Annotated in this window: 51 protein-coding genes and 1 pseudogene (2 of these 52 cut by a window edge); 41 read left to right on the top strand and 11 right to left on the bottom strand. The window is 71.2% G+C overall.

Features of this window, described 5'->3' with window-relative positions; genetic code table 11:
• Together ABIA33_RS00235 and trxA are read left to right on the top strand one after the other, a co-directional pair.
• Positions 1–2,741: the 3' portion of an AAA family ATPase gene (locus tag ABIA33_RS00235; RefSeq protein ID WP_370075545.1), read on the top strand. 187 nt of this gene lie to the left of the window's left edge; 2,741 of the gene's 2,928 nt are visible here — the last part of the coding sequence; the start codon falls outside the window, past its left edge; it ends in the stop codon at positions 2,739–2,741.
• An 84-nt stretch (positions 2,742–2,825) separates the two neighbouring features.
• The gene (trxA, locus tag ABIA33_RS00240; RefSeq protein WP_370075547.1) at positions 2,826–3,257 is read left to right on the top strand and encodes a thioredoxin; all 432 of its coding nucleotides are present in this window, start codon (positions 2,826–2,828) and stop codon (positions 3,255–3,257) included.
• Here the strand turns inward: trxA and ABIA33_RS00245 are convergent.
• Positions 3,254–3,862, bottom strand: coding sequence for a TetR/AcrR family transcriptional regulator (locus ABIA33_RS00245; RefSeq protein WP_370075549.1), 609 nt, complete (start codon positions 3,860–3,862; stop codon positions 3,254–3,256). The two genes, trxA and ABIA33_RS00245, sit on opposite strands and share 4 nt — an antisense overlap.
• Before the next feature lie 213 nt (positions 3,863–4,075).
• On the opposite strand from ABIA33_RS00245, the gene ABIA33_RS00250 reads away from it, so the two are divergent.
• The 5 genes from ABIA33_RS00250 (at position 4,076) to ABIA33_RS00270 (ending at position 8,982) form a co-directional block, all read left to right on the top strand.
• The gene (locus ABIA33_RS00250; protein ID WP_370075551.1) at positions 4,076–4,537 is read left to right on the top strand and encodes a Zn-ribbon domain-containing OB-fold protein; all 462 of its coding nucleotides are present in this window, start codon (positions 4,076–4,078) and stop codon (positions 4,535–4,537) included.
• Between the two features lie 136 nt (positions 4,538–4,673).
• Positions 4,674–5,072, top strand: coding sequence for a hypothetical protein (locus tag ABIA33_RS00255; protein WP_370075553.1), 399 nt, complete (start codon positions 4,674–4,676; stop codon positions 5,070–5,072).
• Positions 5,073–5,219: 147 nt separating this feature from the next.
• Positions 5,220–7,304 carry an iron uptake transporter permease EfeU gene (efeU, locus tag ABIA33_RS00260; RefSeq protein WP_370075555.1) on the top strand — a complete coding sequence of 695 codons (2,085 nt, stop codon included), beginning with the start codon at positions 5,220–5,222 and terminating at the stop codon, positions 7,302–7,304.
• Positions 7,304–8,596 (top strand): iron uptake transporter deferrochelatase/peroxidase subunit, encoded by a 1,293-nt coding sequence (gene efeB, locus ABIA33_RS00265; protein WP_370075557.1) that lies wholly within the window; start codon positions 7,304–7,306, stop codon positions 8,594–8,596. The genes efeU and efeB overlap by 1 nt, the downstream gene beginning before the upstream one ends.
• A gap of 179 nt (positions 8,597–8,775) precedes the next feature.
• Entirely contained in the window at positions 8,776–8,982 is a 207-nt protein-coding gene (locus ABIA33_RS00270) for a hypothetical protein (protein ID WP_370075559.1), read from the top strand.
• A 131-nt stretch (positions 8,983–9,113) separates the two neighbouring features.
• Here the strand turns inward: ABIA33_RS00270 and ABIA33_RS00275 are convergent, their stop codons facing one another.
• Positions 9,114–9,281 carry a hypothetical protein gene (locus ABIA33_RS00275; protein WP_370075561.1) on the bottom strand — a complete coding sequence of 56 codons (168 nt, stop codon included), beginning with the start codon at positions 9,279–9,281 and terminating at the stop codon, positions 9,114–9,116.
• A gap of 302 nt (positions 9,282–9,583) precedes the next feature.
• Between ABIA33_RS00275 and ABIA33_RS00280 the strand changes: the two genes are divergently transcribed.
• From ABIA33_RS00280 to ABIA33_RS00290, 3 genes are all read left to right on the top strand, one after another.
• Positions 9,584–11,407, top strand: coding sequence for a threonine/serine exporter family protein (locus ABIA33_RS00280; RefSeq protein ID WP_370075563.1), 1,824 nt, complete (start codon positions 9,584–9,586; stop codon positions 11,405–11,407).
• Between the two features lie 48 nt (positions 11,408–11,455).
• A complete protein-coding gene (locus ABIA33_RS00285) occupies positions 11,456–12,523 on the top strand; it encodes a hypothetical protein (protein ID WP_370075565.1) in 1,068 nt (355 codons plus the stop codon).
• A 93-nt stretch (positions 12,524–12,616) separates the two neighbouring features.
• The gene (locus ABIA33_RS00290) at positions 12,617–13,876 is read left to right on the top strand and encodes a C40 family peptidase (protein ID WP_370075567.1); all 1,260 of its coding nucleotides are present in this window, start codon (positions 12,617–12,619) and stop codon (positions 13,874–13,876) included.
• 16 nt (positions 13,877–13,892) lie between these two features.
• Here ABIA33_RS00290 and ABIA33_RS00295 read toward each other — a convergent pair whose 3' ends face one another.
• Complete coding sequence (locus tag ABIA33_RS00295) at positions 13,893–14,357, bottom strand: DUF5990 family protein (protein ID WP_370075578.1); 465 nt, start codon at positions 14,355–14,357, stop codon at positions 13,893–13,895.
• A gap of 75 nt (positions 14,358–14,432) precedes the next feature.
• Entirely contained in the window at positions 14,433–14,927 is a 495-nt protein-coding gene (locus ABIA33_RS00300; RefSeq protein WP_370075580.1) for an inorganic diphosphatase, read from the bottom strand.
• 111 nt (positions 14,928–15,038) lie between these two features.
• On the opposite strand from ABIA33_RS00300, the gene dacB reads away from it, so the two are divergent.
• From dacB to folE, 6 genes are all read left to right on the top strand, one after another.
• The gene (gene dacB / locus ABIA33_RS00305) at positions 15,039–16,673 is read left to right on the top strand and encodes a D-alanyl-D-alanine carboxypeptidase/D-alanyl-D-alanine-endopeptidase (protein WP_370075582.1); all 1,635 of its coding nucleotides are present in this window, start codon (positions 15,039–15,041) and stop codon (positions 16,671–16,673) included.
• Between the two features lie 27 nt (positions 16,674–16,700).
• The gene (locus ABIA33_RS00310; protein WP_370075584.1) at positions 16,701–17,858 is read left to right on the top strand and encodes a zinc-dependent metalloprotease; all 1,158 of its coding nucleotides are present in this window, start codon (positions 16,701–16,703) and stop codon (positions 17,856–17,858) included.
• A gap of 275 nt (positions 17,859–18,133) precedes the next feature.
• Positions 18,134–19,243 carry a tRNA lysidine(34) synthetase TilS gene (gene tilS, locus ABIA33_RS00315; protein ID WP_370075586.1) on the top strand — a complete coding sequence of 370 codons (1,110 nt, stop codon included), beginning with the start codon at positions 18,134–18,136 and terminating at the stop codon, positions 19,241–19,243.
• Between the two features lie 65 nt (positions 19,244–19,308).
• On the top strand, positions 19,309–19,863 hold the full coding sequence (gene hpt, locus ABIA33_RS00320) for a hypoxanthine phosphoribosyltransferase (RefSeq protein WP_370075588.1): 555 nt from the start codon (positions 19,309–19,311) through the stop codon (positions 19,861–19,863).
• Between the two features lie 247 nt (positions 19,864–20,110).
• Positions 20,111–22,120 carry an ATP-dependent zinc metalloprotease FtsH gene (gene ftsH / locus ABIA33_RS00325; RefSeq protein ID WP_370075590.1) on the top strand — a complete coding sequence of 670 codons (2,010 nt, stop codon included), beginning with the start codon at positions 20,111–20,113 and terminating at the stop codon, positions 22,118–22,120.
• Positions 22,121–22,275: 155 nt separating this feature from the next.
• The gene (gene folE / locus ABIA33_RS00330) at positions 22,276–22,884 is read left to right on the top strand and encodes a GTP cyclohydrolase I FolE (protein WP_370075592.1); all 609 of its coding nucleotides are present in this window, start codon (positions 22,276–22,278) and stop codon (positions 22,882–22,884) included.
• A 301-nt stretch (positions 22,885–23,185) separates the two neighbouring features.
• On the opposite strand, the gene ABIA33_RS00335 is transcribed toward folE, so the two are convergent.
• Positions 23,186–24,373 carry an alpha/beta hydrolase gene (locus ABIA33_RS00335; RefSeq protein WP_370075594.1) on the bottom strand — a complete coding sequence of 396 codons (1,188 nt, stop codon included), beginning with the start codon at positions 24,371–24,373 and terminating at the stop codon, positions 23,186–23,188.
• Between the two features lie 220 nt (positions 24,374–24,593).
• Here ABIA33_RS00335 and ABIA33_RS00340 point away from each other — a divergent pair, with 220 nt between their 5' ends.
• From ABIA33_RS00340 to ABIA33_RS00370, 7 genes are all read left to right on the top strand, one after another.
• Positions 24,594–26,417: a phosphatidylglycerol lysyltransferase domain-containing protein gene (locus ABIA33_RS00340; protein WP_370075596.1), complete on the top strand. Its 1,824-nt coding sequence runs from the start codon at positions 24,594–24,596 to the stop codon at positions 26,415–26,417.
• 98 nt (positions 26,418–26,515) lie between these two features.
• Positions 26,516–27,406: a dihydropteroate synthase gene (gene folP, locus ABIA33_RS00345; RefSeq protein ID WP_370075598.1), complete on the top strand. Its 891-nt coding sequence runs from the start codon at positions 26,516–26,518 to the stop codon at positions 27,404–27,406.
• Positions 27,403–27,876, top strand: coding sequence for a nuclear transport factor 2 family protein (locus ABIA33_RS00350; protein ID WP_370075600.1), 474 nt, complete (start codon positions 27,403–27,405; stop codon positions 27,874–27,876). Before folP ends, ABIA33_RS00350 begins: the two co-directional genes overlap by 4 nt.
• A 232-nt stretch (positions 27,877–28,108) precedes the next feature.
• Complete coding sequence (gene folB, locus ABIA33_RS00355; protein WP_370076212.1) at positions 28,109–28,468, top strand: dihydroneopterin aldolase; 360 nt, start codon at positions 28,109–28,111, stop codon at positions 28,466–28,468.
• Positions 28,465–29,052 carry a 2-amino-4-hydroxy-6-hydroxymethyldihydropteridine diphosphokinase gene (folK, locus tag ABIA33_RS00360; protein ID WP_370075602.1) on the top strand — a complete coding sequence of 196 codons (588 nt, stop codon included), beginning with the start codon at positions 28,465–28,467 and terminating at the stop codon, positions 29,050–29,052. Before folB ends, folK begins: the two co-directional genes overlap by 4 nt.
• A gap of 161 nt (positions 29,053–29,213) precedes the next feature.
• On the top strand, positions 29,214–29,711 hold the full coding sequence (locus ABIA33_RS00365; RefSeq protein ID WP_370075604.1) for a DUF3180 domain-containing protein: 498 nt from the start codon (positions 29,214–29,216) through the stop codon (positions 29,709–29,711).
• A 121-nt stretch (positions 29,712–29,832) separates the two neighbouring features.
• A complete protein-coding gene (locus ABIA33_RS00370; RefSeq protein WP_370075606.1) occupies positions 29,833–31,083 on the top strand; it encodes a hypothetical protein in 1,251 nt (416 codons plus the stop codon).
• A 239-nt stretch (positions 31,084–31,322) separates the two neighbouring features.
• Here ABIA33_RS00370 and ABIA33_RS00375 read toward each other — a convergent pair whose 3' ends face one another.
• Both ABIA33_RS00375 and ABIA33_RS00380 read right to left on the bottom strand, forming a co-directional pair.
• Positions 31,323–32,477, bottom strand: a complete 1,155-nt coding sequence (locus tag ABIA33_RS00375; protein ID WP_370075608.1) for an NADH-quinone oxidoreductase subunit D — start codon at positions 32,475–32,477, stop codon at positions 31,323–31,325.
• 61 nt (positions 32,478–32,538) lie between these two features.
• Positions 32,539–33,615, bottom strand: coding sequence for an SAM-dependent methyltransferase (locus tag ABIA33_RS00380; protein WP_370075610.1), 1,077 nt, complete (start codon positions 33,613–33,615; stop codon positions 32,539–32,541).
• 97 nt (positions 33,616–33,712) lie between these two features.
• Between ABIA33_RS00380 and ABIA33_RS00385 the strand changes: the two are divergent.
• Together ABIA33_RS00385 and ABIA33_RS00390 are read left to right on the top strand one after the other, a co-directional pair.
• Positions 33,713–34,909: pseudogene (locus ABIA33_RS00385) on the top strand (sensor histidine kinase); the annotation flags it as partial.
• A 232-nt stretch (positions 34,910–35,141) separates the two neighbouring features.
• Positions 35,142–35,816 (top strand): response regulator, encoded by a 675-nt coding sequence (locus ABIA33_RS00390; protein ID WP_370075612.1) that lies wholly within the window; start codon positions 35,142–35,144, stop codon positions 35,814–35,816.
• A 41-nt stretch (positions 35,817–35,857) separates the two neighbouring features.
• Here ABIA33_RS00390 and ABIA33_RS00395 read toward each other — a convergent pair whose 3' ends face one another.
• Complete coding sequence (locus tag ABIA33_RS00395) at positions 35,858–36,976, bottom strand: low specificity L-threonine aldolase (RefSeq protein WP_370075614.1); 1,119 nt, start codon at positions 36,974–36,976, stop codon at positions 35,858–35,860.
• A 125-nt stretch (positions 36,977–37,101) separates the two neighbouring features.
• Between ABIA33_RS00395 and ABIA33_RS00400 the strand changes: the two genes are divergently transcribed.
• The 14 genes from ABIA33_RS00400 to ABIA33_RS00465 all read left to right on the top strand — a co-directional run bounded on the left by ABIA33_RS00400 (position 37,102) and on the right by ABIA33_RS00465 (position 50,423).
• On the top strand, positions 37,102–37,791 hold the full coding sequence (locus ABIA33_RS00400) for a lysophospholipid acyltransferase family protein (RefSeq protein ID WP_370075616.1): 690 nt from the start codon (positions 37,102–37,104) through the stop codon (positions 37,789–37,791).
• Positions 37,792–37,902: 111 nt separating this feature from the next.
• On the top strand, positions 37,903–38,835 hold the full coding sequence (locus ABIA33_RS00405) for a Rossmann-like and DUF2520 domain-containing protein (RefSeq protein WP_370075618.1): 933 nt from the start codon (positions 37,903–37,905) through the stop codon (positions 38,833–38,835).
• Positions 38,832–39,689, top strand: a complete 858-nt coding sequence (gene panC / locus ABIA33_RS00410; protein ID WP_370075620.1) for a pantoate--beta-alanine ligase — start codon at positions 38,832–38,834, stop codon at positions 39,687–39,689. Before ABIA33_RS00405 ends, panC begins: the two co-directional genes overlap by 4 nt.
• A gap of 94 nt (positions 39,690–39,783) precedes the next feature.
• The gene (gene panD / locus ABIA33_RS00415; protein ID WP_370075632.1) at positions 39,784–40,275 is read left to right on the top strand and encodes an aspartate 1-decarboxylase; all 492 of its coding nucleotides are present in this window, start codon (positions 39,784–39,786) and stop codon (positions 40,273–40,275) included.
• On the top strand, positions 40,272–42,014 hold the full coding sequence (locus ABIA33_RS00420; RefSeq protein ID WP_370075634.1) for an L-aspartate oxidase: 1,743 nt from the start codon (positions 40,272–40,274) through the stop codon (positions 42,012–42,014). Before panD ends, ABIA33_RS00420 begins: the two co-directional genes overlap by 4 nt.
• The gene (gene nadC / locus ABIA33_RS00425) at positions 42,011–42,976 is read left to right on the top strand and encodes a carboxylating nicotinate-nucleotide diphosphorylase (RefSeq protein ID WP_370075636.1); all 966 of its coding nucleotides are present in this window, start codon (positions 42,011–42,013) and stop codon (positions 42,974–42,976) included. Before ABIA33_RS00420 ends, nadC begins: the two co-directional genes overlap by 4 nt.
• A 53-nt stretch (positions 42,977–43,029) precedes the next feature.
• Positions 43,030–43,815, top strand: coding sequence for a type III pantothenate kinase (locus ABIA33_RS00430; RefSeq protein WP_370075638.1), 786 nt, complete (start codon positions 43,030–43,032; stop codon positions 43,813–43,815).
• Between the two features lie 63 nt (positions 43,816–43,878).
• The gene (locus ABIA33_RS00435; RefSeq protein ID WP_370076242.1) at positions 43,879–44,931 is read left to right on the top strand and encodes a hypothetical protein; all 1,053 of its coding nucleotides are present in this window, start codon (positions 43,879–43,881) and stop codon (positions 44,929–44,931) included.
• 177 nt (positions 44,932–45,108) lie between these two features.
• The gene (locus tag ABIA33_RS00440; RefSeq protein WP_370075640.1) at positions 45,109–46,842 is read left to right on the top strand and encodes an LPXTG cell wall anchor domain-containing protein; all 1,734 of its coding nucleotides are present in this window, start codon (positions 45,109–45,111) and stop codon (positions 46,840–46,842) included.
• Positions 46,843–46,971: 129 nt separating this feature from the next.
• Positions 46,972–48,501: a bifunctional lysylphosphatidylglycerol synthetase/lysine--tRNA ligase LysX gene (lysX, locus tag ABIA33_RS00445; RefSeq protein WP_370075642.1), complete on the top strand. Its 1,530-nt coding sequence runs from the start codon at positions 46,972–46,974 to the stop codon at positions 48,499–48,501.
• Positions 48,502–48,601: 100 nt separating this feature from the next.
• A complete protein-coding gene (locus ABIA33_RS00450) occupies positions 48,602–48,784 on the top strand; it encodes a hypothetical protein (RefSeq protein ID WP_370075644.1) in 183 nt (60 codons plus the stop codon).
• 149 nt (positions 48,785–48,933) lie between these two features.
• Positions 48,934–49,398 (top strand): BlaI/MecI/CopY family transcriptional regulator, encoded by a 465-nt coding sequence (locus ABIA33_RS00455; protein WP_370075646.1) that lies wholly within the window; start codon positions 48,934–48,936, stop codon positions 49,396–49,398.
• A 9-nt stretch (positions 49,399–49,407) separates the two neighbouring features.
• The gene (locus ABIA33_RS00460) at positions 49,408–49,911 is read left to right on the top strand and encodes an amino-acid N-acetyltransferase (RefSeq protein ID WP_370075648.1); all 504 of its coding nucleotides are present in this window, start codon (positions 49,408–49,410) and stop codon (positions 49,909–49,911) included.
• A 170-nt stretch (positions 49,912–50,081) separates the two neighbouring features.
• Positions 50,082–50,423 (top strand): Lsr2 family protein, encoded by a 342-nt coding sequence (locus ABIA33_RS00465; RefSeq protein WP_370075650.1) that lies wholly within the window; start codon positions 50,082–50,084, stop codon positions 50,421–50,423.
• Here the strand turns inward: ABIA33_RS00465 and ABIA33_RS00470 are convergent.
• On the bottom strand, positions 50,362–50,889 hold the full coding sequence (locus ABIA33_RS00470; protein WP_370075652.1) for a hypothetical protein: 528 nt from the start codon (positions 50,887–50,889) through the stop codon (positions 50,362–50,364). The genes ABIA33_RS00465 and ABIA33_RS00470 overlap by 62 nt on opposite strands.
• 428 nt (positions 50,890–51,317) lie before the next feature.
• Between ABIA33_RS00470 and ABIA33_RS00475 the strand changes: the two genes are divergently transcribed.
• On the top strand, positions 51,318–53,831 hold the full coding sequence (locus ABIA33_RS00475; RefSeq protein ID WP_370075654.1) for an ATP-dependent Clp protease ATP-binding subunit: 2,514 nt from the start codon (positions 51,318–51,320) through the stop codon (positions 53,829–53,831).
• 155 nt (positions 53,832–53,986) lie between these two features.
• A complete protein-coding gene (locus tag ABIA33_RS00480) occupies positions 53,987–54,397 on the top strand; it encodes a GNAT family N-acetyltransferase (protein WP_370076214.1) in 411 nt (136 codons plus the stop codon).
• Between the two features lie 24 nt (positions 54,398–54,421).
• Here ABIA33_RS00480 and ABIA33_RS00485 read toward each other — a convergent pair whose 3' ends face one another.
• Together ABIA33_RS00485 and ABIA33_RS00490 are read right to left on the bottom strand one after the other, a co-directional pair.
• Positions 54,422–55,531: a ferritin-like domain-containing protein gene (locus ABIA33_RS00485; protein ID WP_370075656.1), complete on the bottom strand. Its 1,110-nt coding sequence runs from the start codon at positions 55,529–55,531 to the stop codon at positions 54,422–54,424.
• Positions 55,532–55,638: 107 nt separating this feature from the next.
• On the bottom strand, positions 55,639–57,086 hold the 3' portion of the coding sequence (locus tag ABIA33_RS00490) for an aldehyde dehydrogenase family protein (RefSeq protein ID WP_370075658.1). 115 nt of this gene lie beyond the right edge of the window; only the last 1,448 of its 1,563 coding nucleotides appear in the window; its start codon lies beyond the right edge, outside the window — the gene reads right to left on this strand; the stop codon is at positions 55,639–55,641.

A 57,086-nucleotide genomic window follows, 5' to 3' on the forward strand; every position in this document is an offset into this window, starting at 1 on the left:
TCGCCGAACTGCGCCGCAGTGCCAGCGAGCTCAGTCCTACCTGCACCGTACTCACCGCACGCGGCGGCGAACAGCAACGGAACGTTCCCTTCCACGTCGTACGGCAGCTGCTGCAGCCCGCGCTGGCCAAGTTGAGCGAGGCGCAGCGGAGGGACCTCTTCGAGTCCTGGTACGACATCGCCGCGCCGGCCCTCGGTCTGGTCGCGCCCTCCGAGGGCAAGCAGTCCGACCCGCAGGGTGTCCGGGAGGCGCTGGACTGGGTGATGGCCCGGCTCGCCGTGCGGCAGGGTCCTCTCGTCCTCATCGTCGACGACCTGCACTGGGCCGACCCCGAGTCGCTCACCTGGATGGTCGCCTTCTCCTCCCGCGTCCCGACGCTGCCCCTGCTCGCGGCCCTGGCCTTCCGGCCGGAGGAGATGCCGGCGGAGGGCGCTCCGCTGCTCGCCGCCGACGCCGCGATCGGCAACCGGCTGCACCTGCGTACGCTGAGCCCCGACGCGGTCGACTCACTGGTCCGCCGCGAGTTCGGCGAGGACGCCGACGACCTGTTCTGCCGCCAGTGCTGGTCCATCACCGGAGGCATCCCGTACGACCTGGTCGCGCTGTTCGGCAAGCTGAACGACCGTCAACTCAAGGCGGTGGACGAGAACATCCCGGTGCTGCTCGAGCTCGTCGCCGCGGGCAAGGGGCCCGCCATCGCCAGGCGACTGGAGAAGTTCGGACCCGACACCTACCGCTTCGCCTACGCCGCGGCGATCCTCGACAACGAGATCGACCCGGCCGTCGCCGCCCGCGTCGCGGGACTCACGCCCGCCGCCGCGCAGACCGCCCTCGACCTGCTCCGTGAGGAGCGCATTCTCACCAACGGCAGCGTCAGCGGCGTACTGGAGTTCGTCCACCCCACCATCGGCACCGCCGTCTACCAGTCGATGCTCTCGCAGGGCATGCGCACCGCCATGCACGGCAAGGCCGCGCAGGAGATCATCGACGCCGGACTCGGCATGGCCGCGGCCTCCCGGCACCTGCTGGAGATCTACCCGGACGACGACCCGGAGGTGGTCCGGCAGCTCCGGCAGGCCGCCCGCGAGCACCTGGCCGTCGGCGCCCCCGACGCGGCCCGTCGCTGCCTGGAACGCGCCCTGCAGGAGCCGCCGCCCGAGGAGGACCGGGCCGAGGTCCTCTTCGAACTCGGCTGCTCCACCCTGCTCACCGCCCCGCAGATCACCGTGAACCACCTGCGCGCCGCCCTCGGCACGGTTCCCGGACTCAACCCGGACCACAGGGAGCAGGCCACCCTGCGACTCGGCCAGGCACTCGCGCACAGCAACCAGGGCGTCGAGGCGGCGGAGGTGACCGGCGCGGAGATCGACCGGACGCCGCCCGGACCGGGCCGCATCCGGTTGCAGGCCGCCCACTTCATGTGGCGGGCGTTCATCCGCGACGAGTCGGACGCCTTCCTGCGATTCCAGCGGCTCGCCGACCTGTCCGAGAGCCTCACCGGAAGCGACTCCGGATCGCGCGCCGTCAGGGTGCTGCGCGCCTGGGACCTCACTCTTCGGGGTGAATCCTCCGCTCAGGCCATGGCCTTCGCCGAGCACGGCATCGTGGGCGGGAAGCTGGCCGAGGGTCTCGGGTGGACCAACACCACCTGGGGCTTCGAGATCCCCTCGCTCCTCGGCCTCAGCTACACCTACAACGACCGCCTGGACCTGGCCCTCGACCTGTTCAACGGCGCGGCCAGGGAGTTCGAGGTCTCCGGCTGGAGCGGCGGCCATCTGGCGTTCGCCAACTTCCTGCAGGGCCTGGTGCTGTTCCGCTGGGGCCGGCTGGAGGAGGCCGAGAATTTCCTGCGGCTCACCCTGCGCAAGTCCGACCGGCTCGGTCGGGGGACGCCGCTGCAGTGGGACATCGTCGGGGTCCTCTGCGAGACCCTGCTGTGCCGGGGCCACATCCAGAAGGCTCTGGAGCTCGCCGAGGAGTACGAGTTCCGGCCGCCGTACCTGCCGGTGATGGTGCTTCCGGACGCCCCGACGCTGTACGGGCGGCTGCTGCTCGTGCAGGGCGACAACAAGGGGGCCGCCCGTCATCTCGCCGAGGCCGGCGAGCAGTTGGCGGCGCGCGGCTGGCACAACACGATCTGGGCGCCCTGGGCCGGCAACCTGGCGCAGGCCATCGCCGGGGAGGAGCCCGAGCGCGCCCGCGCGCTGACGGCCCAAGCCCTGGAGCAGGCCCGACGGGTCGGAACGAACTCGGCCATCGGCGTCGCCCTGCGCTGGTGCGCCACCGTCGCGGAACCCCAGGAGGCCGTGGAGCTGCTGCGCCAGGCGGTCGAGCACCTCGGGCAGTCGCCGACGGCTTACGAGTACGCGCTGGCGCTGATGGACCAGGGTGCGACCCTGCGCCGCGTCGGTCGCCCACGCGAGGCGCTGGAGGCGCTCGGCCAGAGTGTCGAGCTGGCGGCCCAGTGCGGTGCCGACGGCCTACTGGCGCGAGGGCGCACCGAGCTCGTCGCAGCGGGCGCGAGCCCGCACCGCCTGCGGGCGGTGGCGGCCAGGGTCCTCAACCAGAAGGAGCACCGGGCGGCCGAGCTCGCCGCGCAGGGCCTGTCGACGCAGCGGATCGCAGCCGAGATGAAGATCAGCGAGAGTGCGGCCAGCCAGCTGCTCGCCTCGGCGCACCGCAAGGTGGGGACCGGCCCCGAGGGCTTGTCGGCGGCGCTGGGGTTGGACCCGGAGGAATAGGGCGTTACCGCCCCTCGTTTGCCAGGGGGACGGTCGGTGGCGCCGCCACGACCGCGAGGCCGAGACCAGAAAGCAGGGCAGGGCATGAGCACGCTTGAGCTCACCAAGGACAACTTCAACGAGGTCGTGGAGAAGAACGACTTCGTCCTCGTCGACTTCTGGGCGTCCTGGTGCGGCCCCTGCCGGATGTTCGCCCCGGTGTACGAGAAGGCGGCCGAGACCAACCCGGACCTGGTGTTCGCCAAGGTGGACACCGAGGCGCAGCAGGAGCTGGCGGGCGCGTTCGAGATCCGCTCGATCCCCACGTTGATGATCATCCGTGACCGCACGGTGGTCTTCTCGCAGCCCGGAGCGCTCCCCGCCCCGGCGCTGGAGGACCTGATCAAGCAGGCCCGCGCGCTGGACATGGACGAGGTCCGCCGCGAGACCGGCCAGACGTCGAATGGCCAGACGTCGAATGGCCAGACGTCGAATGGCCAGACCTCGACAGGCGACGCCGAGGCCGCCGAGGGCTAACCCCGTCCGGACCAGGAGCGTTGCGGTCGGTACTCCACGATCGTCAGCGCGATGGCCACGTGCCGGTCAACGAGCGCGTCCAGGCTCAGTTCGCCGTCCGGCCGGAACCACTGGGCGACCGCATTGCACATGGCGATGACCGCGCGCCGCGCTTCGTCGGGATAGGGCGTGAGGAACACGCCCGCCGCCACGCCGGCCTCGATGGCGTGGCGGAACAGGTTCGTCGCCTCCGCGTGGCGGCTGCTGTAGCGGGCCAGGCGCTCCGGGTCGAGATTGCGCTCCTCGGACAGCAGGATGTTGCTGCGCGCCAGGTGTTCCGCGCGGAACCGGGTGGTGGCGGCCACCACCGCGGAGAGCCGGTCGGCGGGCTCGTCGCCGACCTTGGCGAGTGCCTCCGCGCAGGCGGCGAAGTAGGTGTCGAGACCCTCGTCGAGGATGGCGTGCAGCAGTTCCTGCTTGCCGGAGTAGTAGTGGTACATCGCCGACAGGCTCATACCGGCGCGCTGCGCGATGTCGCGGATCGAGGCGCTGCCGAAGCCCCGCTCGGAGAACTCCTGGCGGGCGGCCTCCAGCAGCGCGTCCTGTCCGGAGGGTCGCACGGGCATGGGTCGTCCTTGCTCAGGTCGCCGGCGGGGGTCGCCGCCGTTGTGGGTTGCTGCGGGCGGGCTACTTATCGATCGTTCAGATCCTAGCGGGGAATCCGCCGGCGGACCCCCTCGAATGGCGTCTGTCACATCGCTCCCCGGGGCTGGACAGTTGCGGTCGGCGACCGTAACTTAACGATCGTTCGAGCTGCAGACCCGTGCAGGAGTCGCCAGATGACCGCTGTGACTGTTGAGACCGTCATGCCCGTGGACCTCGCCGATCGCGCTGATCCCGCCGATCCAGCCGATCCAGCCGATCCCGCCGATCCCGCCGATCCCGCCGATCCAGCCGAGGTCTACCGCGACGGCCTGGCTCGGGGTGAGCTGCGCTACCAGCGCTGCCGCTGGTGTGCCGACAGCTCTGCCCAGGTCCGCCTGCTCTGCTCGACCTGCGGTGGCACCGACTTCGTGTGGGAGCGCAGCAGTGGGCTGGGGCGCATCTACCGGATGGCCGCGCCGACCGCCGCCGGGCAGGTGGAGCGCGCCGTGGTGATCGAGCTCGACGAGGGCTTCCGGATGAACGCCCAGCTTGCAGCCGTCCCCGCGCACCGTCTGTGGCCGGGAGCGTTGGTCCGCCTGGAGGTCGCCGAGGACGACGGAACGCTGCGGCCGAGGTTCCGTCCGGTCGCGGCCTGAACCCGACTGGATGGGGCCACTGGATGGAACCAAGGGAACCAGTGGGGTCGTTGCGCGTGTCGATACGTTCACAGGCAACGCGGACAGCCGGTACGGTGCGGCTGCCCACCGGAACGATTCGCCCAAGGACGGCTCCATGCCCCGCCTCTCCCGCCGCCGCGTCAGTACGGCGCTCGCAGCCACTGTGGTCCTGTGCGCCGGACTCGCCGTCGGTGCCACGGCGGCCTCGGCCAAGTCCAGCCTGGAGATCGGCGTCGGTAGTCGCACGGTTGCGGCCGGCGACGTCGTTCGGGTCCATGCCACGGGGGACTCCGACGACTTCGGCGGTGTACCGGTGCAGCTGTGCATCGACGAGCGGGTCGGCCATGGGGCGTGGCAGCAGCTGAAATGCACCCCCGGCGGGCAGTTGGAGCTCGGCCTCAAGGTCCGGCACCCGGGCCTGCTGAGTTTTCGGGCCCAGCTCGTCGCGGTCCGCGACGCCCACCACCGCAGCGTCGACCGCAGCTCGGAGAGTGTCACCGTTCGCGTTCGCTGAGCATTCCCGCGCCTGTCCGAAGCCTGGCCTCCCGACCTTCGGGAGGCCAGGCTTCGGCATGAGGTGACCCCGGGGTGGGCGCTTGAATCGTCGGCTACTAAGGTATGCCTAAGCTAACTTGCTGATGCCGACCGGAGGGGTCCACTGATGTGGGACGACGCGTTTCCGAGCTTCCTGATCGGACTCAGAGAGGGACTCGAAGCCGGGCTCGTCGTCTCGATCCTGGTCGCCACCCTGGTTCGCGCGGACCAGAAGTCGCGCCTCCCGCAGGTGTGGACCGGGGTGCTGGCGGCCGTCGCCCTGTCACTCAGTTTCGGCGCCGTTCTCACCTTCACCGCCCACAGCCTCCCCACCACCGCGCAGGAGGCCTTCGGCGGGTCGTTGAGCATCGTGGCAGTCGCGTTCGTGACCGTGATGGTGTTCTGGATGCGGCGCAATGCGCGCAACCTGTCGGGTGAGATCCGCGAGAAGGTCGACGCGGCGCTGGCGGTGGGTGCGGGGATGCTGGTGCTGACCAGCTTCCTGGCGGTGGGCCGGGAGGGGCTGGAGACGGCGCTGTTCATCTGGACCACCGCGCAGACCGCCGGCAGTTCCACCGGTCCGCTGCTTGGTGCCGCGGTGGGTCTGGTGCTCGCGGCGGTGGGGTGCTGGGCGCTGTACCGGCGGGTTCTGCGGATCAACCTGACCCGGTTCTTCAGCTGGACCGGTGCCGGGCTGATCGTCATCGCGGCCGGTGTGCTGGGCTACGGGCTGCGCGATCTGCAGGAGGGCGGGGTGCTGCCCGGCGCGCACAGCTTCGCCGTGGACCTGGGCGGCAGCGTGGACGCCAACTCCTGGTACGCGACGCTGGTCCAGGGCGTGTTCAACCTCACCACCCAGATGACCTGGCTGCAGATCCTGGCCTACGGCGCCTACCTCGCGATCGTGATGACCCTGTTCGTCCGCGGCCTGCGCATGCCCAAGCCCGCCCCCGCCTCCGCCCCCGCCTCCGCAGAGGTAACGGCGGCAACGGCCGCCGCATCAGCCACCGCCGCGCCCGAGACCGATGCCAAGGTTGCTGCCGCGCCCCGTGCCAGGCCGCGGTGGCTGATCCCGACTGCGGTTGTCGCATTGCCCGCTGTGGTGGCCGGCGCGGTCATCGCATCCAGCGGTGGGAAGCAGGCGGTCGCGGCGACGGTGTCGGTCTCGCCGACGGCCTGTGGTCAGGGGTTCACCGCACCCGAGCCGGGCCAGCAGACCTTCCAGATGCGCAACACCGGCAAGGCCACCTCCGAGGTCTACCTGATCGATCCGACCGACAACGCCGTCTACGGCGAGATCGAAGGCCTGGCCCCCGGCACCACCCGCACCCTGACCGCCACTCTGGGCAGCGGCGACTACGCCTGGCGCTGCGTCACCACCGGCGGTACACCGGTCACCTCCCCCAGTGTCCACGTCACCGGCGGCACCACCACCGGCACAGCGGTACTACCGCTCGCCGCCGGCGACCTGGACGCCCCGCTGGCCGCCTACAAGGCCTACGTCAGCACCGGCCTGGCCACCCTCGCCGCCGACACCCGCACCCTGCAGGCCGACCTGCACGCCGGCAACCTGACCGCCGCCCGCACCCAGTGGCTCGCCGCCCACCTGCAGTACGCCTCCCTCGGCGCGGCCTACGGCACCTTCGCCGACTACGACAAGAAGATCAACGGCCGCCCCGACGGCCTGCCCGGCGGGGTCCACGACAAGGACTTCACCGGCTTCCACCGGCTGGAGTACGGCCTGTGGCACGGAGAGCCCGCGCAGAACCTCAGCCCCGTCGCCGACGCACTGGTCGCCGATGTGACCGGACTGCAGAAAGCCTTCCCCACCCAGGACTTCGACCCCGCCGACCTGCCCCTGCGCACCCACGAAATCCTCGAGAACACCCTCCAGTTCGAACTCACCGCCGACACCGACCAAGGCAGCGGCAGCAACCTCGCCACCGCCCAGGCCAACCTCGCCGGCACCCGGGAACTCCTCACCGTGCTCCGCCCCCTGATCGCCAAGCGCAGCCCCACGCTGCCGGCCACCGTCGACACCGACACCGCGCGTCTGGCCGGGCTGCTCGCCGGCGCGCACCAGGGCCCCGCGTGGATCCCGGTCCAGCAGCTCGACCCCACCAACCGCGCCCGCATCAACGGCGCCACCGGTCAACTCCTCGAAGACCTCGCCCCCATCCCCGACCTCCTCGAGATTCGGAAGGCCGCCTGATGACACCCGACCACCAGCCCACAGCCAGTCCCTCCGGCGGAGCGTGCCCGTTCGGGTTCGGCACCTCGCGCCGCGCGGTCCTGAAGACCGCCCTGGGCGCGGGCGCGGCCGGCGCCACCGTGGCCGCTGCGGGCCTGTCCCTCGGTGCGGGCGCGGCCTCGGCTGCTTCAGCGGACACGGGAAGCGGTTCGGTCGCCTTCCACGGCGTCCACCAGGCCGGAATCACCACCCCCGCGCCCGCGTTCGCGACCTTTCTGTCGCTGGACGTCATCGCCCCCGACCGCGCCGCCCTGGAACAGCTGTTCCGCACCCTGACCGACCGGATCCGGTTCCTGACCACCGGTGGCACCCCACCGGACCTGGGCGTCGGCGCACCCCCCGCCGACAACGGCATCCTGGGCCCGGTCGTGCCCGCCGACCACCTGACCATCACCCTCGGCGTGGGCGCCTCCCTCTTCGACACGCGCTACGGCCTGGCCCCACACAAACCTCGCAAACTCACCCCCATGCGGACCTTCCCCAACGACAACCTCCGAGCAGCCGAGTCCCACGGCGACCTCTCCCTGCAGATCTGCGCCGACCGCCAGGACACCGTCCTGCATGCGATCCGCGACCTCACCCGCCACACCCGCGGCCAGATGCAGGTCACCTGGCGCATCGACGGATTCCAGAACACCCCCCGTCCCACCGGCGCCCAGCGCAACCTCCTCGGCTTCAAAGACGGCATCGCCAACCCCGATACCACCTCCACCCGCGAGATGAACAAGCTGGTATGGGTCGAGGCCGGTTCAGGCGAACCGGCCTGGGCCGCCGGCGGCAGCTACCAGGTCATCCGCATCATTCGCATGCTCGTCGAATTCTGGGACCGCGTCTCGCTGACCGAACAGGAGAAGATGTTCGGCCGCCGCAAGGACACCGGCGCCCCGCTGGACGGCGCCCAGGAAACCGACATCCCCGACTACGCCAAAGACCCCAAAGGCAGCGCCATCCCCCTGGACGCCCACATCCGCATCGCCAACCCCCGCACCACCCAGACCGATGACTCCCGCATCCTGCGCCGCGGCTACAACTACGACCGGGGCATCGACCCGGTCGGCAACCTCGACATGGGCCTCGCCTTCTGCTGCTACCAGCAAGACGTCGCCCGCCAGTTCGAAGCCGTCCAGACCCGCCTCATCGACGAACCCCTCGTCGACTACATCTCCCCCACCGGCGGCGGCTACTTCTACGCCCTGCCCGGCGCACGCGACACCAACGACTGGCTCGGGCGCACCCTGCTCACAGCAACCTGACGGCGGCGTGAACCAGGGCTGTCACCTGGGAGGCTGTCGGGTTGTCAGTGTGGCTCTGTACTGTGCCTGTCGAGTACGGAACGGGTCGGCGATCTCTCCGGATGTTCGGGAGGGAATCGGGCAGGGAACCGGAAGGGTTCGGTTGACCGTCCCGTACGGCACGAGAACGGGAGTAAGCCATGTCCGCCACGCTTGAGATCACGACCGCGACCTGCCGCCTCTGTCCATCGGAGGGCGGGGTTGTGGTTGCGATGTACTCCGGAGACGGTCCCGCGCGCAGAGCCGGGCACCGTGCCTGGGAGGAGACCAGGGCCACGGGGGTTCCGCACCACGACCACTACGACCCGGCGCTGGACGCCTTCGTGGTGGTCCGGCACCACCGCTGACGGCGCGCTGCGGACGGTGGGCGCTCGACGGAACGGGGGAGTGCGGGTGGCCCCATCCGCCGCCCGCACTCCCGATGACCCTTCCCGGTCTGCTCGCCAGACCGGGCACGTTCCACCTCAGTGGTAGTTGCTCAGTAGTAGAGGTCCACCGCCGTCCGGCTCCGGTGGGACTGGTCGCCGGCAATCGTGCCCGAGTTGCCCGCCAGCGCGGCGGTCTTGGCCGGGGCGGCCGTGCCGATGCCGAGACACATACAGGCTGCCAGCGTGGTGAATGCCACGAAAGTGCGCATACGGGACACGCGATCTCCCTGGGATGGATATGGATGGTGACGGGGGCCGGCCGACCCTGGCTGTCTGTCCTGACGTCGCTCGCCAGCATTCACCAACAAGTCGACAAAGTTCCATCTCGGCTGGGAAATATCCCTCATATGGGACCACCGTCCGATCTGCGGTCCAGCCGTCCAGCCGTCGACCCGTCAATCCCCGTTGACCGGGGGGCGCGCGGCAGGCGCTCGCGCCGTCGGGGCCCGGGTGTGCGTTGCCCCGGGCGATCGGGCAAGGTGGTGACCGAGCAGACGGTCAGTTCGGCGAGGAGCAGCGGGTGCCCGAGGGCGGAAAGCCAAGTCGACGGGGTCGGCCATCAGTCGAGCGGGGCGCCCGGGACGAAGGGGACGAAGCGGCATCCCCCGCACCCGGGACCCCCGGTCCGGGAACGCCCGCACCCGGAACGCCCGCACTCGGAACGCCCGCCGTCGCGTCACCCGATACCGCGCCGTCCGAAGAAGCTCCGTCGCGCGACGCCGGCGGCGCGGAAGCGCCGCTGCCCGACGCCCCGCTCTCGGTCACGCCCGGACTGCTCGGCCACGCCGAGCCGGTCGGCACCACGCCCTCCTCACTGGAACAGGGCCCCGCCCCTGCCGGCACCACCTCCGTGCCCGACCGCCCCGCCGACGAGTGGGCGGCCCTCGGCTACACCCCGGCGGCGGGGATATCCCTCGCCCAGCTCCGGGTCGGAGCCCCGGGCGCGGCACCCTGGCCGGACCGGATGCGCACCCTGCTGCGCACGCCGATGTCCGAACGCCCCGCGTTCGAGCGCACCTCCGTCCCCGAGCAGGCCGAGGTCGTCCGCAACGTCCCCCGGATCCTCGACCTGACCCTGCGGATCGGCGAGCTGCTCCTCGCCAGCGGTGAGAGCGCCGAGGACGTCGAGGCGGCGATGCTCGGCGTCAGCCATGCCTACGGTCTGGACCGGTGCGAGCCGCAGGTCACCTTCACCCTGATCTCGATCTCCTACCAACCCTCCCTGGTCGATCCGCCGGTCACCTCGTCCCGGGTGGTGCGGCGCCGAGGCTCCGACTACACCCGCCTGGCGGCGGTGTACCGGCTGGTCGCCGACATCACCAGCGAGGAGGCCAGCGTCGAGGAGGCCTACCGCCGGTTCGCCGAGATCCGCCGCAACCGGCACCCCTACCCCGGCTGGCTGCTTTCCCTGGCTACGGGACTGCTCGCCGGTTCGGCGACGCTGCTGGTCGGCGGGACGGCCGACCCGCAGGCATGGCTGGTGTTCGTCACCGCCTTCGTCGCCTCCGTCATCGGCGACCGGCTGGCCTGGGCTGTGTCCACCCGAGGGCTGCCGGAGTTCTACCAGTTCGTCGTCGCGGCCATGCCCGCCGCCGCGCTGGGCGTGGTCCTGACCCTGGGCCAGAGCGGGCTGCGCGGATCCGTCGTGATCACCGGTGGCCTGTTCGCCCTGCTGCCGGGCCGCGCGCTGGTCGCGGCCGTGGCCGACGGCCTCACCGGCTTCTACATCACCGCCGCCGCCCGGCTGCTCGAAGTGCTCTACCTGGTCGTCGGCATCGTGCTGGGCGTGCTGCTGGTGCTCTACGTGGGCGTGAAGTTCGACGCTTCGCTGCACCCCGAGCAGTCCATCGGCGGCAAGCCCTTCCCGGCGCTGCAACTCCCCGCAGCCATGGCGCTGACCCTGTTCTTCGCGGTGCTGCTGCAGACCTCCCGCCGGGTCCTGCCGGTGGTCACCCTCCTCGGCGGCGTCGGCTGGACGGTGTTCGGCGTGCTCACCGTGCGGGCGAACGTCTCGCCGATCATCGCCACCGGGATCGCCGCCGGAATGGTGGGGCTGTTCGGCCAGCTGGCCTCGCGCTACCGTTACGCCTCCTCGCTGCCGTACGTCACCGCCGCGCTCGGCCCGCTGCTGCCGGGATCGGTGATCTACCTGGGGCTGCTGTCCTTCGCCAAGGGCCAGCCCCTGACCGGACTGATCGCTGTCAGCCGGGCCGCTGCCATCGCCCTGGCGCTGGCCGTCGGCGTGAACCTCGGCGGCGAGGTGGCCAGGCTGTTCATGAAGGTCCCGCCGGGCCACGGTCCGGCCGTCGTGCGGCCCGCCGCGAAACGCACCCGCGGGTTCTGAGCGGCGGCCGCCCCCCATTTGCCGGTCGGTCTGAGGAAGGAGCACCCGATGTGGTCCGATTTCTGGGACACCTACGCGCATCACATCCAGGATCCCGGCAAGCAACCCCTGTTCCTGGTCCTGGTCGGATTCATCGGCTCCTTCCTCGCCATCCGCTTCAGCGTGCGCATGATCCGACGCGGAGTCAGGTGGTGGCCGGGCAACGTCACCCCTGGCGGGTTGCACATCCACCACGTGGTCTTCGGCCTGTTCTTCCTGCTCCTCGGTGGGATCGGAGCCTTCGCGACGGCCGGGACCCACCCCTGGCTGGACGGCTTCGGCCTGGTCTTCGGCATCGGCTGCGGGCTCGTCCTCGACGAGTTCGCGTTGCTGCTGCACCTGGAGGACGTGTACTGGAGCGAGCAGGGCCGCAAGTCCGTGGACGCGGTGATCGTCGGCATCCTCTTCACCGGCCTGCTGCTCGTCGGCTACCTCCCGCTCGGGGTGACACCCGGCAGCGACGTCCACTGGCAGCTGATCGCGATCATCTGTGCCAACGCGCTGTTCTCGATCGTGACCCTGTTCAAGGGCAAGTTCTGGAGCGGGATGATCGGCATCATGGTGCCCGGCGTCTCCTGGATCGGCGCACTTCGGCTGGCCCGTCCCAACAGCCCCTGGGCACGCTGGCGCTACAGCCACCGCCCGCGCAAGTACGCCCGTGCCCGCCGCCGCGAGGCTCGCTGGCACCGCCGGGCCGACTCCGCGCGACAGTGGCTCTTCGACCTCATCGCGGGCAAGCCCACTCCGCCGGGAGCGCGGCCCACCCGCGCACATCTGATCGCCGAGCGCATGGCCGAACGGGTCGCGGTCCGGATGTCCGCCAGACCGGAACGCCCCGCGTACCTCCAGCTCGACGAGCAGCGGGTGCGCCGCCTGGCACGGTTGAACCGGCTAGCCGCCCGCCGCGCCACCAGCACCGACCTCGGCCCGCACCACCCCGCGCCGCGCCCGCCCGCGGCTGCCGCCGTGCCGCCGCCGTCCGTGACGAGCCAGCGCTCCCGACGCCGCGCCGCGGTCGACCGCCGCCGCACCGTCGCCGCCGGACGCCGTCGCGCCAGCGCGAGACGGCGTCGCTGACGGGGCGTCACCCGGTCGGCCCGCCGGCACTGCGTACCGGACCGGGTCGTGGGGACACTGTGGTGTCCGGGTCGACGAATCGGGAGGTCACCAGTGGTCCGCTGCAAGCCTCGCCGCCCCGGTCCGGACTCCCCGTCCTCCTCTGCCGCACCCTCCCGGGCGGTCGCCGTCCTGGCCCTGGCGCTGGCCCTCGCCATCGTCGCCACCCTCCCGCTCAGCCGTCCCGCCGCCGCCGACGACCCCTCGCCACCGAGTGCGGCGGCAGTCAGCGCGGCGCAGGCCGCGGCGTCCCGGCGCGCCGCTCAGGTCGCCGCGGTCGAGGCCGAGCTCGCCACCGCGCAGACCGCGGAGCAGGCCCTCGACTTCCAGGCCGAGCAAGCGGTGGAGCGATACAACGGTGCGACGGTCCGTCAGCAGCAGGCAGAGGCCCGCTTCGTCACGGCAGCGGCCGCCGCCGCCCGGGCAGCCGCCGACCGTCAGGCCGCCCGACGGGCGGCCTCGGCACTGGCGGCCGAGCAGTACCGCCTGGGCGTACCGCCCGCCCTGGCGGCTTTCCAGGGGCTGCTGCGGGCCGAGAACCCGCGGTCCGCGGACATCGAACGTCAGGCCCTGCACGCCGTCGACAGCCAGGCCCGCACGGTCGTGGACGAGGCCAACGGCACGGCCGCCCGGGCTGCGGCCGCCTCGTCCGCGGCCGCGCACGCCGCCGCCGACGCCCGGCAGGCCACCGTCGCAGTCGAGCAGGCGACCGTTCAGGTCCAGGCCCAGCTGGCGGCGCAGCACGCCCAGGTCGCTCAGATCGACGCCCAGCGCATCACCCTGCTGGTGCAGCTCGCCCTCGCGGAGCAGGTCTCCGTCGACCTGGCCCGCCAACGCCAACAGGCGCTCGCCGTCGCTGCCGCCAAGGCCGCCGCCGAGGCCGCCCGCCAGGCGGCCCTGGCCGCCGCCGCCCGCCACTCCTCCGTCGACGGTACGAGCGGCTACCGCCCCGGCGACGCCTCCGCCGCCGTCGCGTTCGCCAGGGCCCAGCTCGGCCGCCCCTACGTGTGGGGCGGCGCGGGGCCGGACACCTTCGACTGCTCGGGGCTGACCATGCGCGCCTGGGAGCACGCGGGCGTCGAGCTCCCGCACTTCGCCGCCGACCAGTACGCCGAGTCCACGCCGCTCTCCTACAGCCAGATCCGCCCCGGTGACCTGGTCTTCTGGTCCCACAACGGCAGCCCGCAGGACATCTACCACGTGGCGATCTACCTCGGCGACGACCAGATGATCGAGGCACCCCGTACCGGAGACGTGGTCAAGACCGCCAGCCTCTGGATCATGGGCACCCCCACCTTCTACGCCTGCCCCTGACGTCTCCCTGGCACTTCTAGGCGGTCCAGCTCACCCAGGGCGGGACGACGCGTGCGCACAGCGGGTGGCCCTTCGCGTCGGTGAGGCGGAGCCGGGCGGTCAGCAGGCCGGTGGTGAGGGCGGCGGTGGCCACGTCCGGCGGGATCGCGGCGAGGATCAGCTTCGCCCGGCGGAAGAGGGTGAACGCGCCCCCGGGGTCGACCGTCCCCCAGGAGAGGTAGACGAAGCGCGCGCCGCGTCCGCCCTGGACGTACGGCCCCGTGATGTCCACCGCTCCGTCCGCCACCTGGTCCGTCGCTGGGGTCGCCACGCAGTCGAGCGTCCAGCTCGCGCCCGGGGCGTCGCCGGGGTGGAGCCCGTACAACTCGTCACGGCGGTTCCGGCGCTGGACGGCTACATGGACGTCGCGGTAGCCGGGGAAGTCAGGACTGCCCGCACAGGTACGCCCTGGCAGGTCGTAGCCCTCGATCCGGATCTGCATGGGGCCATTCTGACGCGAAACGCCGCCCCCGGGCCCGGTAGGGGCCGAGGGCGGCGGGGCCGTACTGACGGGACGTCAGTGGGCGTGACCGGAGTCCGCGAGGCGCTTGATCGAGTTGACGATCTCCTCCTCGGCTTCGACGCGGCCGACCCAGTGGGCGCCCTCGACCGACTTGCCGGGCTCCAGGTCCTTGTAGACCTCGAAGAAGTGCTGGATCTCCAGGCGGTCGAACTCCGACACATGGTGGATGTCGCGCAGGTGCTCCCAGCGCGGGTCCGAGGCCGGGACGCAGAGCAGCTTGTCGTCCCCGCCGGCCTCGTCGGTCATGTGGAACATGCCGATGGCCCGGCACTTGATGAGGCAGCCCGGGAAGGTCGGCTCATCGAGGATGACCAGCGCGTCCAGCGGGTCGCCGTCCTCGCCGAGGGTGCCCTCGACGAAGCCGTAGTCGGCCGGGTAGCGGGTCGAGGTGAAGAGCATCCGGTCAAGGAAGATACGACCAGTTTCGTGGTCGACCTCGTACTTGTTCCGCGAACCCTTCGGAATCTCGATCGTGACGTCGAACTCCAAGGCTCCTCCATTCCACGTTTTTAGATCTTGCAGTCAGATCTTCGCAGTCAGACGTTGGTAGCCAATAGTGTCTCCTACGGCATGGGGTGCTTGGGAAAGGGGCAGGTCCGGATGGGTACATGGTGGCACCAGGGGGACACTGCCAAGCGGGCCGCCGCTGTTGTGGCGGCGCACGGTGGGCGGGCCGCCGCGGTGGTGGCGGCGCACGGTGGGCGGGCCGCCGCGGTGGTGGCGGCGCACGGTGCGCGGGCCGCGCGCGCATATGCGCTGGCACCGGTGCGGGGAGTCGCCCTGGTGGCGGGCGGGGTGGGTCTCGCGCTGGCCGCCGGAAGCATCGCCGTCGCCGGGCCGTGGCAGGGCGGCCAGCGGGTCGCGGAGCGGAAGCGCACGCAGGTCACGCACGTCGCACAGGCCGACGGCCGGGTGACGGTCCGCCCCAGGCCGGTCCCGGTGCCGCAGTGGCACCCGGCGCAGGACGTACTACTGCCCGCGACCGGCACCGGTACCGCGAGTGGCACCTCCGTCGGCACCGCGAGCGGCGCCCTGAACCCGGCCGCCCCGCTGCCGACCCGCAGCGGTCTCGCCGCGGCCCTCGATCCCGCCATGAACGCCTCTGTCCTCGGCCAGGTCACCGCGTCCGTCGTGGACGCCGCCACCGGGCAGACGCTCTATACCTCCGATGCGAACACGCCGCAGACCCCCGCCTCCACCAACAAGATCGCCACCTCCGTCGCCGCGCTTTCCCTCCTCGGCCCAGAGCATCGCTTCACCACTCGGGTGGTGACCACGAGTCCGGGAAAAATCGTCCTGGTCGGCGGCGGGGACCCCACCCTCACCGCGGCCGCCACCAGCGGCGACGACCCCCAGTCCAGCCTCGCCACGCTCGCCGACCGCACCGCCGCCGCGCTCAGGGCGAGCGGCACCGGCACCGTGCGCCTTGGGTACGACATATCGCTGTTCACCGGCAGCGCCGTCCACCCCATAGGGATCAACGACAACATCGCCCTGGTGCAGGCACTGACTGTGGACGAGGGCCGGATAGATCCGCACAGCACCGAGAACGCCGCCCGCTACTCCGACCCGGCCGCCACGGCCGCCGACACCTTCGCGTCGCTGCTCCAGGACCGCGGAGTCAACGTGCAGAACACGCCCCAGCAGGAGACCGCCGCCGCCGGAGCGACCCCGGTCGCCGAGGTCAGCTCGCAGCCGCTGGGCGAGATCGTCGAACGGATGCTCACCGAGAGCGACAACGACATCGCCGAGGCGCTCGGCCACCAGGCCGCCCTCGCGGCCCACCAGCCCGCGACCTTCGCCGGCGGAGCGGCGGCCGTGCGGCAGGCTCTCGTCGGGCTCGGGATCCAGCTCGGCAGCGCCCGCCTCTACGACGCCAGCGGCCTCGACGGGAACGACGGGATCCCGGCCGCCGTGCTCACCCAACTGCTGACTCTCGCCGCCTCCCCGGCGCATCCGGAGCTGCGCTCGGTCCTCAGCGGGCTGCCGATCGCGGGTTTCACCGGAACGCTCGACAACCGCTACACGGACGGCAGCAGCACCTCCGGGCTCGGACTGGTCCGCGCGAAGACGGGATCCCTGCAGACCGTCAACACCCTTGCCGGGCTGGTGGTGGACCGTGACGGCAGGCTGCTGGTGTTCGCCTTCATGTCGAACGGCAGCGGAGCAGCCAACTCCGCACGTGCCGCGCTGGACCGCCTCGCCGGGCGCGTAGCCGTATGCGGCTGCCGCTAGCGGACCGGAGCACGTACGGTGGCAGGTATGACGAGCCCGAGCGGCGGTGCGGACATGGCGGATACATCGGACATGGTCGACTGGAATCTCGCGGTCTCCACCGCGACCCGACTGGTACGACCAGGACCGGACGTCACGAGGGAGGAGGCCCGCGAGGCAGTCGCCGAACTGCGCCGGCACGCGACGGCGGCGGAGGAGCACGTACGCGCGTTCACCGGAATGGCGTCCCCGGGCGGAGGAACCCCGGTGCTCGTGGTCGACCGGCCCGGCTGGATCAAGGCCAATGTTGCCGGGTTCCGCACGATCATCGCCCCGCTCACCGAGCGGATGCAGGAGCGCAGGGGGACGATGCCGGGCGGCGCGGCCCTGGGTGCGGTGGGCGGCAAGGTCACCGGCATCGAGGTGGGGATGCTGCTCGCCTTCCTGTCGTCCAAGGTCCTCGGCCAGTACGAGACCTTCGCCCCGGCTGAGGTCCCGTCAGACCTCTCCACTCTCGACGACGAGCACCCGGTGCAGCCGGGCCGGCTGCTCCTGGTCGTCCCCAACATCGTCCAGGTCGAGCGCGAGCTCGGCGTCGACCCGCACGACTTCCGAATGTGGGTCTGCCTGCACGAGGAGACCCACCGCACCCAGTTCACCGCCGTGCCCTGGCTGCGCGACCACATCGAGGGCGAGATCCACGCCTTCCTCGCGCAGACCGACATCGACCCGGCGACCCTGCTGGAGCGGCTGCGCGAAGCGGTCGGCTCGCTGCCCGGCTTCGGCGGCGGTTCGGCCGACGACGGGGAGGGCGGCGCTCCCAGCAGCCTGATCGACGTGGTGCAGACGCCCGCCCAGCGGGAGATCCTGGGGCGGCTCACCGCGGTGATGTCGCTGCTGGAGGGCCACGCCGACGTGGTGATGGACGGCGTCGGACCCGAGGTCGTCCCGACCGTGGCGGAGATCCGGGAGAAGTTCCAGCAGCGCCGCGCCAAGGGCGCCGGACGGATGGACCAGGTGCTGCGCCGGCTGCTCGGGCTGGACGCGAAGATGCGGCAGTACCAGGACGGGGCGGTGTTCGTGCGCGCGGTCGTGGACGCCGTGGGGATGGAGGGGTTCAACCGGGTGTGGACCTCGCCGAACACCCTCCCCACCAAGGAGGAGATCCACAACCCGAGCGCCTGGGTGGCCCGGATCCACAAGTGACGCCGTCCGGCGCCGGGAGGACAGCGGACCTCCGACGCGCCGGGCGTCCCCCGAGTGGAGTACAGCTGAGGGGTGGTCAGCTCGGTCGGTTGCCTGCAGGAAGGTTTCTGCATTCACCCGTCCGAGCGGACCCTTGATGTCACCGGAACCGGGAGGGGCCTCGGCGCGGAAGACTTCTGCGACGATCCCCCTACAACCGTCTGCAACGCACCGGTCACGCTGTGAGACGATTCGGCATCCCCTCAGCTCCGGTCCGCTCCGAGGAGTGATCAATCATGGGTCCGCACCCCGCGGTGGCCGCGATACGCCTGGCAGTACGCCGGGTGCTCAACGACGTCGCCGCCCAGGTACCTGACACCTTCACTGCCCCCGACCTTCCCCCTTCCCCCGTCCTGCCCGACCCCCGCCCCGTGTTCCGTCCGGTCGGCGACGTCGACCCCCGGCACGCCCGGCTCCGTACCCCCCGCCCCCGCCCCGCGCCGGACGCCCCCCTCGTCCTGGTCGCCTGCAGCGGCGGCGCCGACTCCATGGCCCTCGCTGCCGCCACCGCCTTCGAGGCCGCCAAGCTCGGTCTCCGCGCCGGCGCGGTCACCATTGACCACGGCCTGCAGCGGGGTTCCACCGCCCGGGCCGTCGAGGTCGCGGCGCGGCTCCGCGCGCTCGGCCTCGACCCGGTGGACGCCCTCGGCGTGCACGTCGGCCGGGCCGGCGGACCGGAGGCCGCCGCCCGCGACGCCCGCTACGCCGCCCTGGACAGCGCCGCCGAGCGCCACGGCGCGTCCGTCGTCCTCCTCGGCCACACCCGTGACGACCAAGCGGAAACCGTCCTGCTCGGCCTCGCCCGGGGCTCGGGCCCGCGCTCGCTGTCCGGGATGCCGGCCGCCACCGGCCGCTACCGCCGTCCCTTCCTCGAGCTCGATCGGGGCATCACCCGCGCGGCCTGCGCCGTGCTCGACCTGCCGGTCTGGGACGACCCGCACAACACGGACCCCGCCTACACCCGCGCCCGGGTCCGCCACGAGGTCCTGCCGGTCCTGGAGAAGCACCTCGGCGGCGGGGTGGTCGAGGCGCTCGCCCGGACCGCCCGGCTGTTCCGCGACGACGCCGACGCCCTGGACACCTGGGCCGCGCAGGCCGAGGTCGAGGCCCTCAGCGAGGAGGGCCTCGAGGTGGCGAAGCTCGCAGTACTCCCGCCCGCCGTCCGCCGCCGGGTGCTCAGGCGCGGCGCGATCCGGGCCGGAAGCCCCCCCGGCGACCTCTTCGCGCGCCACGTCGAAGCCATGGACCACCTCGTCACCGACTGGCACGGCCAGGGCCCGCTGCACCTGCCCGGTGCCGTCGAACTCCGCCGCCGTTCCGGCCACCTCGCCTTCCGCCGACCGTAGCCATGAACGGGTGTGGCAAGGTTGACGCAGACACCGGATCTCCAGCACTTGAGGAAGTACCGCGGGTGGACGAGAAGGACATGGGCACCGACCTTGCGAAGGTGCTCATCAGCAAGGACGAGATCGACGCCAAGCTGGCCGAACTGGCGGAGCTGGTCGACCGCGACTACGCGGGCAAGGACCTGCTGATCGTGGGAGTGCTCAAGGGCGCGGTGATGGTCATGGCAGACCTGGCCCGGACCCTGCACAGCCCGGTCACCATGGACTGGATGGCCGTCTCCTCGTACGGCATGGGCACCAAGTCCTCCGGCGTGGTCCGTATCCTCAAGGACCTGGACACCGACATCAACGGCCGGGACGTGCTCATCGTCGAGGACATCATCGACTCGGGCCTGACTCTGTCCTGGCTGCTCAGCAATCTGCAGTCGCGTGGCCCCGCCTCGCTGGAGGTCTGCGCGCTGCTGCGCAAGCCCGATGCGGCGAAGGTCTCCATCGACGTGAAGTACGTCGGATTCGACATCCCCAACGAGTTCGTGGTGGGTTACGGACTCGACTACGCGGAGAAGTACCGCAACCTTCCTTTCGTCGGGACTCTCGCCCCGCACGTCTACGGCGGCTGAATACCCCGTGCCTGACCCGGGAACAGGGAGGGGTTTCCCACCGTTGGACCCGGGGAAGGGCCGTTCGACACCGGTGCGCAGTGATTCCCATGGAGAATGACTGCGGTACCGTCCAATAATCCGCCTCAGCAAGTGAGGGCGGATGACCAACCGGTCGAGGTCATACATAGGACGCGTCTCCCAGCTCAGGGCTGGGGACGCCGCACAGTGGCAGGAGGGACGGGGCGGCTGATGTCGCCCCGCATGGATGGACGTGAAGCGATACTTCCGTGCGCCGGTGATGTGGATCGTGCTGGCCGTCCTCGCCGTCGTCGTGCTGATGCAGGTGGTGTCCTCCTCGGCCGGTTACAAGACCGAGGACACCAGCGCCGTCGTCGCCGCGATCAACGACGGCAGGGCCCAGTCGGTCCAGATCACCAATGGCGACAGTCAGATGATCAAGGTCCAGCTGAAGAGCGGCCAGCAGGTCGACGGTTCCAACCAGATCCAGGCGCCGTACGTCTCGGACCAGTACGCCGCGACTCTGTCCGACCAGCTGCAGAAGGACGTCTCGAACAAGACGATCGACAGCTTCACCGTCAAGCAGGACAAGCAGAACGCCTTCGTCGGCCTGCTGCTGTCCTTCCTGCCGTTCGTGCTGATCATCGTGGTGTTCCTGTTCCTGATGAACCAGATGCAGGGCGGCGGATCGCGTGTCATGCAGTTCGGGAAGTCCAAGGCCAAGCTGATCACCAAGGACACCCCCAAGACGACCTTCTCGGACGTCGCCGGTGCTGACGAGGCGGTGGAGGAGCTCCACGAGATCAAGGAGTTCCTGCAGGAGCCGGCCAAGTTCCAGGCCGTCGGCGCCAAGATCCCCAAGGGCGTGCTGCTCTACGGCCCGCCCGGAACCGGCAAGACCCTGCTGGCCCGTGCGGTCGCGGGTGAGGCCGGGGTGCCGTTCTACTCGATCTCGGGCTCCGACTTCGTCGAGATGTTCGTGGGTGTCGGCGCGAGCCGGGTCCGCGACCTGTTCGAGCAGGCCAAGGCGAACGCCCCGGCGATCGTCTTCGTCGACGAGATCGACGCGGTCGGCCGCCACCGCGGCGCCGGCCTCGGCGGTGGGCACGACGAGCGTGAGCAGACCCTCAACCAGCTGCTGGTCGAGATGGACGGCTTCGACGTCAAGGGTGGCGTGATCCTCATCGCGGCCACCAACCGTCCCGACATCCTGGACCCGGCGCTGCTGCGCCCGGGCCGCTTCGACCGCCAGATCGCGGTGGACCGCCCCGATCTCCAGGGTCGCTTCGAGATCCTGAAGGTGCACCAGAAGGGCAAGCCGGTCGCCCCGGACGTCGATCTGATGACCGTCGCCCGTCGCACCCCCGGCTTCACCGGCGCGGACCTGGCCAACGTCCTCAACGAGGCCGCACTGCTCACCGCGCGCAGCGACAAGAAGCTGGTCGACAACTTCACGCTGGACGAGGCGATCGACCGAGTGGTGGCCGGTCCGCAGAAGCGCACGCGGATCATGTCGGAGAAGGAAAAGAAGATCACCGCGTACCACGAGGGCGGTCACGCCCTGGTCGCGGCGGCCTCGCCGAACAGCGACCCGGTGCACAAGGTCACCATCCTCTCCCGCGGCCGGGCCCTGGGTTACACCATGGTCCTCCCGGACGAGGACAGGTACTCGACCACCCGCAACGAGATGCTGGACCAGCTCGCCTACATGATGGGCGGGCGCGCGGCGGAGGAACTGGTCTTCCACGACCCGACCACCGGCGCGTCCAACGACATCGAGAAGGCCACCACCACGGCGCGGGCCATGGTCACCCAGTACGGGATGACCGAGCGCCTGGGTGCGATCAAGTTCGGGACCGACGCCTCCGAGCCCTTCCTGGGACGTGAGATGGGTCACCAGCGCGACTACTCGGAAGAGGTCGCCGGGCTGGTGGACGAAGAGGTCAAGAAGCTGATCGAGAACGCCCACAACGAGGCGTGGGAGATCCTCGTCGAGAACCGGGACGTCCTGGACAACCTGGTGCTCGAACTGCTGGAGAAGGAGACGCTGAACAAGGAGCAGATCGCCGAGATCTTCGCTCCGATCGTGAAGCGCCCCGCCCGCCCGGCCTGGACCGGATCCGCCCGCCGGACCCCGTCCACCCGTCCGCCGGTCCAGTCCCCCAAGGAACTGGCCCTGACCAACGGTGCCGCTCAGCTCGACGCGGCGCCGGTGGTGGACATCGTGAAGCTCCCGCAGGAGCCCACGGAGGGCTAACCCTGGCGAGGCTCTCGCCTCGGAATCGACCGGAATGATAGCCGCTGCCCCAAGGTTCTAACCTTGGGGCAGCGGCTTTGCGGCGTGCAGGCGACCCATGCAGGCAATTCGTGTCGGCAAAGCCAGACGTGCAGGTGACCTACTGGAGGAGACCCATGATCGACCCGGTGACCATCGAGGATCCGACCGGAGCCGTCCGGGTGTTCGACCACAAGCGCGCCGAGGACGCCGTGCGCGAGCTGCTGCTGGCCGTGGGCGAGGATCCCGACCGCGAGGGGCTCCAGCAGACCCCCGCCCGCGTCGCCCGGGCCTACCAGGAGATATTCGCCGGCCTCTGGCAGGAGCCCGAGGACGTGCTGACCACCACCTTCGACCTCGGCCACGACGAGCTGGTGCTGGTCAAGGACATCGAGCTGGTCTCCTGCTGCGAGCACCACCTGCTGCCGTTCCACGGGGTCGCCCACGTCGGCTACATCCCGGCTGCCAGCGGCAAGATCACCGGGCTGTCGAAGCTCGCCCGGCTGGTGGACGTGTACGCCCGCCGCCCGCAGGTGCAGGAGCGGCTCACCACGCAGATCGCGGACTCGCTGATGCGGATCCTCGACGCCCGCGGTGTGATCGTCGTGGTCGAAGCCGAGCACATGTGCATGTCGGTTCGCGGCATCCGCAAGCCCGGTGCCAAGACCCTCACCTCGGCCGTCCGGGGACAGCTGCGCGACGCCGTCACCCGTGCCGAGGCGATGAGCCTCATCATCGGCCGCTAGGAGGGTGCTGAAGATCTAGGCCGGGCTCGCGACGCCCTGCGCTCGCGACGACAGCGGCTCCGCCGCGGGCGCTTGCCGCGTTGTCTCCCCCACCCTTCGGGCGGGAGGTGCCCCCTGGTCGCCCTCTACCAACCACGGTTGGCTCCCTCCTCCGCCTTGCAATCGAAGCCGCAGGACGACGCTCCCTGATCCGGCCTAGATCTTCAGCACCCCTCCTAGCCGGCCGTCCGGCTCGCCCCCGAGCGCGGAGCCGGGAGCTGGGGGCCCCGAGCCCGGCGGCCCGCCGTCCGGCAGGCTCCGGTCAGGAGTCGACCTTGAGCCCGAGGTTGGGCGAGGCGCTGTCGGTGGGCGTCTCCAGCTTGGTGGACATCCAGCGCAGCGCGGCCGGGGTCTCCTGGTTCCAGGTGGTGAAGTTGTGCCCGCCGGACGGCAGGAAGAGCGTCGACACGTGCATCGGGTCCTTCGCCGCCGCGGCGAAGTCCAGGGTGGGCTTGTAGTCGGGCTCGCCCTTCTTGCTGCTCGCGACCAGCACCGACACCGCGGGGGACGGCAGGTTCTTCAGCCGCCACATCAGGTCGTTCTCGTTCTGCAGCTGCTTGCTGCCGCCGAAGAGGTCACCGGTGGTGCTGTCCACGGCCGCCTTGTAGTAGCCGGAGAGGGACGCCGCGGCGCCGAACGCCTCGGGGTGACGCATCGACAGCTTGAGCGCGCAGTAGCCGCCGGTGGAGTCGCCGATCACGCCCCAGTTCACCCCCGCGGTACCGACCCGGTAGCGCGCCGCCATGGCCTCGTGCAGGTCCTTGGTGTAGAAGGTCTCGGCCTGCGGGCCGTTGACGGCGTCCACGCACTCGTTGTCCCTGGGCATGGCGACCGACGGACGCATCATGACCAGGATCGTCGGCTGCATCTGCTTCTGGTAGATCGCCTGGGCCACGACGGTCGGGTACTTCATCCGTGTGATGAGATTCTCAGGCGTGCCCGGGTAGCCGGTGAACACCAGCACCACCGGGAACTTCGCTCTCGCGTAGGCCGGTTCGCCGTACTGCGGCGGCAGGTAGACGTAGGCCGGCTCGTCAAGACCCGTGCCCGAACCCTTGATTGTGACCTTCTGCACACTGCCGCCGCCGACGCCGGTCGGGGCGCCGGGCAGCATCAGCGCCACCGGCTTGGTGTCCAGCACCTGCACCCCGGCAACCTTGGTGGTGGCCGCCGCGCTCGGGTGTACCCCGTCGTTGATGGACACCGGGGCGTTGGTCTGGCCGGTACCCAGCAGGTCGTCCCAGGAGCTGTAGAAGGCACCCCAGTTGTTGGCGGCCAGGCCGATCGCGCCCAGGCTCAGTACCTGACTGGCCAGCAGCATCCCCACCCTGCCCAGCAGCGCCCGCCAGTTGCGCTTGCTCAGACGGGGCCAGACCCAGACCGTCGCCACAAAGCAGAGCACCGCCAAGAACGCGACGAGTATCTGCAGTTTCTGGCTGGTCAGTCCCATGTCCCACATCCTGTACTGGCGGCTTTCCGCATGCGTGTTGAGGGTTCGGTCGCCCGTGGCGGAGTTTGGGCGTGCGGAGGTCTAGACGTTCCAGCATGCCTGGGAAGTTGCTGTGCTTTAGCAAAACGTTATCGGAGAGGGCGAAACTCATGCCTGAAGAGGATGCTCTCCTACTGGGGTCTGACCGAACCCCTTACCTGAGCCTCTACTCTCTTTACCCATGAGCGATACCCAGGCCACCGAGAGCCCGAACCGCAAGGGCCTGCAACTGCCCAAGGTCTCCTCCCCATGGGTGCCCGCGGTGGTCGGTTACGCCACAGCCCTGGTGGGGCTGGGGGACATCGCCGGTGCGGTCGCCCCGCACTTCAAGGGCAGTGAGGTGCACGAGCTCGCCAGCTTCCTCCCGGGGACCGTCACCACGGTGGCGACCGCCGCCTCGCTGGTCGTCGGCATCCTGCTGATCATGCTGGCGCACGCGCTGCGCCGCAGGAAGCAGCGGGCCTGGAAGGCCGTCGCGGTGCTGCTGCCGGTCGGCGGGCTGCTCGAGGCACTGCGCTGGCACCACACCGGAACGGCGATTGTCACTTTCGTGGTGTTCGTGGTCCTCCTGGTGAACCGCAAGGAGTTCTACGCGCTGTCGGATCCGCGTACCCGCTGGCGGGCGCTGTGGAACTTCGTCGCCATGTCGCTCATCAGTTTTGGTCTCGGACTGATCATCGTCAGTTCGCACGCCAAGACCACGGTGGGTGTGCCCGGTTTCACCGACCGCTTCTGGCAGGTCGCCTGGGGGCTCATCGGCATAGGCGGGCCGATCCACTACACCTCGCCGCGCACCGGCGACCTGGTCTACTACTCGCTCGCCGGCCTCGGGCTGTTCACCCTCGTCAGCACGCTGTGGCTGGCCACCAAGCCGTCCAAGCCGATAGCCGAGCTCAGCCGGGGCGAGGAGGGGCAGGTCCGCGAGCTGCTGGCGAAGCACGGCGCCCGCGACTCGCTGGGCTACTTCGCGCTGCGCCGCGACAAGAGCGTGATCTTCTCGCCCAGCGGCAAGGCAGCCATCGCCTACCGGGTGGTGTCGGGTGTGATGCTCGCCTCAGGCGACCCCATCGGCGACGTCGAGGCATGGCCCGGGGCGATCAAGCGCTTCATGGAGGAGGCCCACCGCTACGCCTGGGTGCCGGCCGTCATGGGCTGCAGCGAGACCGGCGGCGAGGTGTGGACCCGCGAGGCCGGCCTGGACGCCCTGGAGATCGGCGACGAGGCCATCGTCGAGGTCGCCGACTTCACCCTGGAGGGACGCGCGATGCGCAACGTCCGCCAGATGGTCAAGCGGATCGAACGCGCAGGGTACGAGTGCCGGGTGCGGCGGGTGAGCGAGCTCACCGACCTGGAGCTGGCGCAGATCCGGCACGCCGCCGACGCCTGGCGCGGCACCGAGACCGAGCGCGGCTTCTCCATGGCGCTGGGCCGCTTCGGCGATCCGGCCGACGAGGGCTGTGTCGTGGTCACGGCCCACAAGCTGCCGGAGGGCGCGGCGGAGGGCGCCAGCGACATCCGCGCGGTGCTGCACTTCGTGCCGTGGGGCAAGGACGGCATCTCGCTGGAGCTGATGCGCCGTGACCGCGACGCCGACCCGGGCCTCAACGAGCTGCTGATCGTGAAGGCGCTGGAGGCCTGCGGCGAACTCGGCGTCGACCGGGTGTCGCTGAACTTCGCGATGTTCCGCTCGGCGCTGGCCCGCGGCGAGCGGATCGGAGCGGGGCCGGTGCTGCGCGCCTGGCGCGGGCTGCTGGTGTTCCTGTCGCGGTGGTTCCAGATCGAGTCGCTGTACAAGTTCAACGCCAAGTTCCGGCCGATCTGGGAGCCGCGGTTCCTGGTCTACCCGACCGCTCGCGACCTGCCCCGGATCGGGATCTCGGCGCTGCAGGCCGAGGCGTTCATCGTGATGGAGCTGCCGAAGTCCCTGCGGCGGCGTCAGGAACGGCGGGCGGCGGCGGGGCTGGCGCCCGGCACGGGCGGCGGGGCCGTCGCCGAGGTGCGCTGACGACCCCAGGTCGCAAACCGCGCGGTGCCGTAGACACGCGCCGGTGCGGCGGAGGCGGGGTTGGGGGGACGACCGTCGCACCCCCGACAATGTCCTCCATGAACGCGTACAGGAGCCCGCTGCCCGGACTGGACGACTGGGGACGCTGCGGGGTGATGGGGATCGTCAACGTCACCCCGGACTCCTTCTCCGACGGCGGACTGTGGCTCGACCCGGGGACGGCCGTCGCCCACGGCCTCGCCCTGGTCGCCCAGGGCGCCGACATCATCGATGTCGGCGGTGAGTCCACCAGGCCGGGCGCTGTGCGGGTCACCCAGGAGGAGGAACTCCGCCGGGTGCTGCCGGTCGTCCGCGGCCTGGCCGAGGGCGGCGCGCTGGTCAGCGTCGACACCATGCGCGCGGCCGTGGCCGAGGCAGCGGTCGAGGCCGGGGCGCGGATCATCAACGACGTCAGCGGGGGCCGCGCCGACGAAGGAATGGTGGCGGTCGCAGCTCGAACGGGTGTCCCTTTCGTGGTGATGCACTGGCGCGGGCAGTCCGCCGGTATGGATGAGCTGGCCGGCTATGGGGATGTAGTGGGCGAGGTCATCGAGGAAGTGGAGCGCCAGATGGACGCGGTGGTGTCCGGCGGGGTGGATCCCGCCCAGGTGATCGTCGACCCGGGGCTCGGCTTCGCCAAGACCAGGGAGCACGACTGGGCCCTGCTGGCCCGGCTCGACGCCTGGTCCAGGCTCGGGCGGCCGGTCCTGGTCGCGGCCTCGCGCAAGCGGTTCCTCGGCGCCCTGCTGGCCGACCCGGCCACCGGCGAGCTCCGCCCCGCGCGCGCCCGCGACGCCGCGACGGCGGCGGTCTCCGCCCTCGCCGCGGCGCAGGGCGCCTGGGCCGTACGCGTGCACGAGGTCCCCCCGACCGTCGACGCGGTACGGGTCGAGGCCGCGCTGCGCGCGGCCAGGGGTACCACCCTGGGCACCCCTGGGGCGGTCACGTGACCGCCGAGCGGCAGTCCCGGGAGGAGCAGGAGGCGCGCGATGCGGTCGAGGCGGCGAACGCCGCCCTCTACGCGGCGCTGGAGGCCGGTGACCTCGACGCGCTCACCGACGTGTGGGTGTCCGGCGCGGACGCTGACGACGTCAGGGGTGCGATCTGCGTCCACCCCGGCTGGCCGGTGCTCCGCGGCCGCGCCTCGGTGCTCCGCTCCTACGCGCTGATCATGGCCCACACCGAGTACATCCAGTTCTTCCTGACCGACGTGGAGGTGGAGGTCCTCGGCGATGTGGCACTTGTCACCTGCACCGAGAACATCCTTTCCGGTGGCGAGGCCGAGGAGGAGGGTGAACTCGGCCCGCTGGTCGGCGGCAGGGTTGTCGCGACCAACCTGTTCCGGCGCACCGGGGACGGCTGGCGGCTCTGGTCGCACCATGGTTCACCCGTGCTGACCAGCGGCGGTGACGACGAGTGAGCAGGGAAGGAAGCTGCCGGCGGCGCTCTGGGAACCGTCCGCGGAATGCGGCGCCACTGCCGCGATGTTCTCCGGACGGCAGAGGGTTCGAGAGAGCCCAGACGGCCCTGCGTCCGGCGGAGGGTGTCAGTCCGCGGAGGTAGTTTGGATCAGGCAGGCAACGTCGCCTGCCGCGCTCCCGGCTGTCCGGGCACAGTGGGCGGCGACCAGAGAAGTGGGAGTGATTCGATTGCTGGACCGTGTCGCGGTTCGGGGCCTTCGTGCCCGTGGCCACCATGGCGTCTTTCCGCGCGAGCGGGAACAGGGCCAGACCTTCGTGGTGGACGTGGTCCTGGGCGTCGACACCCGTCCCGCCGCCTCCGGCGACGACCTCAGCCGCACCGCCCACTACGGCATCGTCGCCGAGGAGGTTGTCGCGGTGGTGCAGGGCGAGCCGGTCGACCTGATCGAGACTCTGGCGCAGCGCATCGCTGACCAGTGCCTGAAGCACGACGCGGTAGCGGAGGTCGAGGTGACGGTGCACAAACCGGACGCCCCGATCACGGTGCCGTTCGACGACGTGACCATCACCATCGTTCGGAGCCGCGGATGAGCAGCGACCCCACCACCACTCCGGTGTCCCCCCTGGTCGAGCAGCAGGTGGACTCGGCCGACACCACCCTGCACAACCCGCGTCGCGCGGTCGTCGCCCTGGGCAGCAACCTGGGCAACCGCCTGGAGACCCTGCAGGGTGCGGTCGACGCGCTCGAGGACACTCCTGGAGTGCGGGTCAAGGCCGTCTCCGCGGTGTACGAGACCGAGAGCGTCGGCGGTCCCGAGGACCAGCCCGCGTACCTCAACGCCGTGCTGGTGTTGCGCACCACTCTGCCGCCGAGCTCGCTGCTGGAGCGCGCCCATGCCGTCGAGGACGCCTTCGGGCGGGTCCGCGAGGTCCGCTGGGGCGCGCGCACCCTGGATGTGGACATCCTGGCCTACGAGGGCGTCGAGCTCGACGCCCCCGACCTGACGCTGCCGCACCCCCGGGCCCACGAGCGGGCGTTCGTACTCGCCCCCTGGCTGGACGCCGACCCGGAGGCGGAGATCCCCGGTCACGGGTTCGTCGCCGAGCTGCTCGGCAAGGTCGGCGAGGCCGGCGTCCGGCGGCGCGAGGACGTCGCGCTGCACCTGCCGGAATAGCCGACGTCGGCGAGTAGGCTCTGAATTCCGGGGGCGGGTACCGCTTCTGGGCTCTGGGTTCCGAGTTCTGGGTTCCGAGTTCTGGGTTCCGAGTTCTGGGTTGTGGGTCCACGGCTCTGAGTTGTGGGTTCTTGGATGTGGGTTCGTCTGAAGGGGAGATCGTGAAGGCGCTACGTCCTGTCGTGCTCGCCGCGATCACCCTCGTCGCCGGGGTGCTGGCCTGGGCGGGCTCGCAGCTGTGGAACTCCACCGGCTCGCTGCCGGGGGTTCCGGCCGCGGCGCCGATCGTGCTGGGGATCATCGCGGTGGTGCTCACCGCCACGGCGATCTCGCTGCGGTCGCGGTTGCGGGCGCAGCGGGACCGGGTCCCCGATGCGAAGGGCGTCGATCCGCTGTCGGCGGCCCGCGCGGTCGTCCTCGGGCAGGCGAGCGCGCTGGTGTCGGCGCTGGTCACCGGGGTGTACGGCGGCATGGGCGTGTTCCTGCTGAGCCTGTGGGACTCCGTCCCCGCTCGCAAGGGGCAGGCCGTGACCGCGCTCTTCGCGGTCGTCGCGGGTATCGCGGTGATGGCGGCGGGCCTGTGGCTCCAGCACATCTGCCGTCTTCCCGACGATCCGGACGCTCCCCCACCCGTGCGCGCCTCCGTCGACCGTCGCTGAGCGGCGAATCAGGTGACGTTCCGTCACGATTTGTGACTCCAACGTGACCGCCTGGAGCTGTCAAGACCGTCTTTGGGACCTCACCTGACATGGCCGTGCCCGCCACGCTAGATTTCTGGCCATGCCACGTGGTCGCCATCGTCAGTCCTCGCCTCTGAGCAGGCTTCTTCCGCCCACCGCCTGCGGAGTGCTGGCGATCGCCTCGCTCGTCTCCGCAGCCTTCACCGGTGATCCGGTGGTGCTGCGGGTCCTGGTCGTGGCCGCGTCCGTGGGGGCGTTCGCCGGGGCCGTGCTGCTGCGACTGCGGGAGCGCGCGGGTGAGGTCGAGTTGGAGGCCGAGATCTCGGCCCGCGCTCGTGACGAAGCCCGCTTCGAGGATCGCGCCGCGGAACTGGAGTTCCAGGCGGAGGTGGCGGAGGAGCAGGTCAAGCGGCTGGAGCGGAGGCTGCTGGCGCAGCGCAGCCAGATCGCGCGCGCGGAGGGCGAGAACGCCAGGCTGCTGCGCGAGCGAGCGCGGATCGCCGCCGAGCAGGCGCTTCGCGAGGCCGAGGAGGTGCAGCACAAGGAGGCGGCGGCACGCGGAAACCGGCCGACGCCCACGGCGTACCTCAAGGCCGCTGCGGCGCTGCGGGGAATGGAGCGGCGTGCGGCGGTCGGGCAGGCCCAGCGGATCGCGGCCCAGGACCGGGGCATGGCCGGCGCGCGGACCCGCACCCAGGAGCAGACGGCGGAGCGTCAGCAGGCGCCGTCGCCGACCCAGCAGACGCTGCCTCAGCCGGTGCTGCCTGAGTCGGTGCTGCCTCAGTCGGTCCCGTCGGTGAAGGAGCAGCCGGAGGAGTCTCAGCAGGCACAGCCGCTGGTCGCGGAGGCTCCGGTCGTGCTCCGCCGCGCCAGGAAGGCGGCCGCCGCCAAGGCGCCGCTGCAGTCGGCCCCGTCGCCGACCGCTCAGGCGCAGACCGTGGCACAGGGGCCCGCCTGGGCCCGGGCCGCGCTGCCGCCGCTGCGCCCCGCCTCGGCCGTGCCGCCGTCCTCGCTCTCGCGTCAGTCGCGGGACCTGCGGCGGCAGGCTGCGGGCGGCAGCGGGACGTTCAACTTCTTCAGCCGTCAGGAGGCCGCGATCTCGACCGGCCTCGGCCGGCTCGGGGACCTCGCCGACGTGGTGGGTGACGAGGCCGCCGCCGCGCAGGACCGCTACGCCGAGACGCCCGAGCCGAACGAGACGGTCGCCGGCGGCCTCCCCGAGGCGGTCCACGACCGCTCCGACGAGGCTGCGCCGTCCGCCGCCGGGCAGCAGCCGCGGCCCGATTCGGTCGACCTCACCGCCGAGGACGAGACCGAGCCGATCGACGTGCGCGTGCTGCGGGCGCTCTAGGGTCTGTCCGGCCGATCTTCGCGGCTGCGGGCATCAGCGGCTCCGCCGCGGGGCGCACGCCATCTGGTGCGGTGCCTCGCAAGGCGGCGGAGCGCCCTTCGTAGCGGAGCTACCAGGGCGGTGCGCCAACGCGGCGAGGTGCCGTCACGCGGCGGAGCCGCATGGTGTCACTGCGGCGGTGGGCGCCCGCGAAGATCGGCCGGACAGACCCTAGGAGGGTGGCTCGTCCGGCGGCTCGGCTACTTGTCGATGTCGCCGACGACGAAGAACATCGAGCCGAGGATCGCCACCATGTCCGCGACCAGCGTTCCGGGCAGCAGCTCGCCCAGCACCTGGATGTTGTTGTACGAGGCCGAACGCAGCTTCAGCCGCCATGGTGTCTTGTCGCCCCGCGACACCAGGTAGTAGCCGTTGGCGCCGAGCGGGTTCTCGGTCCAGGTGTAGGTGTGGCCCTCCGGGGCCTTCAGCACCTTGGGCAGCCGCAGGTTGATCGGCCCCGGCGGCAGCTCGGTGATCCGGTCCAGGCAGGCGTCGGCCAGGTCGAGGGAGTTGTGCACCTGCGCGAGCAGGCACTCGAACCGGGCCAGGCAGTCGCCCTCCTGCCGGGTCACCACCTGCAGCACCTCGCCGAGATCCCGGTAGGCCAGGTACGGCTCGTCCCGGCGCAGGTCGAAGTCCACGCCGGAGCCGCGCGCGACCGGGCCGGTCACTCCGTAGGCGTGCACGAGCTCGGGGGCGAGCACGCCGACGCCCCGGGTGCGGGCCCGGAAGATGTCGTTGCCGAGCACGAGGTTGTCGAAGACGTCCATCCGGCCCCGGATCGCCGCTACCGCCGCGCGCACCCGCCCGTACCAGCCGGCCGGCAGGTCCTCCTTGAGACCGCCGACGCGGTTGAACATGTAGTGCATCCGCCCGCCAGAGGCTTCCTCCATCACGGCCTGGAGCTGCTCGCGCTCGTAGAAGGCATGGAAGATCGGGGTGATCCCGCCCAGCTCCAGGGGGTACGAGCCGAGGAACATCAGGTGGTTGAGCACCCGGTTCAGCTCGGCCAGGAGGGTCCGCGTCCAGGTGGCCCGCTCGGGTACCTCCATGCCGAGCATCCGTTCGACGCCGAGCACCACCCCGAGCTCGCTGGAGAAGGCGGAGAGCCAGTCGTGACGGTTGGCCAGCACGATGATCTGACGGTAGTCGCGGGCCTCGAAGAGCTTCTCGGCTCCTCGGTGCATATAGCCGACCACCGGGTCGGCGGCAGTGATCAGCTCGCCGTCCAGGTTCAGCCTGAGACGCAGCACGCCGTGGGTGGAGGGGTGCTGCGGCCCGATGTTCAGCACCATGTCGCTGGTGCCGAGCTCGGTCGCCGCCCCGGCGCCGATCCCGACCGTCGTCTCCCGCACTCCGCCACCTCGCACTCCGCCACCTCGCACTCCGCCACCTCGCGTACTGCCGCCCCGCGCACTACTCGTCATGAGGCAAGAGTCTGCCATCCCCGTCGCGCCGCAGGTCGAGCCATGGTCCGGGGAGGGGCATGCCGACGGACTGCAGGCCCCAGGCGAACGACCCCAGCCCGCCGGAGGCGGTCAGCTCCGCCGCCTCTCCCGCCGCCGCGAGGGCGCGCAGATAGCCGGCCGGGTCGCTGGAGGCCAGCGCGAGCGGCGGCCTGCTGCCGCGGACGCCGAGCAGCCGCAGGGCGTCGCGCTGCGTTGTCCACAGGCTGTGGACAACGTTCTCCGGGGCGGCCAGGCAGGAGTCCAGTGCGAGGTGAGAGGTGAGATCACAGCTGCCGTCCGGCACCGGACGCACCTCGCGCCCCCGCCGGAACGCGGCCAGGCTCCCGAACGGCGGGCGGGCGTCCGCGGTGTGGGCGTAGTCCACGGCCACCGCGACGCCCCGCCCGAGCGAGCCGACGGCGCCGGCCCATGCCAGGTCACGTGGCAGCCCGATCTCCGCCCGCAGGCCCTCGTCGGCGTCGGCCAGCGGCCACCACCGTGCCAGCCACGTCGCTTCAGCACCCCCGACCGGCTCGCCGAGCCGCTCCTCGCCCGTCGTCCGGTCCACCAGCACCAGCCGTGCCACCCCCTCGGCATCCGCCTCGGCGATGTCCACCGGCACGTTGTCCAGCCACTCGTTCGCGAACAGCACCCCGTGTGCGGAGGGCTCGATCCGGTCGCCCCAGCCGACCCACGCCGGCAGCCCCTCGGGCCGGGCCGCCTTCTCCACCGCCCGCAGCACCAGCCGCCGCGCCAGCTCCGGCACCTCGGCACGCGCGCGGGAGCCCAGCGCCGCCAGCAGTTCCCCGCGGCCCGCGCCCACGTCGGTGACCACCAGCTCCGCCGGACGGCCCAGCCCCTCGTCCACCTGCCGCACCAGCTCCAGCAGGGCACCCGCGAACAGCCCCGACGCCTGCGGCGAGGCGTGCACGGACGTCCGGAAGTGCCCGGCCGGCCCCTCGGGTCCGAGAAAGAAGCCAGCCGGACCGTACAGGGCCCGCTCCGTCGCCACCCGCCAGCCCGTCCACACCTGTTCGCTGCTCACAGCTGCACCATAAGGGGGAGACTCCGACCTGCGGAGGACGGCCAACTCAGTCCGGCGGGTGACCCAGCACCGCTCACGCCTGCCTAGGCTGGTAACTGTGCAACTCCTCTACAGCTGGTTCCGCAGACACCCCACCGTGGCCGACACCGTGTGGGCTGTCCTGCTGTTCGTGCTGTGTCTCCCGGAGATCGCCGGCCAGGCCTTCCACGGCCACCGGCCGCTGTCGCTCATCGCGATCGCACTGACGCTGTGCACCCTGGTGGCCGTTCGCCGCCTCAAGCCCGACCTCACCGTCACGCTGGGCGTCCTCGTCGGTCTCGGGCAGGTGGCCCTGCGCTGGGGGCCGAGCACGGCCGACCTGGCGCTGCTCGTCCTCGCCTACACCGGAGCCGCCTTCGCGACCGTGTGGACCTCGCGGCTCGCCCTCCTCGCGGGGTTCGCCGCAGGACCGCTGACCTGGCTCCGGCTCGTCAAGCACAACGACTCCGGGCCCCACGGGATCTGGGCCAACACCTTCCTGAGCCTGGTCTTCTCGACGCCCTTCCTCCTCAGCTGGGTCCTCGGCCGGCTCACCCGGATCCGGCGCGCCTACTACGTCGAGCTGGAGGACCGCGCCGCCCGTCTGGAGCGGGAGCGGGACGCCCAGTCGAAGATCGCTGTGGCGGCGGAGCGCGCCCGGATCGCCCGCGAGCTGCACGACGTGGTCGCCCACAACGTGTCGGTGATGATCGTTCAGGCCGACGGCGCGTCCTACGTCATGGACAACTCGCCCGAGCAGGCGAAGCAGGCGCTGGCCACGATCGCCGGTACCGGCCGCCAGGCGCTGGAGGAGATGCGCCGGCTGCTCGGGCTGCTCCGCTCCGCAGACACCGCCGGCGAGTACGTCCCCCAGCCGGGGGTGGAACAGCTCCCGGATCTGCTGGACCAGGTCCGCAGCGCCGGGTTGCCGGTGGCGTTCAGCGTCGAGGGCGAGCCGCGCGAGCTGCCGCGCGGAGTGGAGCTGACGGCGTATCGGATCGTCCAGGAGGCGCTGACCAACGCGCGCAAGCACGGCGGGCCCAGGACCAGCGCGACCGTCCGGATCCGCTTCGACGACCGCGGCCTGGACATGCTGATCGAGGACAACGGGCGCGGCGCCACAGCCGAGCTCGCCCGCGACGGCGGCGAGGACGGCTTTGGACACGGCCTGATCGGGATGCGGGAACGCGTCGGCATGGTCGGCGGCACGCTCGACGCCGGCCCACGCCGGGGCGGCGGCTTCCGCATCAGCGCGGTGCTGCCGCTCAACCCGTCCCGCCGGCCGACCGCCGGCGGTTCCGCCGGGCCGGCCGCGCCCCCCGCCGCCCCGTCTGCCGCCGCCCCGTCTGCCGCCGCGCCGCCTCCCGCCGCGCCCCCCGCCGCCGCCCCGCCCGCCGCCGCGCCATCCGCCGCCGCCCCGCCCGCCCCGCCCGCCGCCGCTCCGGTCACCCCGTTCGGCCCCGCCGCTCCCGTCACCAAGTGACTCCCGCGCCCCTAAGGACACCCCCATGCCGATCCGCGTGATGCTCGTCGACGACCAGGAGCTGCTGCGTACCGGCTTCCGGATGGTGCTCCAGTCACAGCAGGACATCGAGATCGTCGCGGAGGCGGGCGACGGGCTCCAGGCGCTGGAGGTCCTCGCCCGCACTGAGGTCGACGTGATCCTCATGGACGTCCGGATGCCCCGGATGGACGGCGTCGAGGCCACCCGACGCATCTGCGAGGACGCAGAGTCGGGCCCCCGGGTGCTCATCCTCACCACGTTCGACCTGGACGAGTACGCCTTCGCCGCGCTCAAGGCCGGTGCCAGCGGCTTCCTGCTCAAGGACGTCCCGCCGGCCGAGCTCGTCGCCGCGATCCGCGCGGTCTGCGGCGGCGACGCGGTCGTCGCCCCGACCACGACCCGCCGCATGATCGACCGCTTCGCCACCGTCCTGCCCAGCTCGCTGCCACCGACCGACACCCCGGAGCTGGCCCGGCTCACCGACCGCGAACGCGAGGTGCTGCTGCTGATCGCCCAGGGACTGTCCAACGGCGAGATCGCCGCCGGGCTCGCCCTCTCCGAGGCGACGGTGAAGACCCACGTCGGACGCATCCTCACCAAGCTCCAGCTGCGCGACCGGGTCCAGGCCGTCGTCCTCGCCTACGAGACCGGACTGGTCCGCGCCGGCGGCGTGCTCTGAGACGGCGCGCACCCCAGCGGGCGTCGCCTGTTGACGCAGGCTCAGTTCACCCGGGCCAGGAAGTCCTCGACGCCTGCCCGCACCTCGTCCGCAGACCACTCCAGGGCCGGACCCGCCACTGTCAGCTCGGTGTAGGAGACCCCGGGCAGGCCCGGCTCGCGCCACATCCCGAACACCGACCGTTTGGTCTCCTCGGCGAGCCGAACCCCGGCGTCGTTCAACGCGTCCGCCGCGAACGGCAGCCACACCTGGAACTGGTGCGTGTGCGGCGGCTCCGGAAACACCCGCGCTCCCGGGACGCCCGCCGTGGCGTCAGCGATCGCCGACGCCACCAGCCTCGCGTGCGCGACGTAGCCGGCCAGCCGCGGCAGTTCCTGGTCGATCCCCGCCAACGCGCTCAGGGCAGCCGGCCACTGCTGGTACAGCTGCCCGCCGTAGCGGTGCCGCCAGGTCCGCGCCTGCTCGACGAACTGCTCGGGTCCGGCCAGGGCCGCGCCGCTGACCCCGCCCAGGGTCTTGTAGAACGAGACATAGACCGAGTCGGCCAGCCCGGCGATCTCCGGCAGCGACCGGCCGAAGTGCGGCACCGTCTCCCACAGCCGCGCCCCGTCGAAGTGCACCACGGCGTCGCGCGCCCGCGCCGCCGCGACGGTCGCCTCCAGCTCGTCCCAGCCCGGCAGCACGAAGCCCGCGTCCCGCAGCGGCAGCTCCAGCATCAGCGTGCCGAAGTGCTCGCCGAAGTCCTCGATCTCCGCCGCCGAGGCGATCCGCCGCTCCGTCGTCGGCCAGACGCTGCGCAGGCCGCTGAGCTGCGCGTACGCAAAACGCTCATGGACCTCCGGATGGGCCAGCGGGTGCATCGCCACGGTCGGGTTGGCGGTCCGCTCGGCCCAGCAGCGCAGCGCGACCTGCTGCGCCATCGTCCCGGTCGGGAAGAACGCCGCCGCTTCCATGCCGAGCAGTCCGGCGACCCGCTCCTCCAGCGCGGTGACCACGCCGTTCCCGTACACGTCGGTACGCTCGTCCAGATCGTACGAACCCTCCGCGAGCTCGGCGATGCGCTCGCGCAGCGTCGCCGGTCGCGTCCCCGACAGCACCCGCTCGCACCCGCGCAGCGCCTCGAAGCGTCGCTGTGCCGGGTCTTTCGTCTCTTCAGCCATGCGCTGATCATCTCCCACCGCCGCCGGATGGGGCTCCCCAGAACGTCCCCGATGTCATACGATCCGGCAGCCGGTCCATCCTGTACGAGGACGGGTGAAACGGTGCAGAAGGTCCCGGAGGGCACGTGTTCGCAGTAGTCGCCAGGTCGGTGCTGGCCCCGCTGGCCCGGCTGGTCTACCGGCCGGTCGTCGAGGGGCGCGAGAACGTGCCCAGGCGGGGCCCGGTGATCCTCGCCAGCAACCACCTGTCGTTCATCGACAGCGTCGTCATCCCGCTGGTGGCGCCCCGACCGGTGGCCTTCCTCGCCAAGGCGGAGTACTTCACCGGCACCGGACTCAAGGGACGGCTGAGCCGCGCCTTCTTCAGCGCCATAGACGCGGTCGCGGTCGAGCGCGGTACCCACCGCGCGGCCCAGGCGTCGCTGGACGCCGCCCTCGGAGTCCTGAACGAAGGGCGGGCCTTCGGGATCTACCCCGAGGGCACTCGCTCGCTCGACGGCCGCCTGTACCGCGGCCGTACCGGCGTGGCCTGGCTGGCACTGACCTCGGGTGCGCTGGTGGTCCCGGTCGCCCTCGCGGGCACTGAGCAGATCCAGCCCGTCGGCAGCCGGCTCCCGCGCGTCCGCCGGATCACCGTGCGCTTCGGCGAGCCGCTGGACTTCAGCGACCGCGCCGCAGCCCTCGCCGGCGGCACCGCCGCCTCGGGCCCGGTCCGCCGCGCCGTCACGGACGAGATCATGGACGCCATCCATGCCCTCTCCGACCAGACCCGCGCCGCCGCGTACAACGAGCCCCCCAAGTCCGCCGCCGCCTAGGCCGGTCGGGGACCGGTCGCCGGTCGGGCCGAGGGTGCGACGCCGCCACCGTAGGATGGGGCGGTACGTCCGGTACCCACGAGGACTGGAACGGAAGAAGGTGTGTTCAGGGTGAGTGCAGACGATCCCGGTCTGCTGAGCTTCGGTGATCCCCGTGACCCCGGCAACCGGCCCGCACGGCTGACCGTCGGTGTGGTCGGGACGGGCCGGGTGGGTCCGGCCATGGGGGCCGCGCTGCAGCTGGCCGGGCACCGCGTGGTCGCGGCATCGGGCGTTTCCGCAGCCTCGCGCCGCCGCGCCGAGACACTGCTGCCGGGTGTGCGGCTGGTGACACCGCCGCAGGTGATGGCCGCCGCCGACCTGGTGCTGCTGACCGTCCCGGACGACGCGCTGCCGGAACTGGTCGCGGGTCTGGCGGCGACGGGCGCGGTGCGGCCCGGCCAGATACTGGTCCACACCTCTGGCGCGCACGGTGTGTCGGTACTCGAACCCGCTACTCGCGCCGGCGCGCTGCCGCTGGCGCTGCACCCCGCGATGACCTTCACCGGTACCAGCGTCGACGTCGCCCGGCTCGCGGGCTGCCCGTTCGGGGTGACCTCGCCGGAGGAGCTGCGGCCGGTCGCCGAGGCGCTGGTCGTGGAGATGGGCGGTGAGCCCGAGTGGGTGCCCGAGGCCGTCCGGCCGCTCTACCACACGGCCCTCGCCCACGGCTCGAACCACCTGGTGACGCTGGTGGCGCAGGCGATGGAGATCCTCACCGACGCCGGTGTCGCGGAACCGGGCCGGATGCTGGGCCCGCTGCTGGGCGCGGCCCTGGACAACGCCCTGCGCAGCGGTGACGCCGCGCTCACCGGACCGGTCGCCAGGGGCGACGCCGGGACCGTGCGGGCGCATGTGGCGCAACTGCGGGCGACCTCGCCCCAGCTGCTGGACAGCTACCGGGCGATGGCGCGGGCCACCGCGGACCGGGCGCTCGCCAACGGAATGCTGAAGCCGGAATCGGCGGAGGCGCTGCTCGACGTACTGGCGGAGGAGGGGCAGTGACGGCGTCGCTGGTGCGGACGGCGGGGGAGCTCGCTGGACTGGACGCTGGACGGAGCGGTGGCCGCAGCGAGCGCGCCGTGGTGATGACCATGGGCGCGCTGCACGCCGGCCATGCCGCGCTGGTGCGGGCCGCGCGGGAGCGGGTCGGGGCGGCGGGCACGGTCGTGGTGACCGTTTTCGTCAACCCGCTGCAGTTCGGCGCGGGCGAAGACCTGGACCGCTATCCGCGCACCCTGGACGCCGACCGCGAGCTCGCCGAGGCGGCCGGCGCGAGCGTCGTCTTCGCGCCGTCCGTGGACGAGGTGTACCCCGGCGGCCAGCCCCAGGTGCGGCTGTCGGCCGGACCGATGGGGGAGCGCTACGAGGGGGCGTCCCGCCCCGGGCACTTCGACGGGATGCTCACCGTCGTCGCCAAGCTGCTCCACCTCACCGCGCCCGACGTGGCCTTCTACGGCGAGAAGGACGGCCAGCAGCTCGCGCTGATCCGGCGGATGGTAGCCGACCTCAACTTCCCCGTGAAGATCGTCGGTGTGCCGACGGTCCGCGAGGCGGACGGGCTGGCGCTGTCCAGCCGCAACCGGTACCTGTCGGCGGCCGACCGGGTGGAGGCGCTGGCGCTCTCCCGGGCACTGTTCGCCGGACGGGACGCCGTCGCGGGGGGACCCTCGGCAGTGCGCAAGGCGGCGGGCGAGGTGCTGGCGGAGGCCGGAACCGCGCTCGACTACCTCGGACTCGTCGACCCCGCCGACTTCACCGAGATCGACCGGGAGGACTTCCGGGGCGAGGCCGTGCTCGCCCTCGCCGCGAAGGTCGGCACGACCCGGCTGATCGACAACGTACGGCTGTGCTTCTGACGTTCCGACGTTCCCGAGACGTTCCCGACGTTACCGATCTGCCGTTCCCGACAGTCCCCGTTCCAGGCATGCACTTCACACAGGAGGCGTGACCATGCTGCGCACCATGCTCAAGTCCAAGATCCACCGGGCCACGGTCACCCAGGCCGACCTGCACTACGTCGGCTCGGTCACCGTGGACCAGGACCTGCTCGACGCCGCCGACCTGCTCCCCGGGGAGCTCGTCCACATCGTCGACATCGACAACGGCAACCGGTTGGAGACCTACACCATCGCGGGGGAGCGCGGCACCGGCATCATCGGCATCAACGGCGCTGCCGCGCGCCTGGTCCACCCCGGTGACCTGGTGATCCTCATCGCCTACGCCCAGCTCGACGACGCCGAGGCGCGGACCTACCAGCCGCGCGTGGTGTTCGTGGACGGCGACAACCGGATCACCCACCTGGGCGGCGACGCCGCCCATGCGCCCGCAGGCAGTGGGCTCGTCTCCGGGTATACGGATTCCCGTGCGATAGCCGTGCAGGCGTACGGTGACGTCGACGGCGCGGCCCTCAGCGCGCCCCCGTACGCACGGAGCGAAGCATGACCCCAGTGACCCGGCTCGCTGCCCCGGCCCCCGGCTGGACCGCCGCGACCGACGTCGTCGTCGTCGGTTCCGGCGTCGCCGGACTCACCACCGCGCTGCGCCTGCGCGCGGCCGGGCTGCGGGTGCTCGTCGTCACCAAGGCCATGCTGGACGACGGCTCGACCCGCTGGGCGCAGGGCGGCATCGCCGCCGCGCTCGGCGAGGGCGACACCCCCGAGCAGCACCTCGACGACACTCTCGTCGCCGGTGCCGGCCTGTGCGACGAGACGGCAGTGCGGGTCCTGGTGACCGAGGGCCCCGAGGCCGTCCGCCGCCTCATCGCCACCGGCGCGGCCTTCGACAAGGACGCCGACGGCGCGATACTCCTCACCCGCGAGGGCGGCCACCACCGCCGCCGGATCGCCCACGCGGGCGGCGACGCCACCGGCGCTGAGATCTCCCGAGCCCTGGTCGAGGCGGTACGGGCCGACGCCGGGGTCGAGCTCATCGAGCACGCGCTGGTCCTCGACCTGTTGACCGACGTCAAGGGCCGCACCGCCGGGCTGACCCTGCACGTGATGGGCGAGGGCCAGCGCGACGGCGTCGGCGCCGTGCACGCCCGCGCGGTCGTCCTCGCCACCGGCGGCATGGGCCAGGTGTTCTCCGCGACGACCAACCCCGCGGTGTCCACCGGCGACGGCGTCGCCCTCGCGCTGCGCGCCGGGGCCGAGGTCACCGACCTGGAGTTCGTCCAGTTCCACCCCACCGTGCTCTGGCTCGGTCCGGACGCGGAGGGGCAGCAGCCGCTGATCTCCGAGGCCGTGCGCGGCGAGGGTGCGTACCTGGTCGACGCGGACGAGGTCCGGTTCATGGTCGGACAGCACGAGCTCGCCGAACTCGCACCGCGCGACATCGTCGCCAAGGGCATCATGCGCCGGATGCGCGAGACCGGCGCGGAGCACATGTACCTGGACGGCCGCCACTTCGGCGAGCGGATGTGGGAGGAACGCTTCCCCACCATCCTCGCCTCCTGCCGCTCGCACGGCATCGACCCCGTCACCCAGCTCATCCCGGTCGCCCCCGCGGCCCACTACGCCTCCGGCGGGGTGCTCACCGACCTGCGCGGGCACACCTCCGTCTCCGGCCTCTACGCCTGCGGCGAGGTCGCCTGCACCGGTGTCCACGGAGCCAACCGGCTCGCCTCCAACTCCCTGCTGGAGGGCCTGGTCTTCGCCGAGCGCATCGCCGCCGACATCCTGGAGCGGGACGCGGCGGGCAGGCTGACCCCCCGTCACGAGGATGTGTCACGTGAGGTCCAGCGGGTCCCGCTGCTCGCGCCGGAGGCCCGCGCGGAGATCCAGCGGCAGATGACCCGCGGTGTGGGCGTGCTGCGCAGCGCCAAGAGCATGGCCGCGGCCGCCCAGGGCCTGGCGGCGCTGCTCGCCCAGCACACCGGCGGCAACGGGGCAACCGGCTCGGAGGAGCAGGGCAAGGGCGAGCCCCCGCAGGTCGAGACCTGGGAGGCGACCAACCTGCACCTGGTCGCCACCGCACTCACCGCCGCCGCGCGCCTCCGCGAGGAGACCCGCGGCTGCCACTGGCGCGAGGACTTCCCCGACCGCGACGACGCAGCGTGGCGCTGCCACCTCGTCAGCCGCATGGCCGAGGACACACTGACCACCGTCCCCGACTACGGCGTCGACCGGACCGGCGGGCCCCGTACCACCCCGACCACCCCCACCACCGAGGAGCAGCAGTGACCGCGCACGACCACGTGGAGCTCGAACTCGCCGGAGGCGGCTGCGGCGAAGGCTGCGCCTGCGGCGACGACGCTTACGAGACCGGCCTCGACCCGCAGCTCGCCGCACTTCTGGAGCAGGCCGGGCTCGACCCCGTCGAGGTCGAGGACATCGCCACCCTCGCCCTCGCTGAGGACCTGGCCGGTGGCGAGGACGTCACCTCGGTCGCCACCGTCCCCGAGGAGGCCGTGGCCACCGCCGACTTCACCGCCCGTCAGGCCGGGGTCGTCGCCGGCCTGCGCGTCGCCGAGGCCGTCGTCTCCCTCGTCGCCGAGGAGGAGTTCAGCGTCGAGCGCCACGTCGAGGACGGCGACCGGGTCGAGGCCGGGCAGGTACTGCTCAGCGTCACCACCCGCACCCGCGATCTGCTGACCGCCGAGCGCAGCGCCCTCAACCTGCTCTGCCACCTCTCCGGCATCGCCACGGCCACCCGGGCCTGGGCCGACGCCGTCGACGGCACCGGCGCGGTCGTCCGCGACACCCGCAAGACGACGCCGGGCCTGCGCGCACTGCAGAAGTACGCGGTGCGTTGCGGCGGTGGCGCCAACCACCGCATGGCGTTGTCCGACGCGGCCCTGGTCAAGGACAACCACGTGGTCGCGGCGGGGGGAGTGGCCGAGGCGTTCAAGGCCGTGCGCGCCGCGTACCCGGAGCTGTCCGTCGAGGTCGAGGTCGACCGCCTGGACCAGATCCCGCCGGTGCTGGAGGCGGGCGCGGACCTGATCCTGCTCGACAACTTCACCGTCCCCGAGCTGCGCGAGGCCGTCGCGCTGGTCGCCGGGCGAGCCAAGCTGGAGTCCTCGGGCGGTCTCACCCTGGACACCGCCCGCGAGGTCGCCGCCACCGGCGTCGACTACCTGGCGGTGGGTGCTCTCACCCACTCCTCGCCGATCCTTGACATCGGTCTGGACCTGCGCGGATAGTCCTCCGACCGCTCCAACCGGGACCCCCTTCTCCAAGAGAGCCACCAACCCCCATGCTGCTCACGATCGACGTCGGCAACACCCACACCGTCCTCGGCCTGTTCGACGGCGAGGAGATCGTGGAGCACTGGCGGGTGTCCACCGACCCGCGCCGTACCGCCGACGAGACGGCTGTGCTGATGCAGGGGCTGATGGGCGCCCACCCCGCGCTGGGCGAGGACACGGTCGACGGCCTGGCGATCTGCTCCACCGTTCCCTCGGTCCTGCACGAGCTCCGCGAGGTGACCCGTCGCTACTACGGGGACGTTCCGGCCGTCCTCGTGGAGCCCGGCGTGAAGACCGGTGTCCACGTCCTCACCGACAACCCGAAGGAGGTGGGCGCGGACCGCATCGTCAACACCCTCGCCGCGAAGCACCTCTACGGCGGCCCCTGCATCGTGGTCGACTTCGGCACGGCCACCACCTTCGACGCTGTGAACGAGCGCGGCGACTACGTCGGCGGAGCCATCGCGCCCGGCATCGAGATCTCCGTGGACGCGCTGGGCGCGCGCGGCGCGCAACTGCGGAAGATCGAGATCGTCCGTCCGCGCAACGTCATCGGCAAGAACACCGTCGAGGCGATGCAGTCCGGCATCCTGTACGGCTTCGCCGGGCAGGTCGACGGGGTGGTCAATCGGATGGCGGCCGAGTTGGCGACCGACCCGGACGAGGTGCATGTCATCGCCACCGGTGGCCTCGCCCCACTGGTGCTGGGAGAGGCCAGCTGCATCGACGTCCACGAGCCGTGGCTGACGCTGATCGGCCTGCGGCTGGTGTACGAGCGGAACACAGCGGGCTGACAAGACTCGCCCGTTATGGCGTGGTTCATCCGATTTTCTCTGTTTCATACGTAGAGTCATCACATGCCTACGCCTCACGGGTCTCGCGGCGGAATGGCCTTCAGCGCGGACGAGCTGCGGGTGCTGCGGCGCGCCCTCGCCCAGGTCCTGCACCCCCCGAACCAGGCCCCGGACCAAACCCCGGGCCGAGCGCCGAGCCTGGTCCCGGCCCTCGCCCCCCGCCCCGCCCTGACCCGCACTCAGACCCGGCTCCCCGCAGCCCTCCCCATAGCTCTCCCCGAGCGCGACTGGGCGCACGGCGCATGGGCCGAGGACGTCCAGGACGTCCTGCGTCTCGCCGAGTCCATCGACGAGGCGGTGAACGAGGCCGGCCGGATGCGCGCCTTCGCCCTGGCCGACCTCGCCCGCTACCGGCTGGCCCTGCCGGGCAGCTCCGCCGGCTACCTGGAGCGGTTGCAGGAGGCCCTTGCGGACGGCTACGTGCCCGACGCCGACGACCTGACCGCGCTGCGCTCGCTGACCGCCCTGCCGTGCGCACCGGCGGAACGGGCCCGCAGGATGCGCATGCGGTCGCACTGCGGAGAACTCGCGGAAGCCGCCGCGCGGCGCCGGCTGGACGCGCCGCCGCCCCGACCGGCCGTGGCCGCAGCACCCGCCTGCGTGCCCGCGCCCGCCCCCGTTCCCGCGCGTGCTCCGGTGTCCCGGCCGGCCCTGGCGGCGCCTCCGCTGCCGCCACGCCCTCCGCTGCCGCCCGCGCGGGGCGGCGGAGGCGCCGACCGCACCGACAACGTGGCTGAGTTCGCCCGGCCACCTCGCCTGCGAGACCAGCCCCGGCCTGCCGCCCCGGCAGCCACGGGGTACCCCCGCTCCCTTTCGACCCGACGTGGAGGACCGATCCCCATGGCCCCGTTCGACTCCGCCCCCCGCCCCTCGGACCCGGCGGGCAAGGACGGCGAATCCACGCCCAGGGCACCCAAGGCTCCGCAGACCCCGGTATCCCCGGTCAAGGACAGCGGGCGTCCTTCCCGTCCCATCCCCACCCCCGGTGACCTGTGGCCCCGCGGGGTCCGGCCCGGTGTCGGCGAGGACTCCGAGCTGGCGACGGGCACGGGCTGAACGGCGACCGCAGGTCACGGTCGGGTGTCAGGTGAGAGTCGGTCAAGAAACCGACCTGCCCCTACAAACGGCCAAAGCAGAACAAGTCCGCGGTCCGCCGTCCAAGACCGCTGGCGGCAGCCTCCCCGTGGTGATTTGATCCGTGATCACTACACTTCCTCCACAGGGGATCACTCCATGGCACACCTGCGCCCGCGCGGGATCGTCCGAGTGGGGGCTGCCGCGGCGGCAGCCACCGTCATATCCGTCGCCCTCTCCACGGCCCCCGCCCAGGCCGCGGACCCGGTGCCGTTCAGCTTCATCGCACCGCCGGCGCAGACCCTGCTGCCGCAGTCCGCGGGAGTCTCGGGAACGGCCTTCCGCACGATCACCCCGGTCATCCTCAACGAGGACCCCACCGGCTCGCTGACCGGGGTCACCATCGCGCTGGACGCGACGAAGCTCGCCCCGGTCGCGGAGCTGTCGCTGCCCCAGTCCTGCACCTTCACCGACCCGGCGCATCTGCACGCCAGTTGCTCGCTCGGCACGGTCGGCCTGTTCGGCCAGCTCAACCTGGGTATCCGCGCCACGGCGAGCGCCGCCGTAGGTGCGACCGGCAGCCTCAGTTACAAGGTCACCGCGGCCAACGGGATCGAGGACCCCCAGGACGGCGCTGTCCAGACCACTCCCGTCGTCATCGGCGACGGCCCCGACCTGGCGGTGGGTCAGCTCGGCGCCCTGTCGGTGAAGCCCGGCGGCAGCGTCGGTTACACCCCGCAGGTGAGCAACAAGGGCGACCGCGACGCCAAGGGCGTGGTCATGTACCTCGACACCGCGGCCGACTCCGGTGGGTTCGACTTCGCGGTCGGCGGCAACTACAGCAACTGCCAGTACGGTGTCGGCGACAGCGCCACCCCGGTCGCCGAGCGCACCGGCGTGCTCTGCCGCTTCGACGACGTCGTGGTGCACCCGGGCGAGATCCTGCAGCCCTCCGCACCGGCGGTGGTGACCGCCACCCAGCAGGCCACCAAGGGCTACGTCGAGTACGGTTTCGACGTCACCGGGGGCGAGCTGGACAAGCAGACCCCCACGGGCCGTCAGGGCACCGGCGGCAAGCTGCTGCTGGTCCCGGCCCCGGCCACGACCAAGTCCCTGGTCGGGGACATCGACTACGGCAACAACGTCGCGATCTCCGCGATCAGCACGGGGCAGGTCAGCGATGTCGCGGCCGTGGCCGGCGACGTGAAGGGCACCGTGGGCCGGCAGGCCTGGTGGACCGCCGGAGTACGGAACGCCGGGACGCTCCCGACCCAGGCCATCCCCGGCGCGCCGTCCAAGAGCGACACCGCCGACGTACTCGTCGCCCTGCCCAAGGGTGTCACCGTCACCAGCGTGCCCCAGGGCTGCCAGTCGCTCGGCCTCGGCCTGACCAACAGCCGCAGCAGCAGCGCTGCGAGCGACCCGACCGGTCGACTGGAGGCGCGGTTCCGCAGTGCCCAGGCCCGGCCGAACGACCCGACGCCCGTCCTCGACCCCGGAAGCGCCTACGTCTGCCTCGTGGACCGGGTGCTCCAGCCCGGCCAGAGCGCGAGCTTCCGGTTCGGCCTGAAGCCGACGCAGGTGCTGGACCGAGCCGAGGGCATGGTGATCGCCGTCGCCGGCAAGGGCGACGACAACCCGGCGAACGACATCGCGGCCTTCCACGTCACGGCGACCAAGGCGGTCGGCTCCACGGCCACCCCGACGGCCTCGCCGTCCACCTCGGCGCAGCCCGGCTCCTCCGCCTCGCCGACCTCCGGCGGCGGTGGCCTGGCGCAGACCGGTGGCGGCAGCGCCGCGACCCCGATCGCGCTCGGCGGCGCGGCCGCCGTGGCCCTCGGCGCGGGCGCGGTCCTCTTCGCCCGCCGCCGCAGGGCGAGCAGCCACAGCTGACGCCCGCGCGCTGACCAGGGGCGGCCGGTACGGAGACGTACCGGCCGCCCCTGTCCGGTCAGAGCCGCCTGGACCGGTCGGTCTTAAACAGGTGGCGGGAGACCTCCGCGCGCTCGATACCCTGGTGGGGTGACTGATCAGACCCCCGCGCCCGCGCCCGCGTCCGACGACCTCCCCGAGCAGATGCGGGTACGCCGCGAGAAGATGGAGCGCCTGCGCGCCGCCGGCGTCGACCCGTACCCGGTCGGCTTCCCGCGCACGACGACCCTCGCCGACCTGCGCGCCGCCTACCCTGACCTGGAGGTCGACCACGCCACCGGCGACCGCGCCGGGGTGACCGGCAGGGTCGTGCTCAGCCGTACCGGCGGCAAGCTGTGCTTCGCCACCCTCCGCGACGGCACCGCCGACCTGCAGGTGATGCTGTCCCTGGACCGGCTCGGCGAGGAGCGTCTCGCGGCCTGGAAGTCCGACATCGACCTGGGCGACCACGTCGGCGTCGAGGGTGAGGTCATCACGTCCAAGCGCGGCGAGCTGTCGATCATGGTGGACCGCTGGGAGCTCACGGCCAAGTGCCTGCGCCCGCTGCCCGACAAGCACAAGGGCCTGACCGACCCCGAGGCCCGGGTCCGCCAGCGCTATGTGGACCTGATCGTCAACCCCGAGGCGCGGGAGATGCTGTACCTGCGCAGCAAGGTGGTCCGCTCGATTCGCCGCACCTACGAGGAGCGGGGCTTCACCGAGGTCGAGACCCCGATGATGCAGCCGGTCCACGGCGGCGCGAACGCGCGACCGTTCAAGACGCACATCAACGCCTACGGCATCGACCTCTTCATGCGCATCGCCCCCGAGCTCTACCTCAAGCGGCTGGCGGTCGGCGGCGCGGAGAAGATCTTCGAGATCAACCGCAACTTCCGCAACGAGGGCGCGGACTCCACGCACAACCCCGAGTTCACCATGCTGGAGTCGTACGAGGCGTACGGCGACTACAACACCCAGGCCGAGACGATCCGCGCGACGATCGTCAACGCCGCCAGGGACGCCCTCGGTACGACCGTGATCCGTGGCGTCGACCCGCAGGGCGTCGAGCACGAGATCGACCTCGCCGAGCCCTGGGCCGAGGTCACCGTCTACGGCGGGATCTCGGAGAAGCTCGGCACGGAGATCACTCCGGACACCACCGTCGAGGAGCTGCGCAAGCTCGCCGACGCGGCCGGTGTGCCCTTCGAGCAGAAGTGGGGCCACGGCCAGATCGTCCTGGAGATGGTCGAGCGACTGCTGGAAGAGGACGCGATCAAGCCGACCTTCATTCGGGACTACCCGACCGAGGTCTCCCCGCTGACCCGTCGGCACCGGAGCAACCCCGGCGTCGCCGAGAAGTGGGACCTCATGATCTTCGGCACGGAGATCGGCACGGGCTACTCCGAGCTGGTCGACCCGGTGGAGCAGCGCGCCCGCCTCACCGCCCAGTCCCTGCTCGCGGCCGGGGGCGACGTCGACGCCATGCAACTGGACGAGGACTTCCTTCGGGCCCTGGAGTACGCGATGCCCCCGACCGGTGGCCTCGGCATGGGTGTGGACCGCCTGATCATGCTGCTGACGGGCAAGAACATCCGGGAGACCCTGCTCTTCCCGCTGGTGAAGCCGGACACCCAGCAGTAGCGGACGGCGCAGCGCCGACCCCGGTCCCCGATACCCGAGGGGGCCGGGGTTAGCCTTTTTCCGGACAGTTACCCGTATCCAGCTGAGGCGGTCCGGAACCATGCAGTACATCGAGGCACTGACGCCGCCCGTGGTGATGGCCGTCTTCTTCGGTCTCGTGATCCGCGCCCTGTTCCGCAACCAGGGCGGCGCCAACGCCGCCAAGGAGGATGTGGCCGCCGAGGCGCTCACGCTCGCCTCCGTACGGGCGGCTGCCCCGACGCAGCGGACCGCCCAGGACTGACCCGACGCGGGACTGATCCCGGCCGGATTCCCTGGTTGCGCCTTTTCAGCCGGTCTGGCGCGGCACAATGTCTTTGTACCGCAAAGGTGATATTTGCACTGTCAGGGGCCCGCTGGGGTTTCCGTCGGCCGCATGGGAAGAGATCCGCGATGGTGCGCCAACTCGGTGAACTCGAGAACGAGGTGATGACCCGGGTATGGCAGTGGAACCGCCCGGTGACCGTTCGCGAGGTGCTGGAGGATCTCCTCAGGGAACGCGAGCTCGCCTACACCACGGTGATGACCGTGATGGACAAGCTCTTCCAGAAGGGCTGGCTTCGCCGGGAACAGGAAGGCCGTGCCTTTCGATACGAGCCGGTCTCCTCGCGCGAGGCTTATACCGCCGCGTTGATGAACGACGCCTGGGCGACGAGCGACAACCCGGCGGCGGCTCTGGTCCACTTCTTCGGGATGATGTCTCCGGAACAACAGGAGGCGTTGCGGGACGCATTGCGCGTCGCCGCGCCTCCGTCCGCGGAACACTCCACCGAACAGACTGCCGAAGAGGCCGCCGAAGAGACTGCCGAACAGCCCTCCGCCGATATCCATGAGCCGCCGGACGCCACGACGCGATAGCGTCCTGCCATGGAGGTCACGATCCGCCGTGCGCGGACCAGCGATGTACAGGCGATCCGCAGACTGGTCGACGGCTATGCGCGTGATCGGATCCTGCTGAACAAGCCGACGGTCACCCTGTTCGAGTCGCTCCAGGAGTTCTGGGTCGCGGAACGGGACGACAACGCGGAGGTCGTCGCGTGCGGGGCACTGCACGTGATGTGGGAGGATCTCGCCGAGGTCCGCACCCTCGCAGTCGACCTCTCCTGCCGGGGTACCGGCATCGGCCACCGCCTTCTGGAGAAGTTGACGGAGACGGCCCGATGGATCGGTGTGCGCCGAATTTTCTGCCTGACGTTTGAAGTCGACTTCTTCAGCAAACACGGCTTCGTCGAGATCGAGTCCACTCCGGTCGACGGCAGTGTCTACGAGGAGCTCTTGCGCAGCTACGACGAAGGTGTTGCCGAGTTCCTCGATCTGGAACGCGTCAAGCCCAACACCTTGGGCAACAGCCGCATGCTCTTGCACCTCTGAGGCGACTCGGCAGTGGCGACTCGGTGGGGCTGGCGTGTTCGCCTCAGTCGCCCTTCGGTCTCCCCCGCGGATGCTTCGCCGATGCCTCCCACGCAGAGGGTTTGAATTTTTCGCGGAAAGAGGGTTTCCTTTCCTACAAGTAATCCATGCTTTTGAGGAAAGGGAAGCCCGTGGCGCAGAAGGTCCAGGTCCTTCTTGTCGACGATCTCGAGGGCGGAGAGGCAGACGAGACAGTGACGTTTGCCCTCGACGGGGTTGCCTACGAGATCGACCTCACGCACACGAACGCGGGCAAGCTGCGCGAGCTGCTCGCCCCGTACACCGACAAGGGTCGCAAGCAGAGCGGTCGCCTGACCGGCGGCCGGGGCCGCGGCCGGGCACCCCGCCCGGTCGGCGGAAACCCCGACACGGCGAAGATCCGGGCCTGGGCCAAGGACCAGGGCCTCGACGTCAACGACCGTGGCCGCGTGCCGAGTCACGTCCGTGAGGCCTACGAGAAGGCGAACGGCTGATCGAGCGGTCCAGCTGGGCGCGGGCGCAGGCGTCCGCGAAGGTGTCCAGCATCCGGGGGAGCTCCTGGGTCCGCAGATCCAGGCCGGAGGGCCGGCTGTCCCCGTGCTGACGGGGAAGGAGCGCCTCCAGCTCCGCCGTACCCGTACGGGCCCGGAGAACGCCGTCCAGGTGGCCCCAGCCGAGCCAGTGCAGCAGCCGGGGCACCTCCTCGGCGCTGCCCGGTGCGAGCAGCACCAGGAGCCGGTCGCCGCTGACGGCCACCGGACCCATGCGCCGACCCCGTCGGCGCATGTGCTCCAGGGCCGCCAGCCCGGCGTCCAGGGGCGCGTCGACCAGGTCGCACGCTTCCGTTCGTGCTACCTGGTCGACGGGCGCCGCCTCCGCCGTCGCGGCGGAGGCGGCCGAAGCCGCGCCAAAGAGAGCTGTGTCGACGACGGCTGTGTCCACGAGCTGATGGGCGGTCACATCCAGACCAACTCGTGACAGGTGGCTCCGGTTACGCAGAGCGTCACATCCGACGCGCAGCGTCACGAGGCCCGATCGCGCCGATCGTCCCACTTCTCGGTAGGCGAACACCCGATGCTCTGAAAGCGGTATGGAATGCCCGGGACAACGGGTATGAATGCCCATGTGAGGAGCTTGCGGGCAAAGTTCCGCGGCGTGTCGGGGGAAGCGTTCGCCGTCGGCGTAGCGTTTCCGGGTGGATCTGCCTGGCCTGCGGGAACACCATCCCGCAGCATTCGGTTGGAGTCATTGTCTGCGGTCGCGAGCATTGCGCGGCGGCGGGGTGTCGGCGGTTGAAGTGAGCTGCTCCGGCCTCCGGGACTAGCATGCGGAAGGACAGGGAGGGGACCGACCCCTCACTGCCCGACCGCTCTGAGGAGCGATTAACGATGTTCGAGAGGTTCACCGACCGCGCGCGGCGGGTTGTCGTCCTGGCTCAGGAAGAAGCCCGGATGCTCAACCACAACTACATCGGCACCGAGCACATCCTCCTGGGCTTGATCCACGAGGGTGAGGGTGTCGCCGCTAAGGCCCTGGAGAGCCTCGGGATTTCTCTTGAGGCGGTTCGCCAGCAGGTTGAGGAGATCATCGGACAGGGGCAGCAGGCCCCGTCCGGCCACATCCCCTTCACTCCTCGGGCGAAGAAGGTCCTGGAGCTCTCGCTCCGCGAGGCGCTCCAGCTGGGCCACAACTACATCGGGACCGAGCACATCCTGCTGGGTCTCATCCGCGAGGGCGAGGGTGTCGCCGCCCAGGTCCTCGTGAAGCTCGGCGCCGACCTGAACCGGGTCCGGCAGCAGGTCATCCAGCTGCTGTCCGGCTACCAGGGCGGCGGCAAGGAGTCGGCCACGGCCGGCGGCCCCGCCGAGGGCACCCCCTCGACGTCCCTGGTCCTGGACCAGTTCGGCCGCAACCTCACCCAGGCCGCCCGCGAGGCCAAGCTCGACCCGGTGATCGGGCGCGAGAAGGAGATCGAGCGGGTCATGCAGGTGCTGTCCCGCCGCACCAAGAACAACCCGGTGCTGATCGGCGAGCCCGGCGTCGGCAAGACCGCCGTCGTGGAGGGCCTGGCCCAGGCGATCGTCAAGGGCGAGGTCCCGGAGACGATCAAGGACAAGCAGCTCTACACGCTCGACCTGGGCGCGCTCGTCGCCGGTTCCCGCTACCGCGGTGACTTCGAGGAGCGCCTGAAGAAGGTGCTCAAGGAGATCCGCACCCGCGGCGACATCATCCTCTTCATCGACGAGATCCACACCCTGGTGGGTGCGGGTGCCGCCGAGGGCGCCATCGACGCGGCTTCGATCCTGAAGCCGATGCTGGCCCGTGGTGAGCTCCAGACCATCGGCGCCACCACGCTCGACGAGTACCGCAAGCACCTGGAGAAGGATGCCGCGCTGGAGCGCCGCTTCCAGCCGATCCAGGTCGCCGAGCCCTCGCTCAAGCACACCATCGAGATCCTCAAGGGCCTCCGCGACCGCTACGAGGCGCACCACCGGGTCTCGATCACCGACGCGGCCCTGGTCGCCGCGGCGACCCTGGCGGACCGTTACATCTCGGACCGCTTCCTGCCGGACAAGGCCATCGACCTCATCGACGAGGCCGGCTCGCGCATGCGCATCCGCCGCATGACCGCGCCGCCGGACCTGCGCGAGTTCGACGAGAAGATCGCCGACGTCCGCCGGGACAAGGAGTCCGCGATCGACGCGCAGGACTTCGAGAAGGCCGCCTCCCTCCGCGACAAGGAGAAGCAGCTCCTGCAGGCCAAGGCCAAGCGGGAGAAGGAGTGGAAGGCCGGCGACATGGACGTCGTCGCCGAGGTCGACGAGGAGCTGATCGCCGAGGTCCTGGCCACGGCGACCGGAATCCCGGTCTTCAAGCTCACCGAGGAGGAGTCCTCCCGCCTGCTGCGCATGGAGGACGAGCTGCACAAGCGCGTCATCGGCCAGAAGGACGCCATCAAGGCGCTCTCGCAGGCCATCCGGCGCACCCGTGCGGGCCTCAAGGACCCCAAGCGCCCCGGCGGCTCGTTCATCTTCGCCGGGCCGAGTGGTGTCGGTAAGACCGAGCTCAGCAAGACGCTGGCGGAGTTCCTCTTCGGCGACGAGGACGCGCTGATCCAGCTCGACATGTCCGAGTTCAGCGAGAAGCACACCGTCTCGCGGCTGTTCGGCTCGCCTCCCGGCTACGTCGGGTACGAGGAGGGCGGCCAGCTGACCGAGAAGGTGCGCCGCAAGCCGTTCTCGGTCGTCCTCTTCGACGAGGTCGAGAAGGCCCACCCGGACATCTTCAACTCGCTGCTGCAGATCCTGGAGGACGGTCGCCTGACCGACTCCCAGGGCCGGGTGGTGGACTTCAAGAACACGGTCATCATCATGACCACCAACCTCGGCACCCGCGACATCTCCAAGGGCTTCAACCTGGGCTTCGCCGCCCAGGGCGACATCGCCAGCGGGTACGAGCGGATGAAGAACAAGGTCGGCGAGGAGCTCAAGCAGCACTTCCGTCCCGAGTTCCTCAACCGCGTCGACGACATCGTGGTGTTCCACCAGCTGTCCGAGGAAGACATCATCCAGATCGTCGACCTCATGGCCGCCAAGGTGGACGACCGCCTCAAGGACCGCGACATGGGCCTGGAGCTCACGCCCGCGGCGAAGTCCCTGCTCGCGAAGCGCGGCTACGACCCGATCCTGGGTGCGCGCCCGCTGCGCCGCACGATCCAGCGCGAGATCGAGGACGTGCTCTCGGAGAAGATCCTCTTCGGCGAGCTGCGGTCCGGTCACATCGTGGTCGTGGACGTCGAGGGCGAGGGCAAGACGGCGAAGTTCAACTTCGTCGGCAACGACAAGGTGCCGGTCGCCGACGCCCCGCCGGTCACGGCAGGCCCGGACCTCACCAAGGGCTGACCCCGGGCCGAGCCGGGAGACCGGCCGGACCAACGCCTCAGGGCCTGTCCTTCCCCCGCCTCGTGCGGGGGCAGGACAGGCCCTGAGGCGTGTCAGAGGACGGCGGAGGCGGGTGACGACGTGCGGGGGCCTGGAGAGGAGCGACGGTGGCAGAGATGGAGATCCGACGGGCGACGACGGTCGCGGATGTCGTCGCCGCCGAGCGGCTGTACGACGGCCCGGCGCGCCGGGCCGCCGCCGAGCGCTTCCTTGCTTCGCCGGACCACCACCTCCTGGTCGCGTACGCGGGTCCGGAACCCGTCGGCTTCGTCAGCGGCGTCGAGGTCACCCACCCCGACAAGGGCACGGAGATGTTCCTCTACGAGCTGGCCGTGGACGAGGGCCACCAGCGCCGTGGCATCGGCCGCGCGCTCGTCTCGGCGCTCGCGGAACTCGCCCGTACCCGGGGCCTCTACGGCATGTGGGTGCTGACCGACCGCGCCAACCCCGCCGCACTGGCCACGTACCGGTCGGCGGGCGCCACCGCCGAGGAGGACTGCGTCCTCCTCGCCTGGACCTTCAGTTGACGCGCGGGTGCGGCGGGCCCGCGGTCAGCCGGCCGCGGCGCCTTCGGCGATGGCCTGCTCGACCTCGGCGACGCGCGCGGCCTCCTCGGCGGCGAAGCGCTCCGCGTCGAGCGTCTCGGCTATCTCCTCGTCCTGCTGCATCAGCAGGTCGAGATTGGAGTCGCCCAGCTCGAAGACGCCCATGTCGACGTACGCCTGCTGGAGGCGCGGGCCCCAGAGGCCGATGTCCTTGACGCAGGGGACTATGCGGGAGAACAGAAGCTTGCGGAAGAACTGCAGGTACTCGCTCTGCTCGCTGATCTCCTCGGCCTCGGCGAGCGGGATGCCGAAGTTGGTGAGGACCTCGACGCCGCGGAGGCGGTCGCGCATCAGATAGCAGCCCTCGATGACGAACTCCTCGCGCTCGGCCAGTTCCGCCGTGCTCAGCTGGGAGTAGTAGTCGCGCAGCGCCATCCGCCCGAAGGCGACGTGGCGCGCCTCGTCCTGCATCACGTAGGCGAGGAGCTGCTTGGGGAGCGGCTTGGTGGTGGTGTCGCGGAGCATCCCGAAGGCGGCCAGGGCCAGGCCCTCGATGAGGACCTGCATGCCGAGGTACGGCATGTCCCAGCGCGCGTCGCGCAGGGTGTCGCCCAGCAGCGCCTGGAGGTTGTCGTTGATGGGGTAGAGCATCCCGATCTTCTCGTGCAGGAACCGGGAGTAGAGCTCGGCGTGGCGGGCCTCGTCCATGGTCTGGGTCGCGGAGTAGAACTTGGCGTCCAGGTCGGGGACGGACTCGACGATGCGGGCGGCGCAGACCATGGCGCCCTGCTCGCCGTGCAGGAACTGGCTGAACTGCCAGGAGGCGTAGTGCCGGCGCAGGTCGGCCCGGTTCTGCTCGCTGAACTTGGCCCAGTACGGGGTGCCGTAGATGGACAGTGCTTCGTCGGGCAGACCCAGCGGGTCGTACGGGTCCACTTCGAGGGACCAGTCGATGCGCTTGACCGCGTCCCACTGCTTGTCCTTGCCCTTCTGGTAGAGCGCGAGCAGGCGGTCGCGCCCGTCGTCGTACTCCCAGTTGAAGCGGGCGGCACCGGAGGCGGGGACGGTCCAGACTCCCTCGGTGACCGGGTGGGTGTAGAGGTCATGGGTCGACATCGACGTGCTCCTCGTCGTGTGCGTTGCGGGGTGGTGCAGGGCACAGCAGGAGCGTCACACGAAGTTACTGACGGGTCAACAGGGTGGTTGGCCGAGGTTGGTCGAGGTCAGCGGGAGGGGTAGAGGGAGTAGCCGGGGAAGTTGCCGTAGAGCTTCTCGTCCGCGCCCTCAGGGCCGTAGCTGACCGCCTGGACGAGCAGGTCGCCGCCGACGAAGGCGCCCTTCCAGGACGCGCCGAGCCCGCCGAAGACCTCCTCGCGGTCCCCGCGCGACCGTGGAGCGTTGACGCCGACCTTGAAGGCCAGGATGTCCGGGGCGATCCTGGCGGCGAACGCCGGGTCGTCGGTGGCGATGCTGGCGACCAGGGAGCCGTTGCCGGCGTTCATGGCGGCGAGCAGCTCCGACTCGGTGTCGACCAGCACGATCGAGTCCAGCGGCCCGAACGGTTCGGCGTGGTGCAGGGCCCAGTTGGGCGGCGGGTCGAGAACGCAGGCGGGGGCGGTGTAGGCGCTCACGTCCTGGTCGGGCAGGAAGGTGCCGTCGGCGAGGGTGCCCCGGTGCAGCGGGACGGCGCGGGAGGTGATCGCGTCGTCGAAGTGCCGGGCCAGCTCGGTGGCCTTGGCGGCGTGGATGACCGGGCCGAAGTCCAGCTCCGGGAGCGGCGCGTCGGCGTCGAGGACAGCCAGCGGGTGGCCGAACCGCAGGTTGCCGAGTACGGCGAGGTAGGTCTCCAGGAAGGCCGGGAACTGGCGGCGCTGGACCACGTAGCGGGGGTAGGCGGTGCAGCGCTGCTTGGCGTACTCGAAGCCCTTGCGCAGATGCGCGGCAAGCGCGGGCCAGTCGGAGTAGTCCCAGACGCCCCAGGTGTTCAGCCCTTCCTGTTCCAGGAAGTGACGGCGGTTCAGGTCGGCGAGGGAGGTCGCGGCGCGGCGGCCGTTGGCGCGTCCGCCGACGAAGGCGAGCGCACCCAGGCCGGGGGAGCGGATCAGGGCGTCGGCGATCTTCGAGCCCATCCCGGAGAGCAGGGTGACCGGCAGGCCCGCCCGGTGCATCAGGGCATGTGCGAGGGTGAGGCAGTGGAAGCCGCCCTGGGAGGGGGTCTTGGCGATGACGGCGTTCCCCGCGAGGAGTTGTACCAGCTCCGCGTGGACCTGGACGCTCATCGGGTAGTTCCAGCTGGCGATGTTGGACACCGGGCCCGGCAGGGGGGTGCGGTGGCTCCCGTCGGGGAGGGCGAGCTGGCGCTCGATGTTGTCGAGGTACCAGCGCACGCCGTCCAGGGCGCGGTCCACGTCCGCGCAGGCCGCTCGCCAGGGCTTGCCGATCTCCCAGACCAGGAGCAGCGCGAGCAGGTCGCGGTGCTCGGCGAGGGAGTCGACGGCGGCCGAGACCCGGGCCTTCCGCTCGTCCAGGGGCGTCCTGGACCAGGTGTGGTGCTGGGCGATGGCGAAGTCGACGGCGGTGGCGGCCTCGTCGATGCCGATCCGCGGCGGCCCGGGGATGCGGCTGCCGTCCACGGGGGTGGTGTGCTCGCCGGGGGTGCCGACGGCGTGCC

This window comes from Streptacidiphilus sp. MAP12-16, from assembly GCF_041262165.1.
In the GTDB taxonomy this organism is placed as follows: Bacteria; Actinomycetota; Actinomycetes; order Streptomycetales; family Streptomycetaceae; genus Streptacidiphilus.

Bases quoted from the DNA above. Each gene is read 5' to 3' on its own strand.
- trxA (WP_370075547.1), top strand. From the start codon at position 2,826: ATGAGCACGCTTGAGCTCACCAAGGACAACTTCAACGAGGTCGTGGAG.
- ABIA33_RS00245 (WP_370075549.1), bottom strand. From the start codon at position 3,862: ATGCCCGTGCGACCCTCCGGACAGGACGCGCTGCTGGAGGCCGCCCGC.
- ABIA33_RS00250 (WP_370075551.1), top strand. From the start codon at position 4,076: ATGACCGCTGTGACTGTTGAGACCGTCATGCCCGTGGACCTCGCCGAT.
- ABIA33_RS00255 (WP_370075553.1), top strand. From the start codon at position 4,674: ATGCCCCGCCTCTCCCGCCGCCGCGTCAGTACGGCGCTCGCAGCCACT.
- efeU (WP_370075555.1), top strand. From the start codon at position 5,220: ATGTGGGACGACGCGTTTCCGAGCTTCCTGATCGGACTCAGAGAGGGA.
- efeB (WP_370075557.1), top strand. From the start codon at position 7,304: ATGACACCCGACCACCAGCCCACAGCCAGTCCCTCCGGCGGAGCGTGC.
- ABIA33_RS00270 (WP_370075559.1), top strand. From the start codon at position 8,776: ATGTCCGCCACGCTTGAGATCACGACCGCGACCTGCCGCCTCTGTCCA.
- ABIA33_RS00285 (WP_370075565.1), top strand. From the start codon at position 11,456: ATGTGGTCCGATTTCTGGGACACCTACGCGCATCACATCCAGGATCCC.
- ABIA33_RS00295 (WP_370075578.1), bottom strand. From the start codon at position 14,357: ATGCAGATCCGGATCGAGGGCTACGACCTGCCAGGGCGTACCTGTGCG.
- dacB (WP_370075582.1), top strand. From the start codon at position 15,039: ATGGGTACATGGTGGCACCAGGGGGACACTGCCAAGCGGGCCGCCGCT.
- ABIA33_RS00310 (WP_370075584.1), top strand. From the start codon at position 16,701: ATGACGAGCCCGAGCGGCGGTGCGGACATGGCGGATACATCGGACATG.
- tilS (WP_370075586.1), top strand. From the start codon at position 18,134: ATGGGTCCGCACCCCGCGGTGGCCGCGATACGCCTGGCAGTACGCCGG.
- ftsH (WP_370075590.1), top strand. From the start codon at position 20,111: ATGGACGTGAAGCGATACTTCCGTGCGCCGGTGATGTGGATCGTGCTG.
- folE (WP_370075592.1), top strand. From the start codon at position 22,276: ATGATCGACCCGGTGACCATCGAGGATCCGACCGGAGCCGTCCGGGTG.
- ABIA33_RS00335 (WP_370075594.1), bottom strand. From the start codon at position 24,373: ATGGGACTGACCAGCCAGAAACTGCAGATACTCGTCGCGTTCTTGGCG.
- ABIA33_RS00340 (WP_370075596.1), top strand. From the start codon at position 24,594: ATGAGCGATACCCAGGCCACCGAGAGCCCGAACCGCAAGGGCCTGCAA.
- folP (WP_370075598.1), top strand. From the start codon at position 26,516: ATGAACGCGTACAGGAGCCCGCTGCCCGGACTGGACGACTGGGGACGC.
- folK (WP_370075602.1), top strand. From the start codon at position 28,465: ATGAGCAGCGACCCCACCACCACTCCGGTGTCCCCCCTGGTCGAGCAG.
- ABIA33_RS00370 (WP_370075606.1), top strand. From the start codon at position 29,833: ATGCCACGTGGTCGCCATCGTCAGTCCTCGCCTCTGAGCAGGCTTCTT.
- ABIA33_RS00390 (WP_370075612.1), top strand. From the start codon at position 35,142: ATGCCGATCCGCGTGATGCTCGTCGACGACCAGGAGCTGCTGCGTACC.
- ABIA33_RS00395 (WP_370075614.1), bottom strand. From the start codon at position 36,976: ATGGCTGAAGAGACGAAAGACCCGGCACAGCGACGCTTCGAGGCGCTG.
- panD (WP_370075632.1), top strand. From the start codon at position 39,784: ATGCTGCGCACCATGCTCAAGTCCAAGATCCACCGGGCCACGGTCACC.
- ABIA33_RS00420 (WP_370075634.1), top strand. From the start codon at position 40,272: ATGACCCCAGTGACCCGGCTCGCTGCCCCGGCCCCCGGCTGGACCGCC.
- ABIA33_RS00430 (WP_370075638.1), top strand. From the start codon at position 43,030: ATGCTGCTCACGATCGACGTCGGCAACACCCACACCGTCCTCGGCCTG.
- ABIA33_RS00435 (WP_370076242.1), top strand. From the start codon at position 43,879: ATGCCTACGCCTCACGGGTCTCGCGGCGGAATGGCCTTCAGCGCGGAC.
- ABIA33_RS00440 (WP_370075640.1), top strand. From the start codon at position 45,109: ATGGCACACCTGCGCCCGCGCGGGATCGTCCGAGTGGGGGCTGCCGCG.
- ABIA33_RS00450 (WP_370075644.1), top strand. From the start codon at position 48,602: ATGCAGTACATCGAGGCACTGACGCCGCCCGTGGTGATGGCCGTCTTC.
- ABIA33_RS00455 (WP_370075646.1), top strand. From the start codon at position 48,934: ATGGTGCGCCAACTCGGTGAACTCGAGAACGAGGTGATGACCCGGGTA.
- ABIA33_RS00460 (WP_370075648.1), top strand. From the start codon at position 49,408: ATGGAGGTCACGATCCGCCGTGCGCGGACCAGCGATGTACAGGCGATC.
- ABIA33_RS00475 (WP_370075654.1), top strand. From the start codon at position 51,318: ATGTTCGAGAGGTTCACCGACCGCGCGCGGCGGGTTGTCGTCCTGGCT.
- ABIA33_RS00480 (WP_370076214.1), top strand. From the start codon at position 53,987: ATGGAGATCCGACGGGCGACGACGGTCGCGGATGTCGTCGCCGCCGAG.
- ABIA33_RS00485 (WP_370075656.1), bottom strand. From the start codon at position 55,531: ATGTCGACCCATGACCTCTACACCCACCCGGTCACCGAGGGAGTCTGG.